We start from the raw sequence: 57,671 nt of genomic DNA, 5'->3' as shown, positions 1-57,671 counted from the left end.
CGGTCAGCCTGTGGGTGCTCTGCGCGATCTTCATCGCCAAGTTCATCTTCCTGTAAGCGACACGCGGTTCGAGCGTCAAAACAGCCTCACCCTTGCGGGTGGGGCTTTTGCACATTCTTGATAACGATAAAAAGGAGAAAGTGATGAGTCTGGAAACCTGGCTGCTGTTCAGCGGCGCTGCGCTGGTGGTGATCCTGATTCCGGGGCCACTGTCGTTGCTGATGATCAGCAACAGTCTGAATTACGGCTTGCGTCGTTCTTACCCGGCGTTTCTCGGTGGCGTGAGTGCGTCGATCTGCCTGCTCAGCGCTTCGGCACTGGGGTTGGGCGCCCTGCTGCTGGCATCGGAAAAACTCTTCAGCGCGCTGAAGATCGTCGGTGCGCTGTACCTGTTCTACCTCGCCTGGCAGAGCTGGCAGCAATCGCGTCAGCCATCGGTTGGCGCAGAAGTCCCGCAGGCGGCACCGGTCCCACGCTTTCGCGCACTCTTCGGACGCGCATTCATGCTGGGCGCCAGCAATCCGAAAGACATTCTGTTCTTCGCCGCGTTTCTGCCGCAGTTCCTCAGCGCCGAACAACCGTTTCTGCCTCAACTGCTGGTGATGATCGCGACCTGGACCGTGCTGGATCTGCTATGCAAATTGACCTACGGCCTCGGCGCCCACGGTGCCGCCCGCTACCTGCGCAGCGGTAAGGGCCAGAGCTGGTTCAACCGCATCAGTGCCGGACTGTTTGGCGGCGCTGGTGCAGCGTCGTTGTTGAGCAGCCACTGAGGCCATCGAGAGTCGCCAATACCCGGCAATATCTCGCCTGACGAATAGATATATGTACCGCACCTCGCAACGTTGATTCACCGAACATCCGGCCTCTTCTGGCCAGATCAACGTGAATCGACCTTGCGAGTGAAATACCCATGAGCCCCAAACGCCCGATAAAACCCGGTACATCAACCACCTCCCCCGAAACGCCTTTCACCCTTCCCGACTTCGGGCCACCGGCACTCCACAGGTTGCCGCTGAACATCGCGCCCCACGGCGAAGACCGAGTGCCTCTCGATCCCCCGAGGATGTCGGTTCAATCAAGCGCCTCCCGGCATGCTCCTCTGGAGATCGTCGACCTTCCGCCCGAGACCCATATCACCCCTGTCGTGGCCCATGCGCCGATCGAGCACTTTTTCCTTGCGCCCAGTCAGCTATCCAGGCTTCCGGCGCCGAATGCGCTTTCCGGCATTCGGGAACTCGGGACGCAGAGGCACTTCGTGGATCTTCAGGAGGGGGAACCGTGTTGCTGGGCATTGATTCGGACAACCATTTCCGAGCCAGATTGAACAGCGACTTCAGACCTTCCGGTCCACGTGTCGAGCGGGTGGAAGGCACTCTCACCTGGCGCGTGAAACCCACTGACGAGGGTGCCGGGAGCAGCGATTCCAGATTGACGCTCAAGCGTCTGCGAAATCCGGATGATGATCCGCAAGAAGTTGTCGCGCCCAAACGTTCTTCCACCTCAACGGGTGATGAATGGTCCGATCCCTGGAAAAAATGGGAAGCGCCCCGCCTGCAGGCAGCGGTCGACAGCATTGAAGTCGATGGCACCCGGTTTCTGCTGGTGCCGCGTGGCAGCGACCCGGACCACCCGATCGTCTACATCAAGAACCCGGAGCACTGGGTATACGATTTCGATTACATGGAGCGCATTCTCGGCACTGACCTGATGCAGCAACCCAGAGGCGCGATCCGCGTGCCGCCTGCCAATCAGTGGGAGGTTGATCCGAACCTGCCCTTTCAACACCCTCTGAAGCAATACATCACCACTTTTTTTCCGCAGTTGTCGGAAATCTCGGTGAACAAGGTGACCAGACACCAGTTCAACCTGGCCAACGACGGAAACATGGCAACCGGCGTCGGCCTGACCCGGCTCAGGCAAACGTTCAATGACTTGAGGCGCGGTAACAGCACACCTCACGCGCCACTGGCCGATCCGTTGCTGATGCTACCGACGCTGACAACCTCCAGCAGCGGACCAGGGTCGAGCCGCACCCTGGAATTGCCACCCCTGACGCCGGAGGGTTCTCTGCAACGACTGGACTTCGATCTGACAAGGCAAGAATGGGATTACTTCAAAACAACGCAGTCAGGCACCGATATCAAACGACTCATGGCTAACCTCCTGAATCGTCAGGGATACGATGTTTTCATGACAACGCCTTCAGCTACTTTTCCGGCCCTGGTGTTTCGCCGGGAGAATCATCCCTTTGTCTTTTTCATCAGCCTGCATCGCGTCAGGGGCAAGAAAATTCATCAGCCCCTGAGCTCCGGCCCTGATGCCAGCGACGCCCGGTTGAACACTCAGGTCGGATACCCGGCATTGCAGGAAATGCTCCAGGCACATGCTGAAAACCGACTGGTGTGGCTCAAGGGTGGATCTCAGATTCATGCTTCGCAACCGGACAGTATTTTCATCGTCAGGGATGATGAGTCGAGGCTCGCAACCCTTGCCGACCTTTAATCAGCAACGCTTTTGGCGAGACGAAAAAAAGCCCGCAGTGTGAGCGGGCGAAAGACCAAAGAAGCTATATGCGCAGTCGCTTCCCGGTGGAGGCAGCTGCTTGGGGGTCAGCTGCCCCGGTACGTGGAATAGCTGTAAGGCGAGATCAGCAACGGCACGTGGTAGTGATCCTGTTCGGCAGAGATGCCGAACCGCAGCACGACCACGTCCAGAAATGCCGGCTCCGGCAACTGGACGCCACGGGCGCGGTAGTAATCGCCGGCGTGGAACTGAACCTGATAGACACCGGTACGGTAGTCATCGCCTTGCAGCAGCGGCGCATCGACCCGGCCATCGCTGTTGGTAAGCGCACTGGCGACCAATTCCAGGTGCGAACCTTCAACGCGGTACAGCTCGACCTTGATCGAGCTGCCCGGGCAACCGTGTGCAGCGTCCAAAACGTGTGTTGTCAAACGTCCCATTGATTCTGCGCGCCTGCCTGCGTGGAGCAGTCAGACTTCGCGCCTCCCGAAGTCAGTTGAAAAGGAGACCGCACCGTTTCGGAGCACGAAAAGCTGCGGCGAGCGACTGATTAAGACACTTTTCAAAAAAATTGTACACAATAAAAACGACATTTTTCCGCTCACCACCGCCATCCTTCGATTTCCCGGTGATTTGCCCTGCAACCTTGCATTCATTGAACCCCCAATCCATTAGCTGACTGGTCAGGCAGGTTTCTTGCAGGTTCACGCCATTAACAGCAAAAGATGACAGCCGGTGAAAAATGCGAAAATTCAGGCTTACAAATTGAGAATAAAGTTGTATACAATCAGCCCATCGCTGTGACGCCAGCCTGCCATCCAAACTTCAGGGCGCCACACAATCTGTCAACGAATAAGAAGGAAGACTGCAGTGAGCGCTGACTACCCACGCGACCTGATCGGTTACGGCAGTAACCCTCCTCACCCACACTGGCCGGGCAATGCCCGGATCGCCCTGTCGTTCGTACTCAATTACGAAGAAGGCGGCGAGCGCAACATCCTGCACGGTGACAAAGAATCCGAAGCCTTCCTCTCGGAAATGGTCGCGGCCCAGCCTCTGCAAGGCGCGCGCAACATGAGCATGGAATCGCTTTACGAGTATGGCAGCCGTGCCGGCGTCTGGCGGATCCTGAAACTGTTCAAGGAATTCGACATTCCACTGACCATCTTCGCCGTGGCCATGGCCGCCCAGCGTCACCCGGACGTGATCCGCGCGATGGTCGAGGCCGGTCACGAGATCTGCAGCCACGGCTACCGCTGGATCGACTACCAGTACATGGACGAAGCCCAGGAACGCGAGCACATGCTCGAAGCGATCCGCATCCTCACCGAACTCACCGGCGAGCGCCCGCTGGGCTGGTACACCGGCCGCACCGGCCCGAACACCCGTCGTCTGGTGATGGAAGAAGGCGGTTTCCTCTACGACTGCGACACCTACGACGACGACCTTCCCTACTGGGAACCGAACAACCCGACCGGCAAGCCGCACCTGGTGATCCCGTACACCCTGGACACCAACGACATGCGCTTCACCCAGGTCCAGGGTTTCAACAAGGGCGACGATTTCTTCGAATACCTCAAAGACGCGTTCGACGTGCTTTATGCCGAAGGCGCCGAAGCACCGAAGATGCTGTCGATCGGTCTGCACTGCCGACTGGTGGGCCGTCCGGCGCGTCTGGCGTCGCTCAAACGCTTTATCGAATACGCTAAAAGTCATGAACAGGTGTGGTTCAGCCGCCGCGTCGACATCGCCCGTCACTGGCACGAAACCCACCCGTACCAAGGGGCTGCCAAATGAGCACCTTTCAAACCCTGAAACCGTCGACCCTGAGCCGCGACGCCTTCGTCAAAGCCTTCGCCGACATCTACGAACATTCGCCATGGGTGGCCGAGAAGGCCTTCGACCTGGGCCAGGACGCTTCGATCGACCAGATCGAAACCCTGCACCAGCGCATGAGCGACATCCTGTTGAGCGCCGATCACGCCAGTCAGCTGGCACTGATCAACGCTCACCCGGACCTGGCCGGCAAAGCTGCCGTCCAGGGCCAGTTGACCGAAGCCAGCACCAATGAACAGGCTGGCGCCGGTATTCACCAATGCACGGCCGAAGAGTTTTCTCGCTTCACCGAGCTGAACGACGCCTACAAGGCCAAGTTCAAGTTTCCCTTCATCATGGCGGTAAAAGGCAGCAACCGGCATCAGATCCTCGCGGCGTTCGAAACGCGCATTCACAACCCGGTCGACACCGAGTTCAAATGCGCGCTGGCGGAGATCAACAAGATCGCCCTGTTCCGTTTACTGACTCTTTAGCAAGCCTGGCCCGAGCGTGTCAGACGCGGAGAACGCCCAGGGCCTCGCAAGCATCCCCAGCCACTTATTTAAAGGCAGACAAGAAGAATGAAAGTTTACGCCGTACCTTTCGAGAAGTTCGTCAACCTGGCCGATGCCCGTCTGGGCACCAAAATCATCTCGGTCACCGATGACTGGTTCGCAGACGCCAATCGTCTGTTTCAGCCGACCCCGGCCGTGTGGAAGGAGGGCGTGTTCGACGACAACGGCAAGTGGATGGACGGCTGGGAATCCCGCCGCAAGCGCTTCGAAGGCTACGACAGCGCGGTAATCCGCCTGGGCGTACCGGGTTCGATCAAAGGCGTGGACATCGACACTTCATTCTTCACCGGCAACTTCCCGCCATCGGCCTCGCTGGAAGCGTGCTTCCTGGCCTCGGGCGAGCCGGACGAAAACACCCAGTGGACTGAAGTGCTGTCGGCCGTCGAGCTGCAAGGCAACAGCCACCACTACCACGAAATCAGCAACGACAAGGCGTTCAGCCACCTGCGCTTCAACATCTACCCGGATGGCGGTGTGGCCCGTCTGCGCGTGTACGGCATTCCGTTCCGCGACTGGTCGGCGGTTGGCGACAACGAGCAAGTCGACCTGGCAGCAGCTCTCAACGGTGGCCGCGCCCTCGCCTGCTCCGACGAACACTTCGGCCGCATGAGCAACATCCTCAACCCGGGCCGTGGCATCAACATGGGCGACGGCTGGGAAACCGCGCGTCGTCGTACCCCGGGCAATGACTGGGTGATCGTCGCACTGGGCCACCCGGGCGAGATCGAGAAAATCGTCGTCGACACCCTGCACTTCAAGGGCAACTACCCGGACAGCTGCTCGATCCAGGGCGCGTTCGTAAAAGGCGGCACCGACAGCCAGATCGAAACCCAGTCGCTGTTCTGGCGCGAACTGCTGCCGAGCCAGAAGCTGGAAATGCACGCCGAACACACCTTCGTCGAGCAGATCAAGGCACTGGGCCCGATCACCCACATCCGTCTGAACGTGTTCCCGGACGGTGGTGTGAGCCGCCTGCGCCTGTTCGGCAAGGTCGCCAAGTAAGCGTTGAACCCTGTAAGGGGGAGCTTGCTCCCTCCTCACACAAAGCAGAACCAACAACACAGAATTCGGAAAAGAACAGCATGCGCACATTGACGATTGAACCGCTGACCAAAGAAGCCTTCGCCCCGTTCGGTGACGTGATCGAAACCGACGGCAGCGATCACTTCATGATCAACAACGGTTCGACCATGCGCTTCCACAAACTGGCGACGGTCGAAACCGCTACGCCCGAGGACAACGCGATCATCAGCATCTTCCGCGCCGACGCGCAGGACATGCCGCTGACCGTGAGCATGCTGGAACGCCATCCGCTGGGCAGCCAGGCTTTCATTCCGCTGCTCGGCAACCCCTTTCTGATCGTGGTCGCGCCACTTGGCGATGTACCTGTATCAGGCTTGGTCCGCGCCTTCGTCACCAACGGCAGGCAGGGCATCAATTACCATCGCGGCGTCTGGCACCACCCGGTGCTGACGATCGAAAAGCGGGATGACTTCCTGGTGGTTGATCGCAGTGGCACAGGCAATAACTGCGATGAGCATTTTTTCAAAGAGGATGAGCGTTTGATCCTCGCCCCCCACCAATAAGAGAAGGTCCGATCACTCGACAACAAGAGTGACGGGCGAGAGGTAAAGACTGTGGAAGCACATCTGTTGGAATGGCTGAACCTGAGCGTGCGCTGGGTTCACATGATCACTGGCGTGGCCTGGATCGGCGCGTCGTTCTACTTCGTCTGGCTGGAGAACAACCTCAACCGCGTCAACCCGAAAACCGGTCTTGCCGGTGATCTGTGGGCGATCCACGGCGGCGGTATCTATCACCTGGAAAAATACAAACTGGCCCCTCCGTCGATGCCGGAGAACCTGCACTGGTTCAAATGGGAAGCCTATTTCACCTGGATGTCGGGGATCGCGCTGCTGTGCGTGGTGTTCTACTCCAACCCCGTGCTCTACCTCGTGGCACCCGGCAGCGGCCTGACCGGCCCTGAAGGCGTGGCCATCGGCATCGGTTCGCTGATCGCCGGCTGGTTCATCTACGACTTCCTCTGCGATTCGCCCCTCGGCAAGAAACCTGCCCTGCTCGGCTTCATCCTGTTCGTGCTGATCATCGGCGCGGCGTTTGGCTTCAGCAAGGTGTTCAGCGGTCGTGGTGCGTACCTGCACGTCGGCGCGATCATCGGCACCATCATGGTCGGCAACGTGTTCCGCATCATCATGCCGGCACAACGCGCACTGGTGGCCGCGATCGCCGAGAACCGCACGCCGGACCCGGCGCTGCCGGCCAAAGGCCTGCTGCGTTCGCGTCACAACAACTACTTCACCCTGCCGGTGCTGTTCATCATGATCAGCAACCACTTCCCGAGCACTTACGGCAGCCAGTACAACTGGCTGATCCTGGCCGGGATCGCAGTGTTGGCGGTGTTGGTGCGTCACTACTTCAACACCCGTCACGACAGCCACAAGTTTGCCTGGACCCTGCCGGTGGCAGCGGTGGGCATGATCACCCTGGCGTACGTCACCGGCCCTGCGCCGATGCCGACCGCGCCGGAAGTGGCCAAGGCTCCTGCGAAAATCGAGTACCAGCCGCTGCCGGAAACGGCCCTGGGTGGTGGCGCGAAACCGGCTGAAGCGGCACAACCGGCCGCACCTGCTGCACCTGCTGCCGCTCCGGCTCAGGCGTCGAACGCCGGTCCTGCGTTCGACAAGGTGCACAACGTGATCCAGGAACGCTGCGCGGTCTGCCATTCGGCCAAACCGACCAGCCCGCTGTTCAGCGCTGCCCCGGCCGGTGTGATGTTCGACACCCCCGAGCAGATCCGCCAGAACGCGGCGCGGATCCAGGCGCAAGCCATCACCACGCAGATCATGCCACTGGGCAACATCACGCAGATGACCCAGCAGGAACGTGACCTGATCGGTGCATGGATCGCCCAGGGAGCCCAGACCAACTAAGCAGTAAAAGCATCGCTGGCAAGCCAGCTCCCACAGGGTTTTGCACTGCCTGTGTGGGAGCTGGCTTGCCGGCGAATTGCCGCAACGCGGTTTACCTGATGCAAAGAAACAGCTGTGAGCAACCCGGCAGCTGTTCAATCACAAGAATAAAAAAGATCCGAGGTGTTGCATGTCCGAGCTGTCCAAAGCGCGCATCCCCGACGCACCCGCCATTCAGCGTTTGCCCCTTTTGCAACTGATCCTGGTCGGTCTGCAACATGTTCTGCTGATGTACGGCGGCGCCATCGCGGTACCGCTGATCATCGGACAGGCCGCTGGCCTGAGTCGTGAAGAAATCGCCTTCCTGATCAACGCCGACCTGCTGGTCGCCGGCATCGCCACCATCGTGCAATCCCTGGGGATCGGCCCGATGGGCATTCGCATGCCGGTGATGATGGGCGCCAGTTTCGCCGCCGTCGGCAGCATGGTCGCCATGGCCGGCATGCCCGGCATCGGTCTGCAGGGAATCTTCGGCGCGACCATCGCCGCCGGGTTCTTCGGCATGATCATCGCGCCGTTCATGTCCAAGGTCGTACGCTTCTTCCCGCCGCTGGTGACCGGCACGGTCATCACCTCGATCGGCCTGTCGCTGTTCCCCGTGGCCGTGAACTGGGCCGGTGGCGGCGCTGGCGCCGCTCAATTCGGTTCACCGATTTATCTGGCCATCGCCGCTTTGGTGCTGGCGACCATTCTGCTGATCCACCGCTTCATGCGCGGTTTCTGGGTCAACATTTCCGTGCTGATCGGCATGTGCCTGGGCTACTTGCTCTGCGGCGCCATCGGCATGGTCGACCTGAGCGGCATGGCCAACGCGCCATGGGTTCAGTTCGTCACCCCGCTGCATTTCGGCATGCCGAAGTTCGAACTGGCGCCGATCCTGTCGATGTGTCTGGTGGTGGTGATCATCTTTGTCGAGTCCACCGGCATGTTCCTCGCGCTGGGCAAGATCACCGGCCAGGAAGTCTGCCCGCGCATGCTGCGTCGCGGCTTGCTGTGTGATGCTGGCGCATCGTTCGTTGCCGGTTTCTTCAACACCTTCACCCACTCCTCCTTCGCGCAGAACATCGGCCTGGTGCAAATGACCGGCGTGCGCTGCCGCTCGGTGACCATCGTTGCCGGCGGTCTGCTGATCGTCCTCAGCCTGCTGCCGAAAGCGGCGTTCCTGGTGGCGTCGATTCCACCGGCGGTACTTGGTGGTGCGGCGATTGCGATGTTCGGCATGGTGGCAGCCACCGGCATCAAGATCCTGCAGGAAGCCGACATCGGTGACCGACGCAATCAATTGCTGGTGGCGGTAAGCATCGGCATGGGCCTGATCCCGGTGGTGCGTCCGGAATTCTTCGCCCACCTGCCATTGTGGATGAGCCCGATCACCCACAGCGGGATCGCCATGGCCACCCTCAGCGCACTGACGCTGAACCTGTTGTTCAACATCCTGGGCGGCGCCGAGCGCGCGGCCATCAACGACTGTCACGCACACCCGCACTGACCCGAAGAGTAAAAAAGGGGGCTCGCCTACGCCTGCCCCCTCGCGACAGCTTTGCCTCAAACAATAAAAACAAGAGGGAGCAACAGATGATCCGGACTCAAACCAACGTGTTGTTGAGCGGCGGCCTGCTGGCCGCATCACAAGCCATGGCCGGCGATTTATTGCTGTGGCAGACCAACAGCCTGAGCTACCTGTACGGCAAGAACTTTGCGATCAATCCGTCGATCCAGCAGACGGTGACGTTCGAGCACGCTGACAAGTGGAAATACGGCGACAACTTCCTGTTCGTCGACAAGATCTTCTACAACGGCCAGGAAGACCGCAACAAAGGCCCGCACACCTACTACGGCGAATTCACCCCACGCTTCTCCTTCGGCAAGATCTTCGACAAGAAGATCGAATTCGGCCCGATCAAGGACGTGCTGCTGGCAATGACCTACGAGTACGGCGAAGGCGAGAGCGAGGCCTATCTGATCGGTCCCGGTTTCGACCTGAAAGTGCCTGGCTTCAACTACGTCACCCTGAACATCTTCCGCCGCCAGACCGAAGGCCCGCGCCCGGGCGATGGTGTCTGGCAGATCACCCCGGGCTGGTCCTACAGCTTTCCGCTGGGCAATTCCGACGTGCTGATCGACGGCTACCTCGACTGGGTTGTCGACAACGACGAGAACTCCCGCGGCACCTATCACGCCAACCTGCACATCAACCCGCAGATCAAATACGACCTGGGCAAAGCCCTCGGCTGGCGTCAGAAGCAGCTGTATGTCGGTACCGAATACAGCTACTGGAAGAACAAATACGGGGTCGAAAGCAGCCACAACCTCGACACCAATCAGAACACCGCCAGCCTGCTGGTGAAGGTGCACTTCTAAGATGACCCGCAACCGTGCCGCCTACCTGTCGTCGGTGCTCTGTTGCGGGGCACTTGAGGCCTGGCCGTTGAGTCAGTATTCTCCGCGGCCTCCTGAATTCGGTCTAAAAAAAGCCCGGATTTAATTCCTGACCGACGGGCCAACTTATCCCGGCCCCGGTCAGTACCGAGGCGTCCCGAAAACACGCTCAATCGACTGTTTTTCAGCAGCCGACGGGCGTTTTTTTGCTTTTCGAAAAGCCTTGGCTCAGCTCTTGCTAACAGCATCAAAGCTGACCGAATGGATGATTTTTGCGGCAACGAAAAAAGGCGCCACACCAGAGCGCCGACTCAAAAAAATAAACGTGGAATACCTACTTTGGGAGCAACCGAATGAAACGTATGAGCACCAGCCTGATGCTTGCGGGAACCATGCTGGCGGGGGGCCAGGCCATGGCCGACGGCCTGCTGCAATGGCAGAACAACAGCCTGACCTACCTGTACGGCAAAGACTTCAAGGTCAACCCGGCCATCCAGCAGACCGTCACCTTCGAGCACGCCGATGCGTGGAAGTACGGCGACAACTTCCTGTTCGTCGACAAGATTTTCTACAACGGCAAGCCTGACGGCGGCGTCGGCAACAACACTTACTACGGTGAGTTCCAGCCACGTATCTCGCTGGGCAAGGTGCTCGACCAGAAGATCGAATTCGGCCCGATCAAAGACGTGCTGCTGGCCATGACCTACGAGTTCGGCGAAGGCGACGTCGAGTCCTACCTGATCGGTCCAGGCTTCGACCTGGCGATTCCGGGCTTCGACTACTTCCAGCTGAACTTCTACCAGCGCCACACCGAAGGTTCGCGTCCGGGTGACAACGTCTGGCAGATCACCCCGGTCTGGTCCTACACCATTCCGGTCGGCAACTCGAACGTGCTGATCGACGGCTACATGGACTGGGTGGTCGACAACGACGTCAACAGCAAAGGCGAATACCACGCCAACCTGCACTTCAACCCACAGGTCAAATACGACCTGGGCAAGGCGCTGAATTTCGGCGAGAAGCAGCTGTACGTCGGTGTGGAATACGACTACTGGAAAGACAAGTACGGGATCGACGACACCCGTGCCTTCACCACCAATCAGAACGTGACCAGCTTCCTGGTGAAGTTCCACTTCTGATAGTGCTGACGATGGCGCCCACCCGGGCGCCATCTGTTTCAGGCCGGAACCACCGCCTCGCCAATCCCGAGAAATCGGCACAGCTCATCGCGCTTGGCCAGCGCATCGCGCCGCCCAAGGTCGATCAGTTCACTGCAATACCCCGCCTCGAACAGCAAGTAACTCAACACCCCTGCCCCGCTCGTTTTAGTCGCCCCCGGCCCACGCAAGAACAGCCGCAAAGCCGCCGGCAATTCCTGACGATGCCGCGCCGCGATTTCATCGATCGGCTGACTTGGCGAGATCACCAGCACCTCCACCGGCGCCACGCCTAGCGTGCGTATCGGCGTGCCTTCGGGCATCAGATGGCTGAACTGGTTCAGACGCTGGAGCAGCTCGATATCGCTTTCCAGGCTGTCAATGAACGTACTGTTGAGCATGTGCCCGCCGATCTGCGCCAGCGTCGGCTGCTGACCGGTATAAGTGCGCTCCAGCGGTTGTGCCGGGTCGAACCCGCGCGGGTTGCCGCTGACGCCCACCACCAGCACCCGGCTCGCGCCCAAGTGCAGCGCCGGGCTGATCGGCGCCGACTGCCGCACCGCGCCATCGCCAAAGTATTCCTCGCCGATTTTCACCGGCGCGAACAACAACGGGATCGCCGAACTGGCGAGCAAGTGCTCCACGGTCAATTGCGTCGGCACGCCAATGCGCCGATGGCGCAGCCAGGCATCGATGCTGCCGCCGCCCTGATAGAAGGTCACTGCCTGCCCGGACTCGTAGCCGAACGCCGTCACCGCCACCGCGTGCAACTGCTTGCGGGCGATGGATTCGGCGATGCCGGGCATGTGCAGTTTTTCATCGAGCAGATGCCGTAGCGGCGAGCTGTTGAGCAGCGCCACCGGCAAGTGCCGGCCCATGCCCAGCAAACTGTGACTGACGAAGCGGCTGGCCTGACGGATCACCCCCGGCCAGTCGCTGCGCAGCACGCGATGGCTGCGAAAGCCTTGCCAGAACAGGGTCAGGCGTTCGATGGCGGCCCGAAAGTCCGTAGCGCCGCTGGCGAGGCTGACTGCGTTGATCGCCCCGGCCGACGTGCCGACGATCACCGGGAACGGATTGTCCGCCCCCAGCGGCAGCAATTCGGCAATTGCCGCCAGCACCCCCACCTGATACGCCGCCCGAGCCCCGCCGCCGGAAAGAATCAAACCTGTGACCGGTTCAGCTGGGCTCATCGCAACGCTCCGTGGTGCTTATGGGATGGGGTGAATCAACGACGTTTGGCGTACAGCTTCGGCTCGCCCGGCGGACGGCTCTTGAAGCGCCGGTGCGCCCACAGGTACTGCTCGGGGCAATCGCGCAACACGCCTTCCACCCACTGATTGATGCGGATGCAATCGGCTTCTTCGGTCTCCCCGGGAAACCTTCCAGCGGCGGATGGATCACCAGACGATAGCCGCTGCCGTCCGCCAGACGCTCCTGAGTGAACGGCACCACCAGCGCCTTGCCCAGTCGGGCGAACTTGCTGGTGGCGGTGACCGTCGCGGCCTGAATGCCGAACAACGGCACGAAGATGCTTTGTTTGGCGCCGTAGTCCTGATCCGGCGCGTACCAGATCGCGCGCCCGGAACGCAGCAGTTTGAGCATGCCACGCACGTCGTCACGCTCCACTGCCAGCGAATCGAGATTGTGCCGCTCGCGGCCCTGACGCTGGATGAAATCGAACAGCGGGTTCTTGTGTTCGCGGTACATGCCGTCGATGGTGTGCTGCTGGCCGAGCAGCGCCGCGCCGATTTCCAGGGTGGTGAAATGCACCGCCATCAGAATCACGCCCTTGCCTTCGCGCTGGGCCTTTTGCAGATGCTCCAGGCCTTCGACGTGAGCCAGTTTTGCCAGACGCTGACGGGACCACCACCAGCTCATCGCCATTTCAAAGAACGCGATACCGGTGGAGGCGAAGTTTTCCTTGAGCAGGCGCTTGCGCTCGGCGGCGGATTTTTCCGGGAAACACAGTTCCAGATTGCGCTTGGCAATGCGCCGCCGGTCGCCGGCGAAGCGGTACATCAGGGCGCCGAGAAAACGACCGATGGCCAGCAATGCCGGATAGGGCAACTGCACCGTCAGCCACAACAGCCCCAGGCCGCACCAGAGCGGCCAGAAGCGTGGCGCGAGAAATGCTTTTCGAAAACGCGGGCGATCCATTAAAGCTTCCGTAAATAAGTGGCCGCGCATTCTACATCGTTCAGCCCGGCTTGCGGCTGGCGGGCGTTCTCGTTATAAGTCTCGGCACTTTTAGTGACAAGCCGTTGTATGCCGACATGAGCCAAAACGAATCGCCAGACCAAGATCCCGTGTTCCAGTTGAAGGGCAGCATGCTCGCCATCACGGTGCTCGAGCTGTCCCGTAACGACCTGGACAGCCTCGATCGGCAACTGGCCGCCAAAGTCGCCCAGGCACCGAACTTCTTCAGCAATGCGCCGCTGGTCCTGGCGCTGGACAAACTGCCGCCGAGCGAAGGCGCGGTCGATCTGCCAGGCCTGATGCGCGTATGTCGCCAGCACGGCCTGCGCACCCTGGCGATCCGCGCCAGCCGCATCGAAGACATCGCCGCCGCCATCGCCATCGACATCCCGGTGCTGCCGCCGTCCGGCGCCCGTGAGCGACCACTGGAAACCGCCGAACCCGTTGCACCGAAGAAGCCGGAAAAACCGCCGGAGCCGACCGTCAAACCGACCCGTGTCATCACCACGCCAGTACGTGGTGGCCAACAGATATATGCACAAGGTGGCGATCTGGTGGTGGTGTCCTCGGTCAGTCCGGGGGCGGAACTTCTCGCCGATGGCAACATCCATGTATACGGCCCGATGCGCGGTCGTGCGCTGGCCGGGGTCAAGGGCGACACCAAGGCGCGGATTTTCTGTCAGCAATTGAGCGCTGAACTGATCTCCATCGCAGGCCATTACAAGGTTTCCGAAGACCTGCGTCGCGATCCGATGTGGGGTTCGGGCGTACAGGTCAGCCTGTCGGGCGACGTGTTGAACATCATTCGGCTTTAACGGATACTGCCGCATTTTCCAAGCATCTCTAAAACGTAGCGAAAACGGCTCAAACGAAGTAGGAAAAAGGCCAAAAGCCGAATTCCAGCCAAGGCTGTCCGACTGCAGTAGTTTTCAAGAGATGTTTTTCAGGGGCTGAACAGTCCTTCTTCCTTAGGGGTGAAACACCTTGGCCAAGATTCTCGTGGTTACATCCGGCAAGGGTGGTGTGGGTAAGACCACCACCAGCGCCGCTATCGGTACCGGCCTCGCTCTGCGCGGCCACAAAACAGTGATCGTCGACTTCGACGTGGGCTTGCGTAACCTCGACCTGATCATGGGTTGCGAGCGCCGCGTGGTGTATGACTTCGTCAACGTGGTCAACGGCGAAGCCAACCTGCAACAGGCCCTGATCAAAGACAAGCGCCTGGAAAACCTTTACGTACTGGCCGCCAGCCAGACCCGCGACAAAGACGCGCTGACCCAGGAAGGCGTGGAAAAAGTCCTGATGGAGCTCAAGGAACAATTCGAGTTCGTCGTCTGCGACTCCCCGGCGGGCATCGAGAAAGGCGCCCACCTGGCCATGTACTTCGCTGACGAAGCGATCGTCGTGACCAACCCTGAAGTTTCCTCGGTACGTGACTCGGACCGCATGCTCGGCCTGCTGGCCAGCAAGTCCCGTCGCGCCGAACGCGGCGAAGAACCGATCCAGGAACACCTGCTGATCACTCGCTACCACCCGGAGCGCGTCGAAAAAGGCGAAATGCTGGGCGTCGAAGACGTCAAGGAAATCCTCGCCGTGCGCCTGCTGGGTGTCATTCCGGAATCCCAGGCCGTGCTCAAGGCTTCCAACCAGGGCGTCCCGGTTATCCTCGACGACCAGAGCGACGCCGGCCAGGCCTACAGCGATACCGTTGATCGCTTGCTGGGCAAGGAAAAAGAACACCGGTTCCTGAATGTCGAGAAGAAGGGATTCTTCGAGCGTCTGTTTGGAGGTAGGTAATGAACCTTTTTGACTTCTTTCGTGCCAACAAAAAGCCAAGTACCGCCTCGGTCGCGAAAGAGCGTCTACAGATCATCGTGGCGCATGAACGCGGCCAGCGCAGCACCCCTGACTATCTGCCATCCCTGCAAAAGGAACTGGTGGAAGTGATCCGCAAGTACGTCAACATCGGCAACGACGACGTACACGTGGCACTGGAAAGCCAGGGCAGCTGCTCGATTCTGGAACTCAACATCACCCTGCCCGATCGCTGAGTCGATCCGGCAGGAACGACGGCGGCTCAGGGCCCTTCCCCCACCGGGAGGGCCCTGAGCCGCCGTTGGCATTTGTTACGAGGCTGTTTTAATGCCGCTGTCCAACATCCACATCATCCATCAGGACGCCGCCGTACTGGTGGTGAACAAACCGACCCTGTTGCTCTCGGTGCCCGGCCGGGCCGACGACAACAAGGACTGCCTGATCACCCGCCTGCAGGAAAATGGCTACCCGGAAGCGCGCATCGTCCATCGTCTGGACTGGGAAACCTCCGGCATCATCCTGCTCGCTCGCGACGCCGACACCCACCGCGAACTGTCGCGGCAGTTTCACGACCGTGAAACCGAAAAGGCCTACACCGCCCTGGCCTGGGGCCAGCCGGAACTGGACAGCGGCAGCATCGACCTGCCCCTGCGCTACGACCCGCCAACCAAACCACGCCACGTCGTAGACCACGAATTCGGCAAACACGCCCTGACCTTCTGGCGCGTGCTGGAACGTTGCGGCGACTGGTGCCGCGTCGAGCTGACGCCGATCACCGGCCGTTCGCACCAGTTGCGCGTACACATGCTGTCCATCGGTCATCCGCTGCTCGGTGACGGGCTCTACGCTCACGAACAGGCCCTCGCCGCCTGGCCGCGCCTGTGCCTGCACGCCAGCATGCTCAGCTTCACCCACCCACAGTCCGGCGAACGCTTGCGCTTCGAATGCCCGGCTCCGTTTTAAGCACTGCCTGACCGGCAGTCGCCTGTTTTAAAGGATTTTGTTCCGGATGAGTTGTACTGATTCCCTGGCAACACCCGTCAAGAAGACCCGTCACCAACTGCTTTACCTGATCTACGGCAACCAGGATGTTTACCGGCGCGAAGCCAAGTTCAGCATCCTGACTGCCCTGTCCCAGGCCAAGACCGGCAAACGCCCGGCAATCAGGGTTCTCACTGATCGGCCGCAGGACTACGAAGGCTGGCCGGTCGATACCGTGCTGCTCGACGAACCGACACTGACTCGCTGGCAGGGCCACCACGGCTATCACCACCGACGCAAGGCCTGCGCCATCGCCGCCGGCCTGCAACTGGCCGAAAAGACCTTGTTCGTCGATACCGACACCCTGTTCACCAGTGACCCGAACCGCCTGTTCCCGCACATTACTGCCGGGCAGTCGGTGATGGATCGCTTCGAATACGACTGGAAAGATGTCTTCGAGCGCGACGACTACCTGAAGCTCGGTCGCGATCTCGGTGCCCATGGCGTCACCCCGGAAAACGGCTTCAAGCTCTACAACAGCGGGCTGTGCGGCGTGACCGACAGCGACGGCGCATTGTTCGAGGAGTCGATCCGCCTGATCGACGAATGGACAGCAGACGGTTTCGAGATCCATACCATCGAACAGGTCGCCCTGTCGTTCGCCATGCGCAAACGGCCGGTGGTCGAGGCCCGCAAGTACGTCTATCACTACTTTGCGGAAAAGCGCTTTTTCCACGCGATGCAGGCGTTTTTCTTCGCCCAGCACGGCGAAAAGTTCAGCCAGCGGCTGGTGGATCTGTGCAAGGACGTACCAAGGGTCAAACCGTTCCCGTCCGCGTGGCAGCGCCTGAAAATCAAATGGAAGCTGCGCAACCAGAAAGGCACCCTGCGCAAGGTCGGTCGCGATCTGCTGTACGGCAGCGCCGCCCCGGATCATCCGTACTACAGCGCCTGTCGCCATGAGTGGTGGGAATGTGCCTCGCGGGAGATTCTTCGCTGGGACGAAAGCCGTCAGAAAAAGCTCCTGAACCAGAGCCGCTGGCCGCAACAACTGCCTCGCCCGGAAAAAACCGAAGACGAAAAAGTCATCATGTCCTACCTGAAAAAACGCGTGGCCGCCGCTCGCTGACGCGAGCGGTACATGTCATGTCCCAAGCATCAGGCCGATGCGTTAAACTCCCGCCCATTGCTGTCTGGAGCTTCTTATGCGCGAAGAGTTGAACCAAGGCCTGATCGACTTCCTCAAGGCCTCCCCTACCCCGTTTCACGCCACCGCCAGCCTTGTTCAACGCCTGGAGGCCGCCGGTTATGTGCGCCTCGACGAGCGCGAGACCTGGCACACCGAAGCCAATGGCCGTTACTACGTCACCCGTAACGACTCCTCGATCGTCGCGATCAAGATGGGCCGCAACTCCCCGCTGCACGATGGCATCCGTCTGGTCGGCGCCCACACCGACAGCCCGTGCCTGCGGGTCAAGCCGCAACCTGAACTGCAACGCCAGGGTTTCTGGCAACTGGGTGTCGAAGTCTACGGCGGCGCGCTGCTGGCACCGTGGTTCGATCGCGACCTGTCATTGGCCGGCCGCGTCACCTTCCGTCGCGATGGCAAGGTCGAGAGCCAGTTGATCGACTTCAAGGCCCCGATCGCGATCATTCCCAACCTGGCGATTCACCTCAACCGTGAAGCCAACCAGGGTTGGGCCATCAACGCCCAGACCGAACTGCCGCCGATTCTCGCGCAGTTCGCCGGTGACGAGCGTGTAGACTTCCGTGCTGTACTGACCGATCAACTGGCCCGCGAGCACGGTCTGAATGCCGACGTGGTGCTCGATTACGAGCTGAGCTTCTACGACACCCAGAGCGCTGCGGTCATCGGCCTGAACGGTGATTTCATCGCCGGCGCCCGCCTCGACAACCTGCTGTCGTGCTACGCCGGCCTGCAAGCCCTGCTGACCGCCGACACCGAAGAAACCTGCGTGCTGGTGTGCAACGACCACGAAGAAGTCGGCTCCTGCTCGGCCTGCGGCGCCGACGGCCCGATGCTGGAACAGACCCTGCGTCGCCTGTTGCCCGAAGGTGACGAGTTCGTCCGCACCATTCAGAAATCCCTGCTGGTCTCGGCCGACAACGCCCACGGCGTACACCCGAACTACGCCGAAAAGCACGACGCCAATCACGGCCCGAAACTCAACGCCGGCCCGGTGATCAAGGTCAACAGCAACCAGCGCTACGCCACCAACAGCGAAACCGCCGGTTTCTTCCGTCATCTGTGCATGGCCGAAGAAGTCCCGGTGCAAAGCTTCGTGGTGCGCAGCGACATGGGCTGCGGCTCGACCATCGGTCCGATCACCGCCAGCCACCTGGGCGTGCGCACCGTCGACATCGGCCTGCCGACGTTCGCCATGCACTCGATCCGCGAGCTGTGCGGCAGCCATGACCTGGCGCATCTGGTGAAAGTACTGAGCGCGTTCTACGCCAGTCGCGAACTGCCGTAGAAACCACGGGGATCGCAACTCCGCGTTGCGATCCCCTGCCCTGCGAAACCGGCTCATTTCTGATACACATCACCACCGGTCGGCAAAAAGCGACCTAGACTCAAGTCATCCCCTTCGACAAGGCTGTCGCCATGATCTCGATGTCTGCGTTCCACTCCATGCTCATTCCGATCCTGTCCGGAATGATTCTGCTGGCGATCGGCTTCAACTTCCGCGACAAGAACGCCGGCGTGCTCGCCATGTGGATCGGCATGCTGATGATCCTGGCCACCGTGGTCTACAAGATCCTCGCCAAACTCAACGAATAAATCCGCGCCCGGCTCGCATTGATTCTGGCGGGCTCGTACACTCGCCCGATCCGCCCCTTGCGAGGTTGACCGCCTAGTGTTCGCTCGTTTCTTTGCCCTGCCCTGCCTGTTCCTCGTCTGCCTGATGACGCTGCTGCCGTCGGCGCCTGCCCACGCGGTGGGTCTGCCCGGCCTGCTCAATGGCTCGAACAAGGCGCAACCGGAAGCCCAGGAACCGCTCGGCCAGTCACTCGACGAAGTCATCAAGTCCCTGGAAAACGATCAGCAGCGCACCCAGTTGCTGGGCGACCTGAAAAAACTGCGCGACGCCACGAAAAAAGCCCAGGCCACCCCGGAAGAAGGGGTGCTGGGCCTGATCGGCGGCACCCTGGCCAATTTCGAAAAACAGTTCACCGGCAGCGACAGCCCGCTCAATCGCTGGTCTGCCGAATTCGAACTGGCCAAGGACGAACTGTCCGCCCTGATAATGCCAGCCAGCGAATGGCTGCCGATCATCTTCGGCTTCGCCATGATCCTGATGGTCTGGAGCCTGCTCGCCGCCGCGCTGATCTGGCTCGGCCACCGGGTGCGCATGCGATTCGGCCTGACCGAAGAACTGCCGCAACATCCCCGGGCCCTCGACATGCTGCGCTTCGCCCTGCGCAAGCTTGGACCGTGGATGATCGCGCTGGTCATCACCGTCTACATGAGCTACGCGCTGCCATCGTCCCTCGGCAAAAGCCTGGCGATGGTTCTGGCCTACGCTCTGGTAGTCGGCACCTGTTTCTCGGCGATCTGCGTGATCGCCTTTTCCGTACTCGACGGCCCGCACCGCCACCGTGCGTTGTACATCCTGCGGCATCAGGCCTTCCGCCCGTTGTGGCTGATCGGCAGCTTCGCCGCGTTCGGAGAGGGGCTGAACGATCCGCGCCTGGTGGCAGGTCTGGGCGTACACCTGGCCCACACCGCCGCGACCGTCACCAATGTGCTGGCGGCGCTCTCGACCGGCCTATTCATCCTGCGCTTCCGCCGCCCCATCGCGCACCTGATCCGCAACCAGCCACTGTCCCGCCGCCTGACCCGTCGCGCCCTCAGCGACACCATCGATATCCTCGGCACCTTCTGGTACGTGCCGGCGCTGGTGCTGGTGGGGATTTCCCTGTTCGCCACCTTCGTCTCCGCCGGCGACACCAGCACCGCCTTGCGCCAGTCGCTGATCTGCACCGTGCTGCTGGTGTTGTGCATGGTCATCAACGGCCTCGTTCGCCGTCACGCCCTCAAACCCCAACGCGGGCCGAAACGCCACGCGCTGTATTCCGAGCGCCTGAAAAGCTTCTTCTACACCCTCGCGCATCTGCTGGTGTGGCTGGCCTTCATCGAACTCGGCTTGCGGGTCTGGGGCATGTCACTGATCGGCTTCACCGAAGGTGAAGGCCACGACATCAGCGTCAAACTGTTCAGCCTGATCGGCACGTTGATCTTCGCCTGGCTGATCTGGATCCTCAGCGACACCGCCGTCCACCACGCCCTCACCCGCTCCCGCAAAGGCCTGGCCAACGCCCGCGCGCAAACCATGATGCCGCTGATCCGCAACGTGCTGTTCGTGGCGATCTTCATCATCGCCCTGATCGTCGCCCTGGCGAACATGGGCATGAACGTCACGCCACTGCTGGCCGGTGCGGGCGTGATCGGTCTGGCCATCGGCTTCGGCGCCCAGTCATTGGTGGCCGACCTGATCACCGGCCTGTTCATCATCATCGAAGACTCCCTGGCCATCGACGACTACGTCGACGTCGGCGGCCACCTCGGCACCGTCGAAGGCCTGACCATCCGCACCGTCCGCCTGCGGGACATCGACGGCATCGTCCACACCATCCCGTTCAGCGAAATCAAAAGCATCAAAAACTACTCCCGGGAATTCGGCTACGCGATCTTCCGCGTGGCGGTGCCCTTCAACATGAACATCGACGAAGCCATCAAACTGATGCGCGAAGTCGGCCAGAAAATGCGCACCGACCCGCTGCAACGCCGCAACATCTGGTCGCCACTGGAGATTCAGGGTGTGGAAAGCTTCGAATCCGGCAACGCAATATTGCGCGCCCGGTTCAAGACCGCACCGATCAAACAGTGTGAAGTTTCACGGGCGTTCAATCTGTCGCTGAAAAGGCATCTGGATGAGGCCGGGCTGGATCTGGCGACACCGAGGATGAATGTGCAGGTGATTACCGCAGGTGGTGGTGGCCAAACTCAGGAGTAACCCAACCTCCACGCCTCCCCCACTCAAAACGATGAGCGTTAGCTCGAGTACCGCTTTTGCCGTGCCGGCCCCATCGGCAGGCTGAGTGGAGGGATTCATCCGGGGGTAGGCGCGTAGCGCCGTTCGACGAAGTCGAACACATCGAGAGGAGGTGCAGCGAAGCAAACCGTAGGCGATGCCCCCGGATGAATCCCGGAACGAAGGAACCCCGAGCCTCAGCGAGGGGCCGAACGCAGGGGCCAAGCGTTTTGGTTCCTTTTTGGCGTCTGAAAAAGGGACTCGCCGTAAGGGCGAAACCGTCAGCCGCCACACCCGAAGCAACGGATATTCACCCAAAACAACCCAAAACCTGGTCGGCCCAAAGGCCGCCAAGGTCAAGGTCAAGGTCAAACAACGTCAACCCCAACGTGAATCGCATCATGCCGCCAAAACTCCAGATCACAATCAATCAACCGCCCCGACTGATCATAATTGACCCGAGCAATCCGCAACCCCGGACTCCCCACCGAAACCCGCAACGCCGCCGCCGCATCGACCGATAAAGACGTAGGCACAATCTCGAACCGCACCCGCCCATAGTGCAAATCGTAATGCCGCGCATACAGCTCGGTAATCGACTGATTCAAATCAAACTCCAGAATCCCCGGGAAATACTGCGGATTCAGATAATGCTCCACATACAACACCAGCCGCCCGTCGATCCGCCGCGACCGGCAGATCTGAATCACGCTCGACAACGCCGGCAACTGCAACCACGCACACACCGCTGCTGACGCCGGCTGCAACCGCGCCGAAATCACCTCGGTCGACGGCACCCGCCCCTGCGCACTGACCATCGCGTGAAAGTGACTGCGCTGCATCAGGTTGTAGGCCAGCCGCGGCGGCGACACGAACCAGCCCCGACGTTCCTCGCGATAAATCTGCCCTTGGGCCTCCAGTTGCAACAAGGCTTCACGCACCGTAATGCGCGTAGTGCCGAACAACTCGCTGAGCTTGCGCTCGGCCGGCAACTTGCTGCCCGCCACGAGCAATCCATGGTCGAGCTGCTCCTGAAGGATCTGCCCAATGGCTGTCACCGCTTTTGTTGCCTCATCGCGCATCAACGTTACCTATCTGGACTAGACCAGCACTGTTTCGGGGCAAAACCGCACGACTATTGCGCCGTTCGGTCGTGTTGCAAGCCTAGGCAGTGCAGATGACCGAGAGATGACAAAACTACCGAACGGTCGCGCTGACAACTTGCAATACATCGGCCAAGTCCCTTGCCAGCCGGGACTTTGAGGGTGGTCTACGCTTACCGGGTAGCCGTAGATACCGGAGAAAATAATCGCTGGTCAGGCATGCGCCGACATCAAAGTGTCATCCAGCCCCCTACATTGGCTCAGGTATTGCTGACCTAGACCAACACAAACCGCAATCGCAGCGTTGAACACGACCAAGGAGCTTCGGAATGAAACAGCTTTTCCTGGCAACACTGTTAGGCTCGACCATTGCCATGTGCACCGCCGCCATGGCGGCTGATGATCTGAAAACCCTCGAAGCCGCTGCGAAAGCGGAAGGCGCCGTCAACAGCGTCGGCATGCCCGATGACTGGGCCAACTGGAAAGGCACCTGGGAAGACCTGGCCAAGACCTACGGCCTGAAACACATCGACACCGACATGAGCTCGGCCCAGGAAATCGCCAAGTTCGCTGCCGAGAAAGACAATGCCACCGCCGACATCGGCGACGTCGGCGCGGCCTTCGGCCCGATCGCGGTCAAGCAAGGCGTGGTGCAACCGTACAAGCCGACCACTTGGGATCAGGTTCCTGCATGGGCCAAGGACAAGGACGGCAACTGGGCACTGGCCTACACCGGCACCATCGCTTTCATCGTCAACAAGAAACTGCTGCACGGTTCCGCAGTACCGACCAAATGGGCTGACCTCAAGGGCGGCAAATACAAGGTCTCCATCGGTGACGTGAGTACCGCTGCACAAGCTGCCAACGGCGTACTCGCCGCAGCACTGGCCAATGGCGGCGACGAGAAAAACATCCAGCCTGCCCTGCTGCTGTTCGCAGACATCGCCAAGCAGGGTCGCCTGTCGATGGCCAACCCGACCATCGCCACCATGGAAAAAGGCGAGATCGAAGTCGGCGTGGTCTGGGACTTCAACGGCCTGAGCTACAAGGCCAAGATGGCCAACCCGGATGACTACGTGGTGCTGATCCCGTCCGACGGCTCGGTGATTTCCGGCTACACCACCATCATCAACAAATACGCGAAAAACCCGAACGCCGCCAAGCTGACCCGCGAATACATCTTCAGCGACGCCGGCCAGACCAACCTCGCCCGTGGCAACGCCCGTCCGATCCGCGCCGAGCACCTGACCCTGCCGGAAGACGTGAAAGCCAAGCTGCTGCCGAACGAGCAGTACAAGAAGGTCACGCCGATCAAGGACGCCGATGCGTGGGAAAAAACCTCGAAGGCCCTGCCGCAGAAGTGGAACGAAGAAGTCATCGTAGAGATGAAGTGATGTTGTAGATCCCGCTTTCGGGATTGCTCAAGCCCCTGTGGGAGTGAACTCGCTCCCACAGGGGAATCTGCGTCGAATTCAAAATCTGATCTGTTTCGCGGAGTTTTTGCCCCTATGAAGCACAACGTCATCCTTGTCGTGCTCGACGGCCTCAATTACGAGGTCGCGCGTCACGCCATGGGGCATCTGCAGGCTTACGTTGGCGCAGGACGCGCCGCGCTCTACCAGTTGGAGTGCGAGCTGCCGGCCCTGTCCCGACCGCTTTACGAATGCATCCTTACGGGCGTGCCGCCCATCGACAGCGGCATCGTCCACAACAACGTCTCGCGCCTGTCCAACCAGCGCAGCATCTATCACTACGCCCGCGATGCCGGTCTGAAAACCGCCGCGGCGGCGTACCACTGGGTCAGCGAGTTGTACAACCGCTCGCCGTTCGTGGCCGCACGGGACCGTCACACCGATGACCCGAGGCTACCGATCCAGCACGGCCACTTCTACTGGAACGATCACTACCCGGACTCGCACCTGTTCGCCGACGCCGAGAACCTGCGCCTGCGCCACGCCCCGGACTTTCTGCTGATCCATCCGATGAACATCGACGACGCCGGCCACAAGCACGGCCTCGACACCCCGCAATACCGCAACAGCGCACGCAGTGCCGACATCATCCTCGCCGACTACCTGCAAGGCTGGCTCGACGCCGGTTACCAGGTACTGGTGACTGCCGACCACGGCATGAACAACGACCGTTCGCACAACGGCCTGTTGCCGGAAGAACGCCAGGTGCCGCTGTTCGTGCTCGGTGATGCCTTCAGCCTGAATGCGGACGCCACGCCAAAGCAGACCGACCTCTGCGGCACCGTCTGCGAGTTGCTCGGCGTCCCCCACGACAAACCTGTGTGCCGGGAGTTGCTCAAGTGAACTCAATGACTCGCGGCAAATGGCTGGCCGCCCTGTGCCTGGTGCCTTTTGCGCTGTTCTTTATCGTGTTCGAAATCGCCCCGCTGATCTGGGTGATGATCAACAGCCTGCAATCGGAAGAATTCGGCTGGGGTTTCGCCAACTTCAGCAAGATCTTCAATTCGAAGTTCTATTTGCAGGCGATCCAATACAGCCTCGAAATCAGTTTCTGGTCGAGCGTGTTCGGCATCATCATCGCGGTACTCGGCGCCTACTCCCTGCGTCGGGTCGATTCGAAGCTGCGCAACTTCGTCAACGCTTTCGCCAACATGACCAGCAACTTCGCCGGCGTGCCCCTGGCGTTTGCCTTCATCATCCTGCTCGGCTTCAACGGCAGCATCACCATCATGCTGAAACAGGCCGGGATCATTCAGGATTTCAACCTGTACTCGAAAATCGGGCTGATCATCCTCTACACCTACTTCCAGATTCCCCTCGGCGTCCTGCTGCTGTACCCGGCGTTCGATGCCCTGCGTGAAGACTGGCGTGAATCCGCCGCGCTGCTCGGCGCTGACGGCTGGCAGTTCTGGCGCCACATCGGTTTGCCCGTGCTGACCCCGGCCCTGCTCGGCACCTTCGTGATCCTGCTGGCCAACGCCCTCGGCGCCTATGCCACGGTATACGCGCTGACCACCGGCAACTTCAACGTGCTGCCGATCCGCATTGCGGCGATGGTCTCCGGCGACATTTCCCTCGATCCGAACCTGGCCAGCGCCCTGGCCGTGGTGCTGGTGGCGCTGATGACCATGGTGACCGTCGTGCATCAACTGCTGTTGAAGAGGAGCTACCATGTCTCGCGCTGAATCCGGCCCGGCCGGCGTCTACCACCGCGTCGTGGTCTACCTGCTGTTCGCCATTCTGCTGCTGCCGCTGCTGGGCACCCTGATCTATTCGATCGCCAGCAGTTGGTCGGCCACCGTGCTGCCCAGCGGCTTCACCTTCAAGTGGTACATCCAGTTGTGGAGCGACCCGCGCTTCCTGCATGCCTTCGGCCAGTCGCTGCTGGTGTGTGTCGGTGCGCTGATCCTGTCGGTGGTGCTGATTTTGCCGCTGCTGTTCGTGGTGCATTACCACTTCCCGAAACTCGATGCGCTGATGAACATCCTGATCCTGCTGCCCTTCGCGGTGCCGCCGGTGGTGTCGTCGGTGGGATTGTTGCAGCTCTATGGTTCCGGGCCGTTCGCGATGGTCGGCACGCCGTGGATCCTGATCGGTTGCTACTTCACCGTGGCGCTGCCGTTCATGTACCGGGCAATCACCAACAACCTGCAGGCGATCAACCTGCGCGATCTGATGGATGCCGCCCAACTGCTTGGCGCGAGCACCTTTCAGGCGGCGTTCCTGGTGGTGCTGCCGAACCTGCGCAAGGGTCTGATGGTCGCGTTGCTGCTGTCGTTCTCGTTCCTGTTCGGTGAGTTCGTGTTCGCCAACATCCTGGTCGGCACCCGCTACGAAACCCTGCAGGTCTACCTCAACAACATGCGCAACAGCAGCGGCCACTTCACCAGTGCGCTGGTGATTTCCTACTTCTTTTTCGTGCTGGTCCTGACCTGGGTCGCCAACATCTTGAACAAGGACAAAAGCGAATGAGCTATGTCAGCGTCCAACACCTTCAGAAAAACTACGCCGGCACCACGGTGTTCAGCGACATCAACTGCGAAATCCAGAAGGGTGAGTTCGTCACCCTGCTCGGCCCGTCCGGTTGCGGCAAATCCACCCTGCTGCGCTGCATCGCCGGCCTGACGCCGGTGGATGGCGGCAAGATTCTGCTCGATGGTGTCGACATCGTGCCGCTGACGCCACAGAAACGCGGGATCGGCATGGTGTTCCAGAGCTATGCGCTGTTCCCCAACATGACCGTGGAGCAGAACGTCGCCTTCGGTCTGCGCATGCAGAAGGTCAATGCCGACGACAGCCACAAGCGCGTCACCGAGGCGTTGAAACTGGTTGAACTCAACGACTTCGCCAGTCGTTATCCGCATCAGCTCTCCGGCGGTCAGTGCCAGCGTGTCGCCCTCGCCCGCTCTTTGGTCACCCGTCCGCGTCTGTTGTTGCTGGATGAACCGTTGTCGGCTCTTGATGCGCGGATTCGCAAACACCTGCGTGAACAGATCCGTCAGATCCAGCGCGAGCTCGGCCTGACCACGATTTTCGTCACCCACGATCAGGAAGAAGCCCTGACCATGTCTGACCGGATTTTCCTGATGAATCAGGGAAAGATCGTACAGAGCGGCGACGCCGAAACCCTCTACACCGCCCCGGTCGACGTGTTCGCCGCCGGCTTCATCGGCAACTACAACCTGCTGGATGCCGAGAGTGCCTCGAAGCTGTTGCAGCGGCCGATCAGCCACCGCATCGCGATTCGCCCGGAGGCCATCGAACTGAGCCTGAACGGCGAACTCGATGCGCAGATTCGCAGCCACAGCCTGCTGGGCAACGTGATCCGCTACCGCATCGAGGCCCGAGGCGTGGAACTGGTGGTGGATGTGCTCAACCGTTCGGCGGCGGATCTGCATCCCGACGGTCAGCGCCTGGCGCTTTCCATCGATCCGACGGCCCTGTGTGAGGTAGCTTGAAAATAGCTGCAAGCTGCAAGCTGCGAGCTACAAGCTTCAAGCTGTAGACTGCGGCGTACCTGATTCCAACTCTTGCTGCTTGAAGCTTGTAGCTCGCAGCTGTTCTCGGAGAGAACCGATGGCCCTGGCAATTTTTGATCTGGACGAAACCCTGATCCACGGCGACTGCGCCACCCTCTGGAGCGAACAGATGGGCCGCCTGGGCTGGGTCGATCCCGAGTCGTTCATGCGCAGGAACAACGAGCTGATGGACGCCTACAGCCATGGCAAGTTGCGCATGGAAGACTACATGGAGTTCAGCCTCGAACCGCTGATCGGTCGCACCCCGGAAGAAGTCGAGCATCTGGTCGGGCCGTGGGTGGAAGACTTCATCGAGCCGATCATCTTCAGCGATGCGACCAAAGCCATCGCCGCCCACCGCAAGGCCGGCGACCGGATTCTGGTGATCTCGGCCTCGGGCACGCACCTGGTCAAACCGATTGCCGAACGACTGGGCATCGACGAAGTTCTGGCCATCGAACTGGAAGTGGCCCATGGCGTGTACAGCGGCCACACCGTGGGCACCCTGACCTATCGCGAAGGCAAGATCACCCGTCTGCTGGAATGGCTGGACGCCGAAGAGGAAAACCTTGAGGGCGCGAGTTTCTATTCCGACTCACGCAATGACCTGCCGCTGCTGCTGAAGGTGGATTTCCCGCATGTAGTCAATCCGGATCCGGTGTTGCGCGAGCAGGCCGAGAAAGCTGGCTGGCCGATCCATCTCTGGAAGTAAGCGATTGTCTTGTGGGAGCACATTTGCTCCCACAAGCCTCGATGATCAGCTCAGGCTGTCGTCGATCACCAGTACCAGCTTCCCGGCGACCGTGTTGCTCGCCAGCTCGGCGAAAGCCGCTTCGGCATCCTTGATCGCAAAGGTCCTGGCCAGTTGCGGCTTCAGCCGCCCTTCGGAAAACAGCGGCCACACATGCTGGCTCAGATCGCTGAACAGATCCGCCTTGAACTGATCGTCGCGGCTGCGCAGGGTCGAGCCCAGCAGTTGCACACGCTTGGCCAGTACCTGGGCAAGATCGAGTTTCGCCTCGCGGCCGCCCATCAGGCCGATCAGCACCCAGCGTCCGTCCTGAGCCATCAGCTTGAGATTCAATGCGGAATAATTGCCGCCGACCGGATCCAGAATCACATCGAACGGCCCGAAGTCCCGCAGGCTTTCCAGATCGTCAGTGCGCACCACACCGCCCTGGGCGCCCAGCGCTTCACAGTAGGCCAAACGCTCGGCCGATCCGACGCTGACCCAGCACGGATTGCCAAACGCCTTGCACAGTTGAATGGCGGCGGAACCGATGCCACTGGCGCCGGCATGCAGGAGAACTTTCTCACCCGGTTTGAGCGCAGCGAGTTGAAACACATTCAGCCAGACCGTCGCGTACACCTCAGGCAGTGCGGCCGCTTCGATCAGCGACACACCTTCCGGAACCGGCAGCACATGCCGCCCGTCGACGACCACTTCTTCGGCCATCCCGCCCCCGGCCAGCAAGGCGCAGACCCGATCACCAACCTGCCAGGACGAGCCGGCGCCGACTTCGCTGATGACTCCGGAGCATTCAAGCCCCAGCACCTGACTGGCACCCGGTGGCGGTGGATAAAGCCCCGCCTTCTGTAATAAATCCGCGCGATTGAGGCCCGCTGCCGCCACCCGGATGCGAACTTGTCCTACATCACACGCAGGACTCGGCTCATCAACCCATGCCACTTGACCTTCAACGCCTTGCAATGCCTTCACAGTGCCTCCATAGTGAGTCTGGACTGAGCCCGAAGCTGTAGCGCCGGGCTTTTTGCATTATGCGACCGGCCCTGGGGTCTGAACGATCGCTGAACAGCAGTTATCGTACAGAGCGTAGAGGTACCGGCGACTTCAAAGACGGCCTAATATGCGTTATCAATTGTCCCCGCGTCGAATCAGCATGAAGCATCTGCTCCCCAGCACCGCCCTCGCTCTTTTCATCGGTATCGGCCTCTTGCCGGTGTCGGGCAGTACATTCGCAGCCAACAGCTGGGACAAGTTGCAGCCTGATCGCGATGAAGTGATTGCCAGTCTGAACGTCGTCGAGTTGCTCAAGCGCCACCACTACAGCAAGCCGCCGCTCGACGATGCGCGCTCGGCGATCATCTACGACAGCTACATCAAGCTGCTGGACCCGTCGCGCAGCTATTTCATGGCCAGCGACATCACCGAATTCGACAAGTGGAAGTACCAGTTCGACGACTTCCTCAAGAGCGGCGACCTCAACGCCGGCTTCACCATCTACAAGCGTTATCTGGATCGCGTGAAGGCGCGTCTGGACTTCGCCATCGCCGAGCTGGACAAAGGCGTCGACAAGATGGACTTCACCACGAAGGAAACCTTGCTGATCGATCGCAAGGACGCTCCGTGGCTCAAATCCACCGCCGAACTTGACGACCTGTGGCGCAAACGCGTGAAGGACGAAGTGCTGCGGCAGAAGATCGCCGGCAAAGAGCCGAAGCAGATCCAGGAAACCCTGACCAAGCGCTACAAGAACCAGTTGGCGCGTCTGGACCAGACCCGTGCCGAAGACATCTTCCAGGCGTACATCAACACCTTCGCCATGTCTTACGATCCGCACACCAACTATCTGTCGCCGGATAATGCGGAAAACTTCGACATCAACATGAGCCTGTCCCTCGAGGGCATCGGCGCCGTGTTGCAGAGCGACAACGATCAGGTGAAGGTCGTGCGTCTTGTGCCGGCAGGTCCTGCCGACAAGACCAAGCAGGTTGCTCCTGCCGACAAGATCATCGGCGTTGCCCAGGGCAACAAAGAGATGGTCGACGTGGTCGGCTGGCGCCTGGACGAAGTGGTCAAGCTGATCCGTGGTCCGAAAGGCACCGTGGTGCGTCTGGAAGTCATCCCGGCCAGCAATGCGCCGAACGACCAGACCAGCAAGATCGTGCCGATCACCCGTGAAGCGGTGAAGCTCGAAGATCAGGCCGTGAAGAAATCCATCCTGAGCCTCAAACAGGACGGCAAGGACTACAAGCTCGGCGTGATCGAGATTCCGGCCTTCTACCTGGACTTCAAGGCGTTCCGCGCCGGTGATCCGGACTACAAGAGCACTACTCGTGACGTCAAGAAACTGCTGACCGAACTGCAGAAAGAGAAAGTCGACGGCGTGGTCATCGACCTGCGCAACAACGGCGGCGGTTCCCTGCAGGAAGCCACCGAGCTGACCAGCCTGTTCATCGACAAGGGCCCTACCGTGCTCGTGCGTAACGCCGATGGCCGGGTCGATGTGCTTGAAGATGAAAACCCGGGCGCGTTCTACAAAGGCCCGATGGCGCTGCTGGTCAACCGCCTGTCCGCCTCGGCTTCGGAGATCTTCGCCGGCGCCATGCAGGACTACCACCGCGCGCTGATCATCGGTGGCCAGACCTTCGGCAAAGGCACCGTGCAGACCATTCAGCCGCTGAACCACGGCGAACTGAAACTGACCCTGGCCAAGTTCTACCGGGTTTCCGGCCAGAGCACCCAGCATCAGGGCGTACTGCCGGATATCGACTACCCGTCGATCATCGACACCAAGGAAATCGGCGAGAGCGCCCTGCCGGAAGCCATGCCGTGGGACACCATCCGCGCGGCGATCAAACCGGCGGTCGACCCGTTCAAGCCGTACCTGGCCCAGCTCAAGTCCGAGCATGATGCCCGCTCGGCGAAGGACGCGGAGTTCGTGTTCATCCGCGACAAGCTGGCCTTGGCGCAGAAGCTGCTGGAAGAGAAAACCGTCAGCCTCAATGAAGCCGATCGTCGTGCCCAGCACGCCGACATCGACGCCAAGCAACTGGCGATGGAAAACATCCGTCGCAAGGCCAAAGGCGAAGAACCGCTCAAAGAGCTGAAGAAAGAAGACGACGACGCCCTCGCGGCAGCCGAGCCGGACAAGGTCAAACCGGAAGACGACGCCTACCTGAGCGAGACCGGGCGCGTGCTGCTGGATTACCTGAAGCTGAGCAATCAGGTGGCCAAGAAGTAAGGTGATGGCAATTTAATGGTGACGATCCCCGGATCGTCATCAAACAGTCATCATTCTGTCGTGCAATAAAGGACTGGGAGCGGTTCTCTTCATCGAGAACGCTCCCAGTCCTTTTTTTATCGCCAGAGATTGCCATGACCACGACCGAACAGCTGAGTGCCTTGAGCTCGATCCTGACTCAAAGCGGTTTGCACAGCCTGTTCCAGCCAATCATTTGCCTCTCCGAACGACGCATTCTCGGTTATGAAGCCCTGACTCGCGGCCCGTCCAACAGCCCGCTGCACTCCCCCATCGCCCTGTTCGCCGTGGCTCGTCAGGCCGGGCGTTTGAGCGAACTGGAAATCGCCTGCCGCCAAAGCGCCTGCCGCCGTTTCAACGAACAGCAATTGCCGGGCAAACTGTTTCTCAACGTCTCTCCCGAATCCCTGCTCGAAGCCGCACACCAGCCGGGGCGCACGTTGCAACTGCTGCAGGACTTCGGCATTCCACCGAGCCAGGTGGTGATCGAACTCACCGAGCAGACCCCGATCGATGACTTTCAGTTGCTGCAAACGGCACTGCATCACTACCGGGCGATGGGGTTTTCGATTGCACTGGACGATCTTGGCGCGGGTTATTCAAGTCTGCGCCTGTGGTCGGAGCTGCGGCCGGATTACGTGAAGATCGACCGGCACTTTATCGATGGCATTCATCAGGACGCGTTGAAACGCGAATTCGTCGGATCGATCCTGCAAATCGCCAAGGCCTCCAGGGCCCAGGTGATTGCCGAAGGTATCGAACTGCCGGAAGAGCTGGCGGTGCTGACCGAAATGGGCGTTGATCTGGTGCAGGGCTACCTGCTCGGGCGCCCGCAGGAAAACCCGCCACGCGACGCCCGTGCCTTGATGCCCAAACACGACAGCAGCGCCGTGGCACTGAATGACGAAGGCAGCGACCTCAGCGCCCTGCTCAACGATCAGCCGGCCGTAATTCGCGACACCCCCACCGCCACCGTCCTCGAAGCGTTTCGCCGACAGGCCAACCTGAACTCGTTGGCGGTGCTGGACGAACAAGGCCAGCCCTGCGGCATCGTTCATCGTCATTCATTGTCCGATGCCTTGCTCAAGCCGTTCGCCACCGATCTGTTCGCCCGTAAACCGATCAGCCGCCTGATGAACGACGACTTCCTCGCCGTGGAAATGAGCCAGTCGCTGCAACAAGTCAGCCGCCTGATCACCAGCCGCGCCCGACAGCGCATCGAAGAGGATTTCATCATCACCCTCAACGGCAGTTACCTGGGCCTGGGCCGGGTGATTGACGTGCTCAAACTGATTACCGAACTGAAAATCCAGCAGGCTCGGTATGCCAACCCGCTGACTCTGCTACCCGGCAACGTACCGATCCAGCAATGCCTGACACGGTTGCTGCAACAGGGACGGGAGTCGGTTATTTGCTATGTCGATATCGATAGCTTCAAGCCCTTTAACGATATCTATGGGTATGGGCGTGGGGATGAGGTGTTGTTGTGTCTGGCGCAATGCCTGAACGAACGTGTAGACCCATCCCGTGATTTCGTCGGGCATATTGGCGGGGATGATTTTCTGTTGGTGCTCGGCCCGGAGGACTGGCGCAAGCGGCTCAACCAGTTGCTTGATGATTTCCAGAGCCAATGCCGACGGTTTTACCGCCCCGAACACCTTGAGGCTGGGTGTTTTGTTGCGCCGAATCGCCAGGGAATTCGGCAGGAGTTTCCGTTGTTGTCATTGTCCATTGGCGTTGTGCATTTGCATCCTGAGGCTTGTGCGCAACTGGATGCGAGCCAATTGGCGGAGATGGCTTCGCAGGCGAAGCATCATGCTAAGAATGTGCCGGGGTATAGTGTGCATTTGATTGATAGCCTCACAGTTCCCGACCTTCATACACCGCAGGTTATTGGCCAGCGTTGACTCCCCAAACAACACAAATCCCCGCGGAAGAGAGATTGGTCGCGAAGGGGGCGGCCCAATCAGCCCGATTGTTATTATCTCCATCCTTCTCCAATCAAAGCCGAGGATCACCAAACAAACTCAGATCGAATCGTGCTCTGCAATTAAGATAGAATTCACCCTCAAGGCTAGTCTTTTCATGACGAAGATCCATCATCTGCTTATAAAACGACTTTATAGCTGGATCACTTGAACTACTCATAGCATTAATCACATCACACTTTTTATAAACCCGCTCCGCCATACTCATCACATTCTCGAAATACTCCTCACGATTTTCAATCCCGAGAAATCTCGAAAATTGAAAGGGCAAATTTTGCCCTGACCGAAAAACATCGCAAAGACTAAGCACCAAAAGCTCTGCAAAGTACAACCGTTCTCTGCAGCTCGGATTTGAGATCAGCTCCAGTAAACCTGCGTCTCCACACTCGCCTAGAATATTTAGATCCACAGCATCGGGATCTTCACTGTACTGATCACCAAATAGTTCTGCGTTCGATTCGCCGCGACTCCACCGCTTAAAGTCGTTAAATGACCATCTACCCTCGATGACTTCAATCATTCAATGCCCCTCTTGAGCTTTCAAGTTGATACCTCACCAAACACTTCAGCAACACCTGCATAAATCGGCGCTGATCCAAAACATCTTCGTCAAAATACGTCGTCATTCGCCCAAACACACGATCAAAACTGTCACCCTCTTTTAAAAAATGAACGATAGTATCCGTTAGGGAAGCTTGTTCTCCAGGGGTATACTCCAAAAATCAGACTTCAATAGAAGATCAAATAACTCAGCCAACTCTTCATCATCATTAACATTTTTGGAAACTATAACCCTTTCCCTCTCGCTATCCCTTGTATTCTCTATATCAAACACAAAAAGCAAATTTTTTATATCAACAATCTCATATGAAGTCTTCATCAATCAAAATCCGTATACGCCGTCTTAACACGCCCATTTGCATTAAGTATGACTACCGCCTTCGTTTGCCTTCCATATTCAAGGCTTCCTCGCTTGTATCCCTCACCAATCACCTTACCCATTTCAATCGGCCTTTTCGATATTTGCAAATTTGTGTATCGAAGAATCAGCTGTGCTCTATAAATAGCATTTAACTGATCTCTATGGCTCAAAAAATGCGTAGCCGCCGATGGGATCATAGGTTGTCCTCTCCTCCTCCCATCGCTATAAATTTCCACGACTCCTGTGGTCGGATTTTTAGCTGAGGTAATTCGTTCAAACTGAGAGTTCAAAGTAGTTTGAGCACCGTGTTTTTCCAGAAAGTGCTCTCCATTCGTTGGATCTTCCATAGCATGTAAGCGCCTATGAGCATTTTCCTCTGCTACCTCATCAATCCTCGCCCGCCGCTCCCGCGCTGTCATCTTTGGCAGAGGGGGCGCGCCCTCTTCGACGACCACGCGACCCGCTTCGTATCGCATCGGACGGCGCGGGGTCGGCGGCGGGCAAGTACAACTCAACCCCAACGGATCCACCCACCCCGTCGGATTCGGTACGTACCGGTACTGATTCAACCCACCCGCCAGCTTCACCGGATCCGGCGTCAGGTACCGTCCAACGTCCGGGTCGTAATACCGGTGCCGGTTGTAGTGCAGCCCGCTTTCCGCATCGAAATACTGCCCCTGAAACCGCAGCGGCTGGTCCAGGTAGTCGTCGGTCGCCAGCTCCAGCGAGGTGACTTTGCCGTAGGCGCTGTATTTGGTTGACCAGACGATGTCGCCGCTGTAGTCGGTCAGTTCCTGCGGCGTGCCCAGGTGGTCGAGCTGGTAATAGAACGGGCAGGCGCGTTTCGGGCCCTTGCCGTCGAGCATCGCCAATGGGCGGAAGGTGCCGGGTTCGTAGATGAAGCTGCGGTGCTGTTCCTGGCTGCTTTCGGCGATCAGGTGATCGCCTTGCCAGAAGAACTCGGTGGTCTGGCCGTCGACGGTCTTGCGGATGCGGCGACCGAAGGCGTCGTAGTGGTAAGTGGCGGTGGTGCCGTCGGGACGAGTGATGCCGATCAGGCGATGCTGGCTGTCGTAGCGGTATGCAGTGACGAGTTGTTGGGCGCGGCCGCGGCGTTCGCGGATCAGGTTGCCGAAGGCGTCGTAGTCGTAATGGCGGTCGCCCTGCATCAGCAGGCGGTTGCCTTTGATCTGTGTCGGGCCCGGCCGGTCCTGCAGCAGGTTGCCGGCCGGGTCGTGGGCGAAGTTTTCCGGCACATCGTCGCGGGTGTGGCGCACGCGGATCAGCCGGTCGAGGGCGTCGTACTGGTAGCTGCGCTGGCCGTGGCGGGTGTCGGCGATGTGTTCGAGGTTGCCGTTGGCGCTGTAGGCAAAGTCGCGGCGGTACAGCGCGCTGCGTTGATGGCCTACCGCGTGGGACAGCAACCGTCCTTGTTCGTCGTAGGCATATTCGCTGAGCAGCAGGCCTTGCTGGCGCTGCTGTTCGCGACCGTTCTGGTAGACGTGGCGGGTGAGCAAGGCGCCGTTGAGGTCGATCGCGGTCAGCGCGCCGCCCTTGGCGTAGTGGTAGTCGAGTTTGCTGTTGTCCGGCAGACGCATCCGGCTGAGTTGGCCGCAGGCATCGTAGGTGTAACGCAGGGTGCCCCAGCCCTGATGCTCGCGTACCAGGCGGTCCTGCAGGTCGTATTCGAAGGCCAGTGGGTGATTCTGGCCGTCATCCACCCCGACCAGCCGACCGAGGCGGTCGTAGCGGTATTCAACCGTGCTGGCATCGGGCAGGGTCTTAAGCAGCAGGCGTCCGGCAGCATCACGTTGGTAGCCGGTGACCAGCGTCGAGCCGTCATCACCGTACTCGGTCTTCTCCAGCAGATGACCGTTGCGGTCGTAGGCATACGCGGTGCGCCGCCCATCAAAACCGGTTTCCTGTCGGATCAATCCGGTCGGCGTGTAGTCCAGCAGGTACTTCTCGCCGGACTCGTTCTCGATCTCCGTCAGCAACAGCTGCGCATGGTCGTAGCGATACTGCAGCCGCGTACCGTCGGGATTGATCCGCCGGCTGACCAGATGCAGGTCGTCGTCATACTCGTAGCGGGTGATCCGCCCCAACTCATCACGTTCGGCGGTGATCTGGCCGTAGGCGCTGTAGGACCAGGCACGGGTGGCACCGGTTGGAAGCGTGGTCTGGATCAGGCGGCCAACGGCATCCCAGGCGTACTGGGTGACCGCGCCGTGTTCGTCCTGCGCAGTAATCCGCCGCCCCAACGCGTCGTAGGAAAACTTCCGAACCCCACCGTCGGGCAGGCTTTCCTCGACCAGTTGCCCGAGGTCGTTCCACACGAACACGTGCCGGCCACTGTCCGGATAACGGATCGACAGCAGCCGTCCTTGCGGGTCGTAGTGGTAATGAGTGACATGGCCGTCAGGATCGACCGCTTCGGTGATATCGCCCTGGGCATTGCGCCGGTACGTCCACACGGCATCGCCACGCGAACGGCGGTGCAGGAAACCATTGCGGTACTCGTAGGACGTCGGCGCATCGTCCGGCGGAATCAGCGCAACTAACCGGCCGGCGTCGTCGTAGCGGTATTCGGTGACCGCCCCCAGCGCATCCTGCTCGGCGACCAGCCGGCCCTGCGCATCGTAGGCCTTGAGCTGCTCACCACCGTCGGCGGCCACCTGACGCACCAGCCGCGCCGTGTCGTCGTGGACGTAAACCTCTTCACGGCCATCGACGTACTGCACCCGCACACTGCCGGCGGCGTCCCAGACGTAACGCGTGTCCATCTGCGAAAACGACGCCCAGTGCCGCACGCAACGCGCCGCCTTGCCGGAACGCTCCCACTCCCAAAAGAAACTCGCGCCGCCAGTCAACTGCCGTTGCAGGATGACGTGCCGATCGTCGTAGTCGTAACGCTCGCTTTCGCCGACGGCGTTGGTCGCCTCGATCAACCGATGACGGGCATCAAAGCGATAGCTGACCAACGTCTGCTCGGTACGCCAGGCAGACTCCCGAAAAACCTGATAATCGACCGCGACCAGATTCGCCCGCTCATAGCGCAGCAACAAGGAACGACCGGCCCCGTTATCGAGGCGCTGAACCCGGTCGGAAAGATCTCGATGCACCGTCAGACGATTGCCGTAGGCATCACTGATGAGCGTCAGACGCCCAGCCCGAAAGTGATAAAACCGCGCCGCGTCCCCCGCCAGCGCAACGATCAACTCCTCCGGCTCATCCCCAAGAAAGATCGCCGCCCGCGACAGACTGTTGTGAATCGCCGGCCGCTCGACACTCGGCAGCGGAAAACGCGTGCGCCGGTTCTCGTGGTCAACCCAGACCACCGAAGCGCCATCAACCTCCAGCCGATGCGCCAGCGAATGGCTCCAGCCAAACCCCAACCCGACATCGATCTCGACTGCGCTGGTGCGATACAACCGGCTGAACTCGAACGGCAACAACCCATCGAGCACACCGTCAGTCAGGGTCAGCAGCTCCTCGCCGGTGACCATCGACACCGGGCAACCGTTGGTGCAGGTCCGGGGGACGCAATCAGCGCTGTCGCCGTTGGGGTTCTTCGCCTGATCAGGCTTGTCGTCGTGATGCTCGTCTTTTTTCAGGGAAGCGTTGCGTTTGGCATCCCAGCGCAATTGCATGCGGCCCTTTTTCACCCCGGCGGCGATGCCCCGTGCGGCAACAGATTTGTATTGGTTCACGTAGTCGATGACGGTGCCGACAATGCCGAACAACGCCTTCACCAGACGCGTCACCGCCGACAACAACTGAGCGCCACGATCCACCAGGCGCAAGGTCAGATACGCAATCCCCGCCCCGGCACCAACGAAGGTCAGCACAACGCCGATCAACACATCGATCAGCAGTTGCACCACCACCATCGAGACGGCCTCGGCGGTTTTTCCGGCAAGTTCACCGGGCGGCAGCATCTCGAGCCACAGACTGGCCGTGCGCAACAACAGACAGAGCGCCGCTTCGTCACTGACGAGCAGTTGGAGTTGCTCCATTTTCTCCGGCATCGACTGCGCGAAATCGGCCAACGCCGTCGCGCTGTCTCCCAGCCGGCCTGCAAACTGAAGAGGATTCTGGAGAATCTCCGACAGCAACCCAATGCTGTCCCACACGCCCTCGATCGCTGCCCAGCTCCCGGCCAGCAGGCCGTTGCCCGCAACCGTCGCTACCGACTGTGACCACTGCGGCTTGAAGCCCTGCCATTCGCTGCGCAACCAGCTATCCAGCTGTTGGGTCAGGCCATCGTAGGACTCGAAAAGCGCATCAACCTGTTTCTCGCGGGCCTCGCCGTTCACCACCACCCGATAGAACTTGCCCGGCTTACCGGTGAACAAACCTTTGCCCTGAGCATCGAGCGTGACGGACTTGACCTCGCCGCTATCCACCGCCACCACATCGACAGCGATGTCGCCCAACGGAATGTCGTACACCGACTCGAACTTGCTCTCGATCTCCATCCGCCCGGTTTCGGGGCATTGCACGACAGCCGAAGAGAAACGCTTGTCGTCAATGGCGACCGCCGTGCTGTGTGCACCGAAACGGATGATCCGCTCCATCCCCATCAGTGACGGCAGGTCGGCCGCATGACTGACGCTGTCTGCCGAGCGACTGAACCAGTGCCTGAGCTGTTCGCGATAGAGATCGAGGGTGCGGGGAAAGCTGTCGAGCGCTTGCTCGATGCGGGTGACGGCTTCCATCAACGCATTCCCATGCGCATGACGAAATGAAAAACCGGGTCGAACATGGGCGTTCCCTCGCGCAAAAATCAGGCGAAGGACTTTGCGGGGGATCAAACAGAAAAGAAGTCAGGCGAGTAGGCGGAGGATGTAGGAGAAGTCTGTAACTGATCTTTATCGAACAGCAGACGCAAAAACGGGGCGAGAGGTTTCCCTCTCGCCCCGCTCACGGAACAGATGACTATTTACGAAGAAGAATGCCGGCCGGTCAGCTCTTTCAATTTGAGCTCTGCCAACGGATGTCCGGCCTTGGCGGCCATGGTCCACCAACGAGCCGCTTCCAAAGGGTCCGAGCCTTGCTCGGTGTACCGGCAAGACTGATGACACCGACCTGATACGCAGCCTTGCCATCCCCGGCCAGCGCCGCCAGCCGCAGCAACCGGACGCCCTCCTCACGCGCCCCCAGGCCCACGCCGCGAAACGTCAGGATGTGCCCGTAGAAGCTTTGCGCTCCGACATCGCCCAGGTTGGCCATTCGCGCAAATTGCCCTTCGAGCCAACGCCAGCCTCGGGGCTGACGGACAAACCACGACCAGTGAAACAGCCTACGGGCCAGCCAGTAACTTGCCCGCGCCTTGAGTCGTAAAAACACTCAGGCCTCCGCCGATTCCGGGTACTCGTATTCAAAGACCCGCACCACTTCCGAGGCATGCCAGGAGGCGGCGGCAACACCATCGGACGGGCCGGAAAATCGCCCCAGACGCTCGACACACTCAAAGAAACCGGTGCGTGGCAGGCGACTGGCGCCCTGGCTGATCACCAGCGAACTACGCAACGGTTGTTCGGCTTTCGCATCCAGCGCAGCCAGATGCTCCAGTGCAGCGGTCAGGGTCTGCATCGCCGGAGTCGGCAGTTGCAGACGCTCGAGCAAGGCTCGATAGGTCAGAAGATGGCGCTGCCTGCGCGCCTGGTCCAGCTCCCCCAGCAATCCGTCCCAATGTTGACGACTGATGCGTACGCTCACGATTGTTCCCTCCACCCTGGCACCGTCAACTCCCAGGCCAGGCTGCGGCGAATCGCAGCGTCGGGCAGACGCTCACCGCTTTCGATCATGGCCAGGTAAGACGGGCTGATGCCTACCGTGCGGGCGAGCGCCTCGATGGCGATGCCCTTCCCTTCGCGCAAACTGCGTAATTGATCCAGACCTGGAAGAATCGGGTCCGGTGTGGCCGCAAGCGGCGCTGGAGCCGGTTGCGACGGTGCTTCGTTAATGCCTGCTGCTTTCAGTAGAGCCTGATACTGAGCCCATGGCAGAACCGCATATTCGGGTTCGCCATCGCGTGCAATTATCTGAATATCCATGACTACCCCGTAGGACAACAACACTTAGCGAGTCGGCACTTTTCCCTAGAAGTGTAATCCTAACAGCGGCCAAGGTCGTGGGGGGTATCTATCTGTATAAGAGGCTGTCGCGATTCAGGACTTTTTCGGGCCCTGAAGCTGAAGCTGTTCGGGTGTATCGGGCAATCGCTCGACAACTCTTAGCTTTTCCGGCGCCTGCCGTTGACGCCACAAACGGAACGCACTGAGCTCGTCGTCGAGGGTTTTCATGACCCAGGCAAGAACCGCAATGTCATCGAGCATGCCGAAAACGGGAATGAAATCCGGGATCGCATCCACCGGACTGAGGAAGTACATCAGGGCCGCAACGACCGAAACAATGGCCTTGGGACTGATCGCGCGATACTCGCCACGCCAGTACGCCAGGCACAGGGCCTGGAGCAGGCGCAGGTCATCCTTCAGTTTGCCCAGACGATTGCCTTGGGCGGCGCCTTTGCTGGCCACGGCAAACAACAGTGTCGGCAAGCGGCCACGAGCCAGGAGACGTCCGGCCAATGGCAGGAACCGGGCGAAATTCCATGGAGCTTTCATCTATTTCTCCCGTTGAAATGTTATCCACACAAATTGTGGATAACCTTGTGAACAGAGCTGCATTTCAACGCTGAGAGCCCCGGTTCATAAGGGCTGCGCTCAGATCGGGCGTTTTTTACTCACATAAAAAACCCCAATATTTCATTGACTTGGCGGCTCAGGGCGTCTAGCGCGGGCAGCTACAAAGTCTAGGACTGTCGTGGCGCCTGTCGGTTCGCTCTGTTTACGCCGGGCGTCGACCAGATGCAACAACGCCCCGCATTAGCGAGGCGTTGTTGTCGAAACCGGGGCCAATTACTTGGCTGCGGCGTCTTCCTTGGCTGGATCCTTGATGGCCAGCAGTTCCAGGTCGAAAACCAGAACCGAGTTGGCCGGGATCGCCGGGCTTGGCGATTGGGCGCCGTAAGCCAGGTCGCTAGGGATGTACAGCTTGTACTTCTCGCCAACGTGCATCAGTTGCAGGCCTTCGACCCAACCCGGGATCACACCGCTGACCGGCAGATCGATCGGGCTGCCGCGCTCGACGGAACTGTCGAATACGGTGCCGTTGGTCAGCTTGCCGGTGTAGTGAACGGTCACTACGTCGGTAGGCTTAGGCTGTGGGCCGTCGGCTTTCTTGACCACTTCGTACTGCAGACCGGAAGCGGTGGTGGTCACGCCGGCTTTCTTGCCGTTTTCTTCAAGGAATTTCTTGCCGGCGGCTGCCGACTCTTCGCTCATCTTGGCCATGCGCTCTTCGGCACGCTTTTGCAGTGCAGCGAAGGCTTCGACCAGATCTTCATCTTTCAGCTTCTGTTCTTTCTTGCCGACGGCATCTTCGATGCCCTGGGCTACCGCTTTGGAGTCCAGATCATCCATGCCTTCCTGAGCAAGGCTCTTGCCCATGTTCAGGCCGATACCGTAGGAAGCTTTTTGCGCCGGGGTTTTCAGCTCTACGCTGGTCTGCGAATCACAACCCGCGAGGACCAGGCTAACCAGGGCAACCGCCGCCGCCAACCGATGCTGTTTCATGCTATTTCCTTGTTCATGCGCCGAAAGGGCAATCGAGTAAAGCCGCGAGCTTATCAGGCCGCCACGACCAATGGCTACCGGCATGAGAGCAGGAATCTTCTGATAAGTTCAGGGATTAAAAAGCATTTGAGCAAAGCCATGATGAAGCTTCTGTCATCTTGCCCTGACAGTGACCGATGCCCCTTCCCACAACACTTGGCGTAATGGCCACTTGCCGCACACGACTCGGCTCAGGCATAACAGCGCAACAACTCGACAAGGATGTTCATCTTGCGCCTCTTATTCCGTGTACTGATGCTGATCGTGGTACTGCTGGGCCTGGTCCTGGCGGTGGTTCTCTACTACGTCGCCAATCCGAAACTGCCCTTTCCGGCGCCCGCCCAACAGGTCCATTACCTCAAACAATGGACCGATGAGGAGCGCCAGACCTATTACTTCACGCCACAAGGCACCCAAGTCAAAGGCCTGCGTTACGAATGGTTTCAGGCTCTTGAACTGCCCTTCTCGCAGCAACGTTTCGCGTCCCCGGAATACCTCGCACGCTTCGGTTTTCTGGTCGATCCGCAGCAAAAAGCCACACCGAACAACCCGGGGAATCTGCCGGTGGGCTTCACCCGACATCAAAACCCCGGCAGCGCTGAGCAATATCTGGACATCACCTGCGCGGCCTGCCACACCGGTGAACTGCATCTCAACGGTCAAGCCGTGCGCATCGACGGCGGCTCGGCGCAGCACGTGTTGCCTTCCAGCGTTCCTACATTGCGGGGAGGCAGTTTCGGACAGGCCCTGGTCGCCAGTCTGGCTTCCACTTACTACAACCCATGGAAATTTGAACGCTTCGCCCGAAACGTATTGGGCGAAGAATACGACGCGCGCCACGAACAACTGCGCAAAGACTTCAAAGGCTCGCTGAATACATTCCTCAAAGTGGCATGGAACGACACCCATCGCGGCCTCTATCCCACCGAGGAAGGTCCTGGCCGCACCGATGCATTCGGACGAATCGCCAACGCGACCTTCGGCGATGCAATCTCCCCCACCAATTATCGCGTGGCCAACGCTCCCGTGGATTACCCGCAATTGTGGGACATGTGGACCTTTGACTGGGTGCAATGGAACGGCTCGGCGCAGCAACCGATGGCTCGCAACATCGGTGAGGCGCTGGGGGTTGGTGCGACCCTGAATTTCTTCGATACCAACGGTCAGCCACTGCAGGGTGATGAGCGCTATGCGTCGAGCGTACGCGTGCGCGATCTGCACAAGATCGAAGAAACCCTGCAGAAACTTCAACCTCCTGCATGGCCGGAAGAACTGTTTGGGAAGGTAGACAAACCACTGGCGGCCAAGGGGCGAGCCCTGTTTGCCGAAAACTGTGCGGGTTGCCATGTCCCACGGGTGACGCAGGAAGGCGAACGCTGGGTCCAGCATCTGCACATGCTGCCGGTGGATGTCATCGGCACCGATCCGAACGCGGCCAACAACATTGCCAACCACCGTTTCGATCTGAAGGCGCTGCAATGGAATCCGGCAGAGCTGGAGCAAATGGACGTGAAACTGCATCCCACGCCCAAAGAACCGCTCGACCTCAGCCAGTTATCCGTGGCCAAGGGCCTGGCTTATGTGACGGCATTCGTTGAAAACCGCGCTTATCGTGAAGCCGGCGTCACAGCTCAGGAAAAACCAGAACTCGACGGTTTCGGCCTGCCCATCGGCGTGCGCGAGAAAGTCGCCTATAAGGCTCGCCCGCTCGCAGGCGTGTGGGCCACGCCGCCGTTCCTGCACAACGGCTCGGTGCCGAGCCTGTATCAACTGCTGTCGCCGCAGGATGAACGCTCCACCACTTTCTATAAAGGCACTCTGGAATACGACCCTCGGCATCTGGGGTATCGCACCGAAACCTTTACCAACGCTTTCCTGTTCGACACGCGCATCACCGGTAACCGCAACAGTGGCCATGAATTCCGCGCTGGCGAGCGTGGCAACGGGGTCATCGGACGATTGTTGCAGCCCGAGGAGCGCTGGGCGCTTCTGGAATATCTGAAAGTGCTGGGCGGCCCGCTGGAGGCGCAATTGCCATGATCTTCAATTCGTTCAAGAAGCCATCGATGCTGGCGCGTTTCTGGTTGTGGTTGGGCCGCCTGTTGGGCAAAACCCTGCTGTTCTTGCTGGTGATCGGCCTGATCGGCTGGGCTTTGGCGACCGCCTGGCTTGCCTGGCAGCACCGGGGACCGGTATCGGCACTGGAGCAGATTCCAGATGGCGAAGCGGCCATGACGCAGGACGTTATCCAGACCGCTGTGCGAATTGTCGATCAGCACCGGGAAAGCACGCGTTTTCTGCGCGACGCCCATGCCAAGGCCCACGGTTGTGTGAAGGCGGACGTGCAAGTGCTGCCGGATCTGGCTCAGGATCTGCGGCGCGGTGTGTTCAGCGAGCCAGGCAAGATCTGGCAGGCGACGATGCGTCTGTCCAACGGTAATGCCTACCCGCAGTTCGACAGCATCCGCGACGCCCGGGGCATGGCGATCAAATTGCTCGATGTGCCGGGCAAACAGTTGCTGGGTGACCGCCAGGGCCTGCACGAGCAGGATTTCGTGATGTTCAGCCATCCGAATTTCTTCGTCAGCGATGTCGCTGAATATCGTCAGAATGTGGCGGCGCAGGCTGACGGCAAGAAGGTCATGGCATTCTTTCCGGGCTGGGACCCGCGAAACTGGCAGATCAGGCATTTGTTCATTGCGCTGGCAACGCTTTCTCCGCCGCCCGAGAGCCCGACGCGTACCACCTACTTTTCGGTATCGCCTTACAAGTTCGGCGAGGCCAATGCGAAGTTCCGGGTAATGCCGGACCCGGACAACTGCCCGGCCTACACGCTGCCGAAGCAAAACCAGAATCTGCCGAACTTCCTGCGCAGTGCGCTGAATCAGCAACTGTCCACGGATCGGGTGCCCGCGTGTTTTGTGTTGCAGATCCAGCGTCAGGACGCGAACAAGTACATGCCGATCGAAGACACCAGCATTGAGTGGCGTGAACAGGACAGTCCATTTCAGACGGTGGCCAGGATTACCCTGCCCCCGCAGGACTTCGACACGCCGGCGCTGAACCTGCAATGCGACAACCTGTCGTTCAATCCATGGTTCGGCATCGAGGCCCATCGCCCGATTGGCGGAATCAATCGCCTGCGCAAAGCGGTGTATGAAGCGGTGAGTGATTACCGGCATAGCCGCAACGCCAGCCAGTAACAAACCGCAGAAACGAAAAAAGCGACACCCAGGTCGCTTTTTTCATGCCCGGACGAGCAAAAAGCCAATCACCAGACAGCAAAAAGCCCGCACTTGGCGGGCTTTCCGTGGTGACCTGGCGTTCAGTGTTCCAGGTTACCGAATATGGCGCAGCGGACGGGACTCGAACCCGCGACCCCCGGCGTGACAGGCCGGTATTCTAACCGACTGAACTACCGCTGCGCGAAACGCTTGAAACGAATGGTGGGTGATGACGGGATCGAACCGCCGACATTCTGCTTGTAAGGCAGACGCTCTCCCAGCTGAGCTAATCACCCTTCGCTTCGTTACGGGACGCATTATGCCACAAGTTTTCGTAAAGTGTTGATTTAATTGAAGTTTTTTTCAAATAAATCCGAAAACCGGTGAAACGACACATTCCGCATGTACAACTCGAGGCAGAAAAAAACCCGCCTTGGCGGGTTCTTCCGTGGTGACCTGGCGTTCAGTGTTCCAGGTTACCGAATATGGCGCAGCGGACGGGACTCGAACCCGCGACCCCCGGCGTGACAGGCCGGTATTCTAACCGACTGAACTACCGCTGCGCTAAACACTTGAAACGAATGGTGGGTGATGACGGGATCGAACCGCCGACATTCTGCTTGTAAGGCAGACGCTCTCCCAGCTGAGCTAATCACCCTTCGCTTCGGTGTGGCGCGCATTCTACGGAGCGACCCAACCTCTGGCAAGCACTTTTTTAAATAATTTTCTCAGGCCTTCCAAAGGCTTAGAGAAGGGTTGGCCTATGACCCGGCGAAGACAATAATGCCCCCTTTGTATAAAGGAGAGACTCACCCCATGTGGTTCAAGAACCTGCTTATCTATCGCCTGACCCAAGACCTGCCTGTCGATGCCGAGGCGCTGGAAACTGCACTGGCCACCAAACTGGCGCGTCCATGTGCAAGCCAGGAGTTGACCACCTACGGTTTCGTCGCGCCGTTCGGCAAGGGCGAAGATGCGCCACTGGTGCACGTCAGCGGCGACTTCCTGCTGATCTCCGCCCGTAAAGAAGAACGCATCCTGCCGGGCAGCGTCGTGCGTGACGCCGTAAAGGAAAAGGTCGAAGAGATCGAAGCCGAGCAGATGCGCAAGGTCTATAAGAAGGAACGCGATCAGATCAAGGATGAAATCATCCAGGCGTTCCTGCCGCGCGCTTTCATCCGCCGCTCGTCGACCTTCGCCGCCATTGCGCCGAAACAGGGTCTGATCCTGGTCAACTCGGCCAGCCCGAAACGCGCCGAAGACCTGCTCTCCACCCTGCGCGAAGTGATCGGCACCCTGCCGGTTCGCCCGCTGACCGTGAAAACCGCGCCGACCGCCGTGATGACCGAATGGGTCACCACCCAGCAAGCCGCTCCGGACTTCTTCGTGCTGGACGAGTGCGAACTGCGCGACACCCACGAAGATGGCGGCATCGTCCGTTGCAAGCGTCAGGACCTGACCAGCGAAGAAATCCAGCTGCACCTGAGCACCGGCAAAGTGGTGACTCAACTGTCGCTGGCCTGGCAGGACAAACTGTCGTTCATGCTCGACGACAAGATGACCGTCAAACGCCTGAAGTTCGAAGACCTGCTGCAGGATCAGGCGGAACAGGACGGCGGCGATGAAGCCCTCGGCCAACTGGACGCCAGCTTCACCCTGATGATGCTGACGTTCGGCGACTTCCTGCCGGCGCTGGTTGAAGCACTGGGCGGTGAAGAGACGCCGCAGGGGATTTAAGCCTCTGCGCAGTCTTTGAGTTATCTTCAAACGCCACCGCTTCGGTGGCGTTTTCACATAATAAGGAACAGGCCATGCGCGCACTGGCTGCACTGAGTCGTTTTGTCGGCAACACCTTCGCTTACTGGGTTCTGATTTTCGCCGTGGTCGCGTTTCTGCAACCGGCGTGGTTCCTTAACCTGAAAGGCGCAATCGTGCCGCTGCTCGGGCTGGTGATGTTCGGCATGGGCCTGACCCTCAAACTCGACGACTTCGCCGCCGTCGCCCGCCATCCATGGCGCGTGGCCCTGGGTGTGGTTGCACATTTCGTGATCATGCCGGGGATGGCGTGGCTGCTTTGCCAGATCTTTCATCTGCCGCCGGAAATCGCCGTCGGGGTGATTCTGGTCGGTTGTTGTCCGAGCGGCACCTCCTCGAACGTCATGACCTGGCTGGCCCGGGGTGATCTGGCGCTGTCGGTGGCCATCGCCGCCGTCACCACCCTCCTCGCCCCGCTGCTGACGCCGGCGCTGATCTGGCTGCTGGCTTCAGCGTGGTTGCCGGTTTCGTTCATGGAATTGTTCTGGTCGATTCTGCAAGTGGTGTTGCTGCCGATCGTACTCGGCGTGGTGGCGCAACGACTGCTCGGTGACAGGGTTCGTCACGCGGTGGAGGTTTTGCCGCTGGTGTCCGTGGTCAGCATCGTGATCATCGTCGCCGCCGTGGTGGCTGCCAGTCAGGCGAAAATCGCCGAATCCGGCCTGCTGATCATGGCGGTGGTGATGCTGCACAACAGCTTCGGCTACTTGCTGGGTTACTTCACCGGGCGCCTGTTCGGCTTGCCGCTGGCTCAGCGCAAGTCCCTGGCACTGGAGGTCGGGATGCAGAACTCGGGGCTGGGTGCCGCGCTGGCCAGTGCGCACTTTTCACCATTGGCGGCGGTGCCGAGCGCGCTGTTCAGCGTCTGGCACAACATTTCCGGGGCGCTGCTATCGACCTACTTCCGGCGCATGAGCGAGAAGGAAGATCGTGAGGCTTTGGCTCGGCAGCCTGCCGACTGACCGGGTCCCCGGCGCACATTTTTAGGTACTATGTGCGCCACGCGGGGACGACCCTGCGGCTCAATCGAGTTTTCAATCCGGGGACGGCCCCGTCAATCGATGGAGGTCTTTCATGTCCTGGATCATTCTGTTTTTCGCCGGTCTGTTCGAAGTCGGCTGGGCCGTCGGCCTGAAATACACCGATGGTTTCACCCGTCCACTGCCCACCGTTCTCACCGTCGCCGCCATGGCAGTCAGCCTTGGTCTGTTGGGTCTGGCGATGAAGGAACTGCCGCTGGGCACGGCTTATGCGATCTGGACTGGCGTCGGTGCCGTGGGCACGGTGATTGCCGGGATCATTCTGTTCGGTGAGTCGATGGCATTGATTCGACTGGCCAGCGTTGCACTGATCATCACCGGATTGATCGGGCTCAAGGTCAGCGCCTGAGCCGTTGCCGCCATCCTTCGGGGATGGCGGCTTTCTAAACTACTACCTGACAGTCCCGCGCAACTCCCCGACCAACGCTTGCAACTCCGCAGGTTGCGCCGCTTCAACGGCCACCGGCGAACCCGCCACCAGCGTCACTCGCGACCACAAGCGGTGAAACAGCCCTTTATTGGGATCGCGACTGAAGAAACTCCCCCACAACCCCTGCAACGCCAGCGGAATCACCGGCACCGGCGTCTCTTCGAGAATCCGCGTCAGCCCGCCCTTGAACTCGTTGATCTCGCCATCGGCGGTCAACTTGCCTTCCGGGAAGATGCAGACAAGCTCACCGTCCTTCAGATACTCGGCAATCCGGGTGAAGGCCTTTTCGTAGATCTGGATGTCTTCCTGGCGTCCGGCGATAGGAATGGTCCCCGCCGTGCGGAAGATAAAGTTCAACACTGGCAGGTTGTAGATCTTGTAGTACATGACAAAGCGAATCGGCCGACGCACCGCGCCGCCAATCAGCAAGGCATCGACGAAGGATACGTGGTTGCACACCAGCAGCGCCGCGCCCTCATCGGGGATCGCTTCAAGGTTGCGATGCTCGACGCGGTACATGGAATGGCTGAGCAGCCAGATCATGAAGCGCATGCTGAACTCGGGGACGATCTTGAAGATGTAGGCGTTGACGCCGATGTTCAGCAGCGACACCACCAGGAACAGCTGTGGAATCGACAGTTTGACCACGCTCAGCAACACGATGGAGACGATGGCCGAAATCACCATGAACAGCGCGTTGAGAATGTTGTTGGCGGCGATCACCCGCGCCCGCTCGTTCTCGGCGGTGCGCGACTGGATCAGCGCATACAGCGGCACGATGTAGAAACCACCAAAGATGCCGAGGCCGAGGATGTCGACCAGCACGGCCCAGGTGTGACCAAAGCCCAGGACTTCAGTCCAGCTGTGGCCAACGGCACTCTCCGGGATTCCACCGGAATGCCACCACAGCAACAGCCCGAAAACCGTCAGGCCGAACGAACCGAACGGCACCAGACCGATCTCGACCTTGCGCCCGGAAAGCTTCTCGCAAAGCATCGAACCGAGGGCGATACCGACCGAAAACACCGTGAGAATCAAGGTGACCACGGTTTCGTCACCGTGCATCCACTCCTTGGCATAAGCCGGGATTTGCGTCAGATAAATCGCCCCGACAAACCAGAACCACGAGTTGCCGACAATCGAGCGCGACACCGCGGGCGTCTGGCCCAGACCGAGTTTCAGCGTGGCCCAGGACTGGCTGAAAATATTCCAGTTCAGGCGCATTTCCGGCGAAGCGGCGGCCGCTCGCGGAATGCTGCGGCTGGCGAGGTAACCGAGTACGGCGATGCCAACAATCGCGGTCGACACCAGCGGCGCATAGTGCGACGAAGACATGATGACCCCGGCACCGATGGTGCCGGCCAGAATCGCCAGAAACGTGCCCATTTCCACCAGACCGTTGCCGCCGACCAGCTCATCCTCGTGCAAGGCCTGCGGCAGGATCGAATACTTCACCGGCCCGAACAGCGCCGAGTGCGTGCCCATGGCGAACAGGGCCACCAGCATCAGCGACAGGTGATCGAACAGAAAGCCGACGGATCCCACGGCCATGATGGCGATTTCCGCCAGTTTGATCAGACGGATCAGCGCATCCTTGGCGAACTTTTCGCCGAACTGCCCGGCCAGCGCCGAAAACAGAAAGAACGGCAGAATAAACAGCAGCGCACACAGGTTGACCCAGATCGAACGGTCACCTTCGATGGTCAGCCGATAGAGGATGGCGAGGATCAGCGATTGCTTGAACACGTTGTCGTTGAACGCGCCCAGCGACTGGGTGATGAAGAACGGCAGGAAGCGCCGGGTACGCAGCAGGTTGAACTGTGAGGGGTGACTCATCTTCCGTGTGTCCCTGATGTTGGGTAACGAGTGGCCTGGATACGCTTATTGGAATGTCGATCCGCGATCCAGGCCACACCTTACCTAAACTTTTCAGGTTATTTCTTCAAACCTGCAATGCACGGTGAAACAAACAGCTCGCCGCGCCAGGCGCCTTGCAGTGTGCGCTTGCCGACGATCAGCCACATCACCGCCAGCAATGTCACCAGCACACAACCGGCCACGCTGAAGAATGTCAGGTTCAACGTGCTGCCCAGCTTCAGGGTCGCCAGCGAATACACCCCCAACGGGAAGGTAAACCCCCACCAGCCGAGGTTGAACGGGATGCCGTCGCGCAGGTAGCGCACGGTGATCAGCAACGCCATCAACATCCACCACAGACCAAAACCCCACAGCGTGATCCCGGCCACCAGACCCAGGCCCGAAGCGATTTCACCGATCCCCGGCAGACCGTTGGCCGCGAAGATCGCTGGCGCATCGCCGCCCAGCAGCAACATGCCCAGGGCACCGGTGCCGATCGGCCCCAGGGCCAGCCAGCTCGACGCCGCCATGTTCTCGTGGGGCAGTTTGTGCAGGGCCATGCGCAACAGCAGGATAGTCAGAATGCTGAACGCCACCGGCAGGGAAAACGCCCAGAGCACGTAGCTGGTTGTCAGCACGACCAGTTGCGAGTGCGCGTCGGCCAGATGCGGCGCCAGCAATCCACCGCTGGCCGCCGCCACTTCCGCCGCCACCACCGGCAACAGCCAGACGGCGGTCATCTGATCGATGCTGTGTTCCTGACGGGTAAACATCATGTAGGGAATCAGCACACCGCAGGCCAGCGACATCGCCACGTCCAGCCACCACAGCACTTCAGCCAGATGAATGACGCCCTCGCCCCAGCGCGGCAGACCGAACAGCAGAAAACCGTTGATGATGGTCGCCAGCCCCATGGGAATGGTGCCGAAGAACATCGAAACCGTGGAGTGGCCGAAAATCCGCCGCGCTTCATCAAAAAACAGAATCCAGCGTGCGGCGTAGGCAGCGGTAAACAGCACGAACAACAGAATGTTGAACATCCACAGCCCTTCGGCCACGGCGTGCAGACCGGGAATAGAAACGGGCAATTGCGCCAGCGCCAACGCCAGCACACCGGTACCCATGGTCGCGGCGAACCAGTTCGGTGTGAATTGACGGATCACTTCACGCGGATGCTGAAGCTGGCTGAAAGGCTTGATGCCGGGTTTGGCACTGTTGGGGCAAATCATCATGAACTCCTGTCCTCAGGTGAGGTTGAGTCCATGGTAGAACCGAATCGAATATCTATATAACGGGTAATTTCTCTAACTGTTATCTATTTTACAGATATAGGCCTACACGCTGCCTTCAGTCTCGATCACCAGAATCCGCGCGGCGCCTTGTGGGTGGGCAACATGCTCCGTGCCGATGGACGCGTAGAAGATGTCACCGACATCAAGCTGCACCTGCTTTTCTTCGCCCTCTTCGCGGTAATGCATGAGCACCTGACCGTCGAGCACCACGAACACTTCCTCGCCGTCGTTGACGTGCCATTTGTACGGCTGGTCGGTCCAGTGCAATCGCGTGGTGATGCCGTTCATGTTGGCGATATCGAGCGCGCCCCAGGCACGCTCGGCGGTGAAAGACTTGCTGCGGATAATCTTCATGAATCGGTCCGTGAGAAGAATGGGCTGGCCAAGGCTAACCGAATCCGCAGGTTTATGGCGCGCTGCAGGTCTTGACCGCCTGCGCACGGAAACTCATCAACAGCGCGCCGACCGCCAGCACAATCAGCACCGCGCCATACACATCGGTGGTCGCCAGCAGGCCGAGGCTGTGGGTGAAGTGCCCGGCCAGCAATGCTGGCAGACAGAACGCCAGGTAACTCAGTACATAGAATGCCGACATCAACCCTGCGCGCTCATGGGGCAACGCCAGCGGTACCAGACTGCGAACCGCCCCCAGAAAACCGGAGCCGAATCCACACCCGGCGACCAGCGTACCGAAGAAGAACAGCGACAGACTGGCGCTGTGCACGCCCAGCAGCATCAACACGATGCCGGCTGGCAGCAGGCTTGCGCCAAGTTGCAGCGCCCGGGAGGCTGGTCGATTGCGCAATGTGAAAATCATCAGTGCACCGGTCACGGTCAACGCCGCCACGGTCGCGCCGCCGATCAGATTGGAAGTGGAACCGGTCGCCGTGCGTACCAGCGATGGAGCGAGCGAGGCATAAAAACCGCCGAGCGCCCAGGTCGCGGTGTTCAGCGGCAATACCCGCCACAGTGTGGAACGCGCCTGAACCGGCACATGCAGGGTCGGCCGCAGCGAGGCCCATGCTCCGGCTTGCGGCGAAACGCTTTCCGGCAGGCGCCAGACATAAACCCCCTGCAACACAAACAGCACGAGTAGCAGCCAATAGGTCAGTTGCAGCGGTGCAGGCGCGAATTCCACCAGCAAACCGCAGCCCATCGAACCTAGCGCCATGCCAAGCAACGGCGCCACACTGTTGATCAGCGGCCCTTGTTGACGGTCAGTGTCCAGCAGCGTCGCGCTCAACACGGCGGTGGCCATGCCGGTGGCAAATCCCTGCAGCACTCGCGCGCCGATCAGCCAGCCGACGCTGTCGGCGTAGATAAACAGCAGCATCGCCAGGGCATTCAGGACAACCGCGGTGAAAATCACCGGTTTGCGTCCCAGGTGATCCGACAACGAGCCGACCGTCAGCAGCGCGGCCAGCAGACTCAGCGCGTAAACGCCGAAAATCAGGGTCAGCACCGCTGCCGAGAAATGCAGATGGTCCTGATACAGGTGATACAACGGCGTCGGCGCGGTGGATGCGGCGAGAAAACTGAGTAAGGTGATCGCCAGAAACCACAGGCTGGAACGGTTGGAAGCAAGGCCGGTCATGAGCACACTCCTTAAAAGCTATTTTTTTGCTTTTGCGGAGTGTGCGCCCGACTTGCGCTTAAAGCAAATTCTTTGTGTTAAGGTCTGGCACATGCCTATTAAAGAAAGTAGCCGTCCCGGCGGCCGAAGCGCCCGGGTACAGGAATCGATTCACGGCGCCGTGCGCGCACTCCTTGAAGAACAGGAGCGCTCCAGCGTGACCGTCCCGCAAATTGCCGCACGGGCCGGGGTTACGCCCTCTACCATTTATCGGCGCTGGGGTGATCTGTCAGCGCTGCTCGCCGACGTCGCCCTCGCCCGCCTGCGTCCTGAAAGCGATCCGCTGGAAACCGGCAGCCTGCGCGGTGACATCCGCGCCTGGGCCGAACAGTATCTGGATGAGATGAGTTCCGAGCCGGGGCGCAATGTCATGCGTGACGTGCAGGCCAGCGCCACACCGGGATTCTGCATCGCGATCATTGCCGATCAGTTGCAGACCATTGTCGATCGCTTCCCGGATCAGTCGCCACCAAGCGTGGATCACCTGATCAACCTGGTGGTTTCGCCGACGGTGTTCCGCATTCTGTTTGCCGTGGAACCGCTGGAAGTCGAAGAAGTTCACCGCTTGATCGACATCGCGCTCAAGCCGGACTGACCACGGAACTGCCCGGTTCAGCTCCTGCGACACCCCGCCACGCCACGACCTTGGTCGACACTGACTAACCGCCGCGCACATGCGAGACTGTCTGGCCGGGCGTGAGTCCGGTCGTATTTTGTCGGGAGTGCTCCATGTCGTTGTCCACCGGGCTGATCGCCGCCGTCGCCCTGGCCTATATGGCCATCATGTTCGCCATCGCCTTCTACGGCGACCGTCGCAGCGCGCCGTTGCCGCCGCGGATGCGTGCCTGGGTGTACAGCCTGTCGCTGGCGGTCTATTGCACCAGTTGGACATTCTTCGGCGCGGTCGGTCAGGCGGCCGAACAGCTGTGGTCATTCCTGCCGATTTATCTCGGGCCGATCCTGCTGTTGCTGGGCGCGCCGTGGGTCCTGCAAAAAATGGTGATGATCAGCAAACAGGAAAACATCACCTCCATTGCCGACTTCATCGCCGCCCGTTACGGCAAATCCCAATCGCTGGCGGTGGTCGTGGCGCTGATCTGTCTGGTCGGCGTCCTGCCTTATATAGCCTTGCAACTCAAAGGCATTGTCCTTGGCGTGAACCTGTTGATCGGCGCCGGCGCCGATGCCATGGGCACCCGCGCCCAAGACACGGCGCTGATCGTATCGTTGGTGCTGGCGCTGTTCACCATCGTCTTCGGTACGCGCAACCTCGACGCCACCGAGCACCACCGGGGCATGGTGCTGGCGATCGCGTTCGAATCGCTGGTGAAGCTGTTCGCCTTCCTCGCCGTCGGCGCCTTCGTCACCTACGGGCTGTATGACGGCTTCGACGACCTGTTCAATCAGGCAATGCTCGCCCCGCGCCTTGAGGAATACTGGAAAGAAACCATCAACTGGCCGTCGATGGTGGTGCAGACCGGCGTGGCGATGATGGCGATCATCTGCCTGCCCCGGCAGTTCCACGTCACCGTGGTGGAAAACATCGACCCGCAGGATCTGCGCCTGGCCAAGTGGGTGTTTCCGACTTATCTGGCCTTGGCCGCGCTGTTCGTAGTCCCTATCGCGCTGGCCGGTCAGATGATGTTACCCAGCTCCGTCCTCCCGGACTCCTTCGTCATCAGCCTGCCGCTGGCCCAGGCCCACCCGGCGCTGGCGATGCTGGCGTTCATTGGTGGCGCCTCGGCAGCCACCGGCATGGTGATCGTGGCGAGTGTGGCGCTGTCGACCATGGTCTCCAACGACATGCTGTTGCCGTGGCTGTTGCGGCGTAACAATGCCGAGCGGCCGTTCGAAGTGTTCCGTCAGTGGATGCTCTCGGTACGCCGGGTCAGCATCGTGGTCATTCTGTTGCTGGCTTACGTCAGCTATCGCCTGCTCGGCTCCACCGCGAGCCTGGCGACCATCGGCCAGATCGCCTTCGCCGCCGTGACTCAACTGGCACCGGCGATGCTCGGCGCGTTGTACTGGAAACAGGCCAACCGCCGCGGCGTGTTCGCCGGCCTCGCCGCCGGCACGTTCCTGTGGTTCTACACTTTGATCCTGCCGATTGCGGCCCGCAGCCTCGGCGTGCCGCTGGAGACGTTCCCGGGACTTGCCTGGCTGCACAGCAACCCGCTGAACCTGCCGATCACCCCGCTGACCCAAGGCGTGGTGCTGTCGCTGGCGGGCAACTTCACCCTGTTCGCCTGGGTCTCGGTACTGTCGCGCACGCGGGTGTCGGAGCACTGGCAGGCCGGGCGCTTCATTGGTCAGGAAATCAGCGCCCGGCCGAGCGCACGCTCGATGCTGGCGGTGCAGATCGACGACTTGCTGCAACTGGCGGCACGGTTTGTCGGCGAGGAGCGTGCGCGGCAGAGCTTTATCCGCTTCGCCTATCGCCAAGGCAAAGGCTTCAACCCGAACCAGAACGCCGACGGTGAATGGATCGCCCACACCGAGCGCTTGCTGGCCGGTGTCCTCGGCGCCTCTTCGACGCGGGCTGTAGTAAAAGCCGCCATCGAAGGTCGGGAAATGCAACTGGAGGACGTCGTCCGGATCGCCGACGAAGCCTCGGAAGTGCTGCAGTTCAACCGCGCGCTGCTGCAAGGCGCCATCGAAAACATCACCCAAGGCATCAGCGTGGTCGACCAGTCGCTGAAACTGGTGGCCTGGAACCGGCGTTATCTGGAGTTGTTCAATTACCCGGACGGTTTGATCAGCGTCGGCCGACCGATTGCCGACATCATCCGCTACAACGCCGAACGCGGTTTGTGCGGCCCCGGCGAAGCGGAAGTCCACGTCGCCCGGCGACTGCACTGGATGCGTCAGGGCCGCGCTCACACCTCTGAACGACTATTCCCCAACGGCCGGGTGATCGAACTGATCGGCAACCCGATGCCCGGCGGCGGTTTCGTCATGAGTTTCACTGACATCACCGCGTTCCGCGAGGCTGAGCAGGCACTGACCGAGGCCAACGAAGGGCTGGAGCAACGGGTCAGCGAACGGACTCAGGAACTGTCGCAACTCAACGTCGCGCTGACAGAGGCCAAGGGCAACGCCGAGGCGGCCAACCAGTCGAAAACCCGCTTCCTGGCGGCGGTCAGCCACGACTTGATGCAACCCTTGAACGCCGCACGGCTGTTCTCCGCCGCCCTCTCCCATCAGGACGATGGCTTGAGCGGCGAAGCGCAGAAACTGGTGCAGCATTTAGACAGTTCGCTGCGTTCGGCCGAAGACCTGATCAGCGACCTGCTGGACATTTCCCGCCTGGAAAACGGCAAGATCAACCCGGATCGCAAGCCGTTCGCGGTCAATGAGCTGTTCGACACCCTTGGTGCCGAGTTCAAGGTTCTGGCGCAGGAACAGGGTCTGAGCTTCCGGGTCCGTGGCAGCCATTTGCGCATCGACAGCGACATCAAATTGCTGCGACGGATCCTGCAAAACTTCCTGACCAATGCCTTCCGCTACGCCAAAGGCCCGGTCTTGCTGGGCGTGCGCCGGCGACAGGGCGAGGTTTGCCTGGAGGTGTGGGATCGCGGGCCGGGGATTCCGGAAGACAAGCAGCAAGTGATTTTCGAAGAATTCAAACGCCTCGACAGCCACCAGACCCGCGCCGAGAAAGGCCTGGGCCTGGGCCTGGCGATTGCCGACGGCTTGTGCCGGGTGCTCGGGCACACCTTGCGCGTACGTTCATGGCCGGGGCGCGGCAGCGTGTTCAGTGTGCGGGTGCCGCTGGCACGGACGCAGACTGCACAACCGAGCGCTGGGGTCGAACTCAACGGCAAGCTGCACAGCGGCGCGCAGGTACTGTGCATCGACAACGAAGACAGCATTCTGATCGGCATGAACAGCCTGCTCACGCGTTGGGGTTGTCAGGTGTGGACGGCGCGCAACCGCGAGGAATGCGCGGCGTTGCTGAGCGATGGCGTGCGGCCGCAACTGGCGCTGGTGGACTTCCACCTCGATCACGGCGAGACCGGTACCGAGCTGATGGCCTGGTTGCGCAAGAGCTTGGGCGAACCGGTGCCCGGCGTGGTAATCAGCGCCGACGGGCATCCGGAAACCGTGGCGCAGGTGCATGCGGCGGGGCTGGACTATCTGGCCAAACCGGTGAAACCGGCGGCGTTGCGGGCGTTGTTGAGTCGCTATTTGCCGCTCTAG

At 60.1% G+C, this 57,671-nt stretch carries 48 protein-coding genes, 4 tRNA genes and 3 pseudogenes (1 of these 55 running past the window's edge); 34 read left to right on the top strand and 21 right to left on the bottom strand.

Going from position 1 to position 57,671, the window contains the following annotated elements:
- From R1A29_RS08170 to R1A29_RS08160, 3 genes are all read left to right on the top strand, one after another.
- On the top strand, positions 1-56 hold the end of the coding sequence (locus R1A29_RS08170) for an NCS2 family permease (RefSeq protein ID WP_114881997.1). Its footprint begins 1,294 nt before the window's first position; the window shows 56 of its 1,350 coding nt (coding positions 1,295-1,350); the start codon falls outside the window, past its left edge; it ends in the stop codon at positions 54-56.
- Positions 57-143: 87 nt separating this feature from the next.
- Positions 144-773 carry a LysE family translocator gene (locus tag R1A29_RS08165; protein WP_248744634.1) on the top strand — a complete coding sequence of 210 codons (630 nt, stop codon included), beginning with the start codon at positions 144-146 and terminating at the stop codon, positions 771-773.
- Positions 774-1,281: 508 nt separating this feature from the next.
- Positions 1,282-2,505 carry a hypothetical protein gene (locus R1A29_RS08160; RefSeq protein ID WP_438301121.1) on the top strand — a complete coding sequence of 408 codons (1,224 nt, stop codon included), beginning with the start codon at positions 1,282-1,284 and terminating at the stop codon, positions 2,503-2,505.
- 107 nt (positions 2,506-2,612) lie between these two features.
- Here R1A29_RS08160 and uraH read toward each other — a convergent pair whose 3' ends face one another.
- Positions 2,613-2,966 carry a hydroxyisourate hydrolase gene (gene uraH, locus R1A29_RS08155; RefSeq protein ID WP_011333195.1) on the bottom strand — a complete coding sequence of 118 codons (354 nt, stop codon included), beginning with the start codon at positions 2,964-2,966 and terminating at the stop codon, positions 2,613-2,615.
- A gap of 430 nt (positions 2,967-3,396) precedes the next feature.
- Here uraH and puuE point away from each other — a divergent pair, with 430 nt between their 5' ends.
- The 8 genes from puuE (at position 3,397) to R1A29_RS08115 (ending at position 11,424) form a co-directional block, all read left to right on the top strand.
- The gene (gene puuE, locus R1A29_RS08150) at positions 3,397-4,323 is read left to right on the top strand and encodes an allantoinase PuuE (protein WP_007960032.1); all 927 of its coding nucleotides are present in this window, start codon (positions 3,397-3,399) and stop codon (positions 4,321-4,323) included.
- Positions 4,320-4,835 (top strand): 2-oxo-4-hydroxy-4-carboxy-5-ureidoimidazoline decarboxylase, encoded by a 516-nt coding sequence (gene uraD, locus R1A29_RS08145; protein WP_085710634.1) that lies wholly within the window; start codon positions 4,320-4,322, stop codon positions 4,833-4,835. The genes puuE and uraD overlap by 4 nt, the downstream gene beginning before the upstream one ends.
- 87 nt (positions 4,836-4,922) lie before the next feature.
- Positions 4,923-5,918 carry an allantoicase gene (gene alc, locus R1A29_RS08140; protein WP_438301119.1) on the top strand — a complete coding sequence of 332 codons (996 nt, stop codon included), beginning with the start codon at positions 4,923-4,925 and terminating at the stop codon, positions 5,916-5,918.
- Positions 5,919-5,998: 80 nt separating this feature from the next.
- Positions 5,999-6,502 (top strand): ureidoglycolate lyase, encoded by a 504-nt coding sequence (locus tag R1A29_RS08135; RefSeq protein ID WP_027613342.1) that lies wholly within the window; start codon positions 5,999-6,001, stop codon positions 6,500-6,502.
- A 51-nt stretch (positions 6,503-6,553) separates the two neighbouring features.
- Positions 6,554-7,867 (top strand): urate hydroxylase PuuD, encoded by a 1,314-nt coding sequence (locus R1A29_RS08130; protein ID WP_265811888.1) that lies wholly within the window; start codon positions 6,554-6,556, stop codon positions 7,865-7,867.
- A gap of 169 nt (positions 7,868-8,036) precedes the next feature.
- Positions 8,037-9,395 carry a nucleobase:cation symporter-2 family protein gene (locus tag R1A29_RS08125; RefSeq protein WP_438301118.1) on the top strand — a complete coding sequence of 453 codons (1,359 nt, stop codon included), beginning with the start codon at positions 8,037-8,039 and terminating at the stop codon, positions 9,393-9,395.
- An 86-nt stretch (positions 9,396-9,481) separates the two neighbouring features.
- Entirely contained in the window at positions 9,482-10,267 is a 786-nt protein-coding gene (locus R1A29_RS08120) for an outer membrane protein OmpK (protein ID WP_438301117.1), read from the top strand.
- Between the two features lie 371 nt (positions 10,268-10,638).
- Positions 10,639-11,424 carry an outer membrane protein OmpK gene (locus R1A29_RS08115; protein WP_085710630.1) on the top strand — a complete coding sequence of 262 codons (786 nt, stop codon included), beginning with the start codon at positions 10,639-10,641 and terminating at the stop codon, positions 11,422-11,424.
- A gap of 38 nt (positions 11,425-11,462) precedes the next feature.
- Here the strand turns inward: R1A29_RS08115 and R1A29_RS08110 are convergent, their stop codons facing one another.
- On the bottom strand, positions 11,463-12,635 hold the full coding sequence (locus R1A29_RS08110; protein WP_423205186.1) for a patatin-like phospholipase family protein: 1,173 nt from the start codon (positions 12,633-12,635) through the stop codon (positions 11,463-11,465).
- Positions 12,636-12,670: 35 nt separating this feature from the next.
- A pseudogene (locus R1A29_RS08105) lies at positions 12,671-13,602 on the bottom strand (lipid A biosynthesis lauroyl acyltransferase).
- 116 nt (positions 13,603-13,718) lie between these two features.
- On the opposite strand from R1A29_RS08105, the gene minC reads away from it, so the two are divergent.
- The 8 genes from minC (at position 13,719) to R1A29_RS08065 (ending at position 21,476) form a co-directional block, all read left to right on the top strand.
- Positions 13,719-14,456 (top strand): septum site-determining protein MinC, encoded by a 738-nt coding sequence (gene minC, locus R1A29_RS08100; RefSeq protein ID WP_085710676.1) that lies wholly within the window; start codon positions 13,719-13,721, stop codon positions 14,454-14,456.
- A gap of 169 nt (positions 14,457-14,625) precedes the next feature.
- A complete protein-coding gene (gene minD / locus R1A29_RS08095) occupies positions 14,626-15,438 on the top strand; it encodes a septum site-determining protein MinD (RefSeq protein ID WP_064378705.1) in 813 nt (270 codons plus the stop codon).
- On the top strand, positions 15,438-15,692 hold the full coding sequence (gene minE, locus R1A29_RS08090) for a cell division topological specificity factor MinE (RefSeq protein WP_007960071.1): 255 nt from the start codon (positions 15,438-15,440) through the stop codon (positions 15,690-15,692). Before minD ends, minE begins: the two co-directional genes overlap by 1 nt.
- Before the next feature lie 91 nt (positions 15,693-15,783).
- A complete protein-coding gene (locus tag R1A29_RS08085; protein WP_038367008.1) occupies positions 15,784-16,419 on the top strand; it encodes an RluA family pseudouridine synthase in 636 nt (211 codons plus the stop codon).
- Positions 16,420-16,465: 46 nt separating this feature from the next.
- Positions 16,466-17,566, top strand: a complete 1,101-nt coding sequence (locus R1A29_RS08080) for a hypothetical protein (RefSeq protein WP_438301116.1) — start codon at positions 16,466-16,468, stop codon at positions 17,564-17,566.
- A 76-nt stretch (positions 17,567-17,642) separates the two neighbouring features.
- On the top strand, positions 17,643-18,932 hold the full coding sequence (locus tag R1A29_RS08075) for a M18 family aminopeptidase (protein WP_085710626.1): 1,290 nt from the start codon (positions 17,643-17,645) through the stop codon (positions 18,930-18,932).
- A gap of 131 nt (positions 18,933-19,063) precedes the next feature.
- Positions 19,064-19,240 (top strand): hypothetical protein, encoded by a 177-nt coding sequence (locus tag R1A29_RS08070; RefSeq protein ID WP_167443765.1) that lies wholly within the window; start codon positions 19,064-19,066, stop codon positions 19,238-19,240.
- 76 nt (positions 19,241-19,316) lie between these two features.
- A complete protein-coding gene (locus tag R1A29_RS08065; RefSeq protein ID WP_438301115.1) occupies positions 19,317-21,476 on the top strand; it encodes a mechanosensitive ion channel domain-containing protein in 2,160 nt (719 codons plus the stop codon).
- Between the two features lie 386 nt (positions 21,477-21,862).
- Here the strand turns inward: R1A29_RS08065 and R1A29_RS08060 are convergent, their stop codons facing one another.
- Positions 21,863-22,576 carry a UTRA domain-containing protein gene (locus R1A29_RS08060; protein WP_134825959.1) on the bottom strand — a complete coding sequence of 238 codons (714 nt, stop codon included), beginning with the start codon at positions 22,574-22,576 and terminating at the stop codon, positions 21,863-21,865.
- Positions 22,577-22,926: 350 nt separating this feature from the next.
- Between R1A29_RS08060 and R1A29_RS08055 the strand changes: the two genes are divergently transcribed.
- The 6 genes from R1A29_RS08055 to R1A29_RS08030 all read left to right on the top strand — a co-directional run bounded on the left by R1A29_RS08055 (position 22,927) and on the right by R1A29_RS08030 (position 28,299).
- Positions 22,927-23,991, top strand: a complete 1,065-nt coding sequence (locus R1A29_RS08055) for an ABC transporter substrate-binding protein (protein WP_438301114.1) — start codon at positions 22,927-22,929, stop codon at positions 23,989-23,991.
- A gap of 114 nt (positions 23,992-24,105) precedes the next feature.
- Positions 24,106-24,912, top strand: coding sequence for an alkaline phosphatase family protein (locus tag R1A29_RS08050; protein ID WP_438301113.1), 807 nt, complete (start codon positions 24,106-24,108; stop codon positions 24,910-24,912).
- Between the two features lie 5 nt (positions 24,913-24,917).
- Positions 24,918-25,754: an ABC transporter permease gene (locus R1A29_RS08045; RefSeq protein WP_438302019.1), complete on the top strand. Its 837-nt coding sequence runs from the start codon at positions 24,918-24,920 to the stop codon at positions 25,752-25,754.
- Positions 25,741-26,541 carry an ABC transporter permease gene (locus R1A29_RS08040; RefSeq protein WP_065261898.1) on the top strand — a complete coding sequence of 267 codons (801 nt, stop codon included), beginning with the start codon at positions 25,741-25,743 and terminating at the stop codon, positions 26,539-26,541. The genes R1A29_RS08045 and R1A29_RS08040 overlap by 14 nt, the downstream gene beginning before the upstream one ends.
- Positions 26,538-27,527 (top strand): ABC transporter ATP-binding protein, encoded by a 990-nt coding sequence (locus R1A29_RS08035; protein ID WP_408987758.1) that lies wholly within the window; start codon positions 26,538-26,540, stop codon positions 27,525-27,527. The genes R1A29_RS08040 and R1A29_RS08035 overlap by 4 nt, the downstream gene beginning before the upstream one ends.
- Before the next feature lie 118 nt (positions 27,528-27,645).
- Entirely contained in the window at positions 27,646-28,299 is a 654-nt protein-coding gene (locus R1A29_RS08030) for an HAD family hydrolase (protein WP_438301112.1), read from the top strand.
- Positions 28,300-28,344: 45 nt separating this feature from the next.
- Here R1A29_RS08030 and R1A29_RS08025 read toward each other — a convergent pair whose 3' ends face one another.
- The gene (locus tag R1A29_RS08025) at positions 28,345-29,307 is read right to left on the bottom strand and encodes a zinc-binding dehydrogenase (protein ID WP_114881979.1); all 963 of its coding nucleotides are present in this window, start codon (positions 29,305-29,307) and stop codon (positions 28,345-28,347) included.
- A gap of 181 nt (positions 29,308-29,488) precedes the next feature.
- On the opposite strand from R1A29_RS08025, the gene R1A29_RS08020 reads away from it, so the two are divergent.
- Both R1A29_RS08020 and R1A29_RS08015 read left to right on the top strand, forming a co-directional pair.
- A complete protein-coding gene (locus tag R1A29_RS08020; protein ID WP_438301111.1) occupies positions 29,489-31,573 on the top strand; it encodes a carboxy terminal-processing peptidase in 2,085 nt (694 codons plus the stop codon).
- 134 nt (positions 31,574-31,707) lie between these two features.
- On the top strand, positions 31,708-33,498 hold the full coding sequence (locus R1A29_RS08015) for a bifunctional diguanylate cyclase/phosphodiesterase (protein ID WP_438301109.1): 1,791 nt from the start codon (positions 31,708-31,710) through the stop codon (positions 33,496-33,498).
- A 94-nt stretch (positions 33,499-33,592) separates the two neighbouring features.
- Here the strand turns inward: R1A29_RS08015 and R1A29_RS08010 are convergent, their stop codons facing one another.
- The 8 genes and pseudogenes from R1A29_RS08010 to R1A29_RS07975 form a co-directional block, all read right to left on the bottom strand.
- Positions 33,593-34,099 carry a hypothetical protein gene (locus R1A29_RS08010; RefSeq protein WP_438301108.1) on the bottom strand — a complete coding sequence of 169 codons (507 nt, stop codon included), beginning with the start codon at positions 34,097-34,099 and terminating at the stop codon, positions 33,593-33,595.
- A pseudogene (locus tag R1A29_RS08005) lies at positions 34,092-34,459 on the bottom strand (hypothetical protein). The gene R1A29_RS08010 and the pseudogene R1A29_RS08005 overlap by 8 nt, the downstream one beginning before the upstream one ends.
- Positions 34,459-39,219 carry an RHS repeat-associated core domain-containing protein gene (locus tag R1A29_RS08000; protein ID WP_438301107.1) on the bottom strand — a complete coding sequence of 1,587 codons (4,761 nt, stop codon included), beginning with the start codon at positions 39,217-39,219 and terminating at the stop codon, positions 34,459-34,461. The pseudogene R1A29_RS08005 and the gene R1A29_RS08000 overlap by 1 nt, the downstream one beginning before the upstream one ends.
- Before the next feature lie 224 nt (positions 39,220-39,443).
- Positions 39,444-39,850, bottom strand: a pseudogene (locus tag R1A29_RS07995) (sel1 repeat family protein).
- Complete coding sequence (locus R1A29_RS07990) at positions 39,851-40,222, bottom strand: hypothetical protein (protein WP_003223109.1); 372 nt, start codon at positions 40,220-40,222, stop codon at positions 39,851-39,853.
- Positions 40,219-40,560: a helix-turn-helix domain-containing protein gene (locus tag R1A29_RS07985; RefSeq protein ID WP_007950435.1), complete on the bottom strand. Its 342-nt coding sequence runs from the start codon at positions 40,558-40,560 to the stop codon at positions 40,219-40,221. The genes R1A29_RS07990 and R1A29_RS07985 overlap by 4 nt, the downstream gene beginning before the upstream one ends.
- Before the next feature lie 114 nt (positions 40,561-40,674).
- Positions 40,675-41,130: a YkvA family protein gene (locus R1A29_RS07980; protein WP_085710610.1), complete on the bottom strand. Its 456-nt coding sequence runs from the start codon at positions 41,128-41,130 to the stop codon at positions 40,675-40,677.
- Positions 41,131-41,424: 294 nt separating this feature from the next.
- A complete protein-coding gene (locus tag R1A29_RS07975; RefSeq protein ID WP_201227346.1) occupies positions 41,425-42,141 on the bottom strand; it encodes an FKBP-type peptidyl-prolyl cis-trans isomerase in 717 nt (238 codons plus the stop codon).
- 270 nt (positions 42,142-42,411) lie between these two features.
- Between R1A29_RS07975 and R1A29_RS07970 the strand changes: the two genes are divergently transcribed.
- Together R1A29_RS07970 and R1A29_RS07965 are read left to right on the top strand one after the other, a co-directional pair.
- Positions 42,412-44,220, top strand: coding sequence for a di-heme-cytochrome C peroxidase (locus R1A29_RS07970; protein WP_438301106.1), 1,809 nt, complete (start codon positions 42,412-42,414; stop codon positions 44,218-44,220).
- Between the two features lie 26 nt (positions 44,221-44,246).
- Entirely contained in the window at positions 44,247-45,383 is a 1,137-nt protein-coding gene (locus tag R1A29_RS07965; RefSeq protein ID WP_438302018.1) for a catalase family protein, read from the top strand.
- A gap of 145 nt (positions 45,384-45,528) precedes the next feature.
- Here R1A29_RS07965 and R1A29_RS07960 read toward each other — a convergent pair.
- The 4 genes from R1A29_RS07960 to R1A29_RS07945 all read right to left on the bottom strand — a co-directional run bounded on the left by R1A29_RS07960 (position 45,529) and on the right by R1A29_RS07945 (position 46,062).
- Positions 45,529-45,605, bottom strand: a tRNA-Asp gene (locus tag R1A29_RS07960).
- Between the two features lie 19 nt (positions 45,606-45,624).
- Positions 45,625-45,700: transfer RNA gene (locus R1A29_RS07955), tRNA-Val, on the bottom strand.
- Between the two features lie 190 nt (positions 45,701-45,890).
- Positions 45,891-45,967, bottom strand: a tRNA-Asp gene (locus tag R1A29_RS07950).
- A 19-nt stretch (positions 45,968-45,986) separates the two neighbouring features.
- Positions 45,987-46,062: transfer RNA gene (locus R1A29_RS07945), tRNA-Val, on the bottom strand.
- A 158-nt stretch (positions 46,063-46,220) separates the two neighbouring features.
- Between R1A29_RS07945 and rdgC the strand changes: the two genes are divergently transcribed.
- The 3 genes from rdgC (at position 46,221) to sugE (ending at position 48,608) form a co-directional block, all read left to right on the top strand.
- Complete coding sequence (rdgC, locus tag R1A29_RS07940; RefSeq protein WP_007950430.1) at positions 46,221-47,141, top strand: recombination-associated protein RdgC; 921 nt, start codon at positions 46,221-46,223, stop codon at positions 47,139-47,141.
- Between the two features lie 74 nt (positions 47,142-47,215).
- Entirely contained in the window at positions 47,216-48,181 is a 966-nt protein-coding gene (locus R1A29_RS07935) for a bile acid:sodium symporter family protein (RefSeq protein WP_438301105.1), read from the top strand.
- A 112-nt stretch (positions 48,182-48,293) separates the two neighbouring features.
- Positions 48,294-48,608, top strand: coding sequence for a quaternary ammonium compound efflux SMR transporter SugE (gene sugE / locus R1A29_RS07930; protein ID WP_085682912.1), 315 nt, complete (start codon positions 48,294-48,296; stop codon positions 48,606-48,608).
- Between the two features lie 42 nt (positions 48,609-48,650).
- Here sugE and R1A29_RS07925 read toward each other — a convergent pair whose 3' ends face one another.
- The 4 genes from R1A29_RS07925 to R1A29_RS07910 all read right to left on the bottom strand — a co-directional run bounded on the left by R1A29_RS07925 (position 48,651) and on the right by R1A29_RS07910 (position 53,432).
- A complete protein-coding gene (locus R1A29_RS07925) occupies positions 48,651-50,525 on the bottom strand; it encodes an MFS transporter (RefSeq protein WP_265811897.1) in 1,875 nt (624 codons plus the stop codon).
- 98 nt (positions 50,526-50,623) lie between these two features.
- On the bottom strand, positions 50,624-51,775 hold the full coding sequence (locus R1A29_RS07920) for a TDT family transporter (protein WP_438301104.1): 1,152 nt from the start codon (positions 51,773-51,775) through the stop codon (positions 50,624-50,626).
- Between the two features lie 105 nt (positions 51,776-51,880).
- Entirely contained in the window at positions 51,881-52,192 is a 312-nt protein-coding gene (locus tag R1A29_RS07915; RefSeq protein ID WP_438301103.1) for a cupin domain-containing protein, read from the bottom strand.
- Between the two features lie 52 nt (positions 52,193-52,244).
- A complete protein-coding gene (locus tag R1A29_RS07910; protein ID WP_438301102.1) occupies positions 52,245-53,432 on the bottom strand; it encodes an MFS transporter in 1,188 nt (395 codons plus the stop codon).
- A gap of 91 nt (positions 53,433-53,523) precedes the next feature.
- On the opposite strand from R1A29_RS07910, the gene R1A29_RS07905 reads away from it, so the two are divergent.
- Together R1A29_RS07905 and R1A29_RS07900 are read left to right on the top strand one after the other, a co-directional pair.
- Positions 53,524-54,066 (top strand): TetR/AcrR family transcriptional regulator, encoded by a 543-nt coding sequence (locus R1A29_RS07905; protein WP_438301101.1) that lies wholly within the window; start codon positions 53,524-53,526, stop codon positions 54,064-54,066.
- 134 nt (positions 54,067-54,200) lie between these two features.
- Complete coding sequence (locus R1A29_RS07900) at positions 54,201-57,671, top strand: hybrid sensor histidine kinase/response regulator (RefSeq protein WP_438301100.1); 3,471 nt, start codon at positions 54,201-54,203, stop codon at positions 57,669-57,671.

The sequence above is a fragment of the Pseudomonas sp. NMS19W genome (genome assembly GCF_051554255.1).
Classification (GTDB): domain Bacteria; phylum Pseudomonadota; class Gammaproteobacteria; order Pseudomonadales; family Pseudomonadaceae; genus Aquipseudomonas; species Aquipseudomonas kribbensis.
The sequence above is the reverse complement of the archived record's forward strand: the minus strand, read 5'-3'. Positions and strand labels throughout refer to the sequence as shown.

What these genes read in the sequence shown, in the direction of transcription:
- R1A29_RS08040 (WP_065261898.1), top strand. Translation starts at nt 25,741, where the DNA reads ATGTCTCGCGCTGAATCCGGCCCGGCCGGCGTCTACCACCGCGTCGTG.
- R1A29_RS08050 (WP_438301113.1), top strand. Translation starts at nt 24,106, where the DNA reads ATGAAGCACAACGTCATCCTTGTCGTGCTCGACGGCCTCAATTACGAG.
- R1A29_RS07935 (WP_438301105.1), top strand. Translation starts at nt 47,216, where the DNA reads ATGCGCGCACTGGCTGCACTGAGTCGTTTTGTCGGCAACACCTTCGCT.
- minE (WP_007960071.1), top strand. Translation starts at nt 15,438, where the DNA reads ATGAACCTTTTTGACTTCTTTCGTGCCAACAAAAAGCCAAGTACCGCC.
- R1A29_RS07975 (WP_201227346.1), bottom strand. Translation starts at nt 42,141, where the DNA reads ATGAAACAGCATCGGTTGGCGGCGGCGGTTGCCCTGGTTAGCCTGGTC.
- R1A29_RS07985 (WP_007950435.1), bottom strand. Translation starts at nt 40,560, where the DNA reads ATGGATATTCAGATAATTGCACGCGATGGCGAACCCGAATATGCGGTT.
- R1A29_RS08010 (WP_438301108.1), bottom strand. Translation starts at nt 34,099, where the DNA reads ATGATTGAAGTCATCGAGGGTAGATGGTCATTTAACGACTTTAAGCGG.
- R1A29_RS08020 (WP_438301111.1), top strand. Translation starts at nt 29,489, where the DNA reads ATGAAGCATCTGCTCCCCAGCACCGCCCTCGCTCTTTTCATCGGTATC.
- R1A29_RS08075 (WP_085710626.1), top strand. Translation starts at nt 17,643, where the DNA reads ATGCGCGAAGAGTTGAACCAAGGCCTGATCGACTTCCTCAAGGCCTCC.
- R1A29_RS08125 (WP_438301118.1), top strand. Translation starts at nt 8,037, where the DNA reads ATGTCCGAGCTGTCCAAAGCGCGCATCCCCGACGCACCCGCCATTCAG.
- R1A29_RS08165 (WP_248744634.1), top strand. Translation starts at nt 144, where the DNA reads ATGAGTCTGGAAACCTGGCTGCTGTTCAGCGGCGCTGCGCTGGTGGTG.
- R1A29_RS08085 (WP_038367008.1), top strand. Translation starts at nt 15,784, where the DNA reads ATGCCGCTGTCCAACATCCACATCATCCATCAGGACGCCGCCGTACTG.
- R1A29_RS07925 (WP_265811897.1), bottom strand. Translation starts at nt 50,525, where the DNA reads ATGAGTCACCCCTCACAGTTCAACCTGCTGCGTACCCGGCGCTTCCTG.
- R1A29_RS08015 (WP_438301109.1), top strand. Translation starts at nt 31,708, where the DNA reads ATGACCACGACCGAACAGCTGAGTGCCTTGAGCTCGATCCTGACTCAA.
- R1A29_RS08000 (WP_438301107.1), bottom strand. Translation starts at nt 39,219, where the DNA reads ATGGAAGCCGTCACCCGCATCGAGCAAGCGCTCGACAGCTTTCCCCGC.
- rdgC (WP_007950430.1), top strand. Translation starts at nt 46,221, where the DNA reads ATGTGGTTCAAGAACCTGCTTATCTATCGCCTGACCCAAGACCTGCCT.
- R1A29_RS08055 (WP_438301114.1), top strand. Translation starts at nt 22,927, where the DNA reads ATGAAACAGCTTTTCCTGGCAACACTGTTAGGCTCGACCATTGCCATG.
- R1A29_RS08115 (WP_085710630.1), top strand. Translation starts at nt 10,639, where the DNA reads ATGAAACGTATGAGCACCAGCCTGATGCTTGCGGGAACCATGCTGGCG.
- R1A29_RS08060 (WP_134825959.1), bottom strand. Translation starts at nt 22,576, where the DNA reads ATGCGCGATGAGGCAACAAAAGCGGTGACAGCCATTGGGCAGATCCTT.
- sugE (WP_085682912.1), top strand. Translation starts at nt 48,294, where the DNA reads ATGTCCTGGATCATTCTGTTTTTCGCCGGTCTGTTCGAAGTCGGCTGG.
- R1A29_RS07980 (WP_085710610.1), bottom strand. Translation starts at nt 41,130, where the DNA reads ATGAAAGCTCCATGGAATTTCGCCCGGTTCCTGCCATTGGCCGGACGT.
- R1A29_RS08030 (WP_438301112.1), top strand. Translation starts at nt 27,646, where the DNA reads ATGGCCCTGGCAATTTTTGATCTGGACGAAACCCTGATCCACGGCGAC.
- R1A29_RS08045 (WP_438302019.1), top strand. Translation starts at nt 24,918, where the DNA reads ATGACTCGCGGCAAATGGCTGGCCGCCCTGTGCCTGGTGCCTTTTGCG.
- R1A29_RS08135 (WP_027613342.1), top strand. Translation starts at nt 5,999, where the DNA reads ATGCGCACATTGACGATTGAACCGCTGACCAAAGAAGCCTTCGCCCCG.
- R1A29_RS08035 (WP_408987758.1), top strand. Translation starts at nt 26,538, where the DNA reads ATGAGCTATGTCAGCGTCCAACACCTTCAGAAAAACTACGCCGGCACC.
- R1A29_RS08110 (WP_423205186.1), bottom strand. Translation starts at nt 12,635, where the DNA reads ATGAGCCCAGCTGAACCGGTCACAGGTTTGATTCTTTCCGGCGGCGGG.
- R1A29_RS07905 (WP_438301101.1), top strand. Translation starts at nt 53,524, where the DNA reads ATGCCTATTAAAGAAAGTAGCCGTCCCGGCGGCCGAAGCGCCCGGGTA.
- R1A29_RS08070 (WP_167443765.1), top strand. Translation starts at nt 19,064, where the DNA reads ATGATCTCGATGTCTGCGTTCCACTCCATGCTCATTCCGATCCTGTCC.
- uraD (WP_085710634.1), top strand. Translation starts at nt 4,320, where the DNA reads ATGAGCACCTTTCAAACCCTGAAACCGTCGACCCTGAGCCGCGACGCC.
- R1A29_RS07920 (WP_438301104.1), bottom strand. Translation starts at nt 51,775, where the DNA reads ATGATTTGCCCCAACAGTGCCAAACCCGGCATCAAGCCTTTCAGCCAG.
- R1A29_RS07965 (WP_438302018.1), top strand. Translation starts at nt 44,247, where the DNA reads ATGCTGGCGCGTTTCTGGTTGTGGTTGGGCCGCCTGTTGGGCAAAACC.
- R1A29_RS07910 (WP_438301102.1), bottom strand. Translation starts at nt 53,432, where the DNA reads ATGACCGGCCTTGCTTCCAACCGTTCCAGCCTGTGGTTTCTGGCGATC.
- R1A29_RS07900 (WP_438301100.1), top strand. Translation starts at nt 54,201, where the DNA reads ATGTCGTTGTCCACCGGGCTGATCGCCGCCGTCGCCCTGGCCTATATG.
- alc (WP_438301119.1), top strand. Translation starts at nt 4,923, where the DNA reads ATGAAAGTTTACGCCGTACCTTTCGAGAAGTTCGTCAACCTGGCCGAT.
- uraH (WP_011333195.1), bottom strand. Translation starts at nt 2,966, where the DNA reads ATGGGACGTTTGACAACACACGTTTTGGACGCTGCACACGGTTGCCCG.
- R1A29_RS08120 (WP_438301117.1), top strand. Translation starts at nt 9,482, where the DNA reads ATGATCCGGACTCAAACCAACGTGTTGTTGAGCGGCGGCCTGCTGGCC.
- R1A29_RS07915 (WP_438301103.1), bottom strand. Translation starts at nt 52,192, where the DNA reads ATGAAGATTATCCGCAGCAAGTCTTTCACCGCCGAGCGTGCCTGGGGC.
- R1A29_RS08080 (WP_438301116.1), top strand. Translation starts at nt 16,466, where the DNA reads ATGAGTTGTACTGATTCCCTGGCAACACCCGTCAAGAAGACCCGTCAC.
- minC (WP_085710676.1), top strand. Translation starts at nt 13,719, where the DNA reads ATGAGCCAAAACGAATCGCCAGACCAAGATCCCGTGTTCCAGTTGAAG.